A 56,384-nucleotide genomic window follows, 5' to 3' on the forward strand; every position below is an offset into this window, starting at 1 on the left:
CCCCACTAGTCCCCGCCCCCCGCGTTTTGGGCGATGGCCCCCTTCTACCCCCGGCCCCCCGCGGGGCCCCCCCCCCCCCCCCCGGCCCCGGGGGGGGGGGGGGTGGGGGGGGGGCCCCCCCCCCCCCCCCCCACGCCGCTCTTGATTCTGCGAAATGTCCCAGCGGGGGAATCCATGTCGGACCAAACTGCCGATATCTCGCGCATCAAAGAGAGCGCCAGATCACTCTCCAAGATCCACCGGGAGTTCACCCGGAACGCGAACCCGGCCGACGGACTCGGCGTCGGCACGCTCGGAGAACAGGGCCTGGTCGACGTCTTCGACGACTTCGGCGACAACTGGAAGATCCACCGCGAGCGTCTGACGGACGAACTCCAGAAACTGTCGAAGATTCTGTCCACTGCGGCCAAGGCGTACGAGGACATCGACCACCAGCTCGCCGAGGCCCTCCGCGGCACGGACAAGAAGGACGCGGGCGGCAAGGGAGGAAAGAAGTGACGCGCCCCCAGGCCGACGAATGGGCGGTGATCGGCGAGTCGTCGGACCCGATTCCCGGCGATCCGGAGGAAGTTGCCAAACTCGGCCGCGATCTCCGGAAGACCGCGGAGGCGATCCAGAAGCAGGCGAAGGAGATCAAGGCACTCTCCTCTGTCGAATCGTGGAAGAGTAAAGCTGCCGAGGAATTCCGCAAAGAGGCCGAAGAGGCTGAGGGCAAGCTGCGGAAGGCGCTCAAACGCTATGACGCGGCGGCGAATGCCCTGGGCGAGAAAGTCGTCGAGGGTGGCTGCTCCACCGAGTACGCCTCGGAACTCCACCGCGCGCAGACCATGGCCGACAAGGCCCTCCGCGACGCGAAGGACGCGCACGAGGAGCACGTGACGAGCTCCGGCGCGGTCGACAAGCTCCCCAAGGAAACGGCGGACGACGATCCCGACCGCAAGAAGCTGGAGAAGCGCCAGGAGGCGGCGACTTCGGCGATGGAACGGGCGAAGAAGGACCTCGAAGCCGCCAAGGACGTGCGTGATGCCGCCGCCAAGAGGGCCCGCGATGCCATCCGGCACGCCATTGACCATGACGGCCTGAAGGACAGCCGTTGGGACAAGTTCAAGGACTGGGTGCACGACAACGCGGGTTGGATCAACGAAGTCCTCAAGTGGTCCGGCTGGATCGCGACCATCTGCGGGACCTTGTCGCTCCTGGTCGGGTGGATCCCCGTCATCGGGCAGGCGCTCGCGGGAATTCTCGGCACCATCGCGTTGCTCGCGACCCTGGTGTCCCTCGTGGGCCACGTCCTTCTCGCGCTGGCCGGTGAGGGCAGCTGGTTCGACGTCGCCCTCGACGTCGTGGGCCTGGCAACGCTGGGCATCGGCCGGGGCGCCATCGCGGGAGCCAAGGGGGCGTCGCTCGCCGCCAAGGGCATCGGGCGGTCCGCGGCGGCGAGGGCGCTCAGGGCGGGCATCAAGGCCAAGCCCGGCACGGCGGCGTACAACAGGGCCGTCAATCAGGCTTGGAAGAGGGCGAACCAGCTCAGTGGCGGCGCCTTGCGCGGCAAGGCCGGTGCCGAGGCGATCGCCAAGGCGCCGAAGGGCTGGTTCCCCGGCGCCGAGCGTTTGACGGATGCCTTCAGCCCGAAATCGATCACCAAGGAGGCCTGGGAAGGCCTCAAGGGGATCAAGGACTTCCGGCCGAGCAACCTCCGGCAACTCGGGCGCAGCGAGACATGGGCGGGAGTGCGACCGAGGATCGGCGACTCGGGCATCGCCGACCTTGAGCGGGGCCTCGGCCAGATGTCGGACTCCCTGCAGGTCGACACCGCGGTGCACGCGGCAAGCGACGTGTTCAAGACCCAGACCCGGATCTGGGCGGGTTCGACCGGTATCGCATCGGTCACCGACATTCTCGACAAGGGCGAGATCACGGGCTGGATCGGCGATCATGTCGGGATAAAGGGCCTGGACGACGGAGTCTGGTCGGCGACAGGTGCCAAGGACGCCTGGACGACGAGTAATGGCTGAACAGGGCGAGTGAAGGTCGATCGGGACGGTTGATGGCTGAGCGGTCAGGAGAGGGCAAGCCGCTGCGTGAGCCGGCGGGGCCGGTGGCGCGCCCCCGGGGCATGCGCCCGCACAACGCCTCCGTCGTGCGCCGAGCTCGGCTCTACGCCGACGGAAAGACACTCGTCGTACGCGATCACAGGCTGCGGGAGCGCCGTTACGCCGTCGGCGCCGGAGGCATCCGCCGCGCTGTCTTCCGTACCCCCGGCGATCTGTGGGAGACCGTGGCGAAGCGCCCCGCCGAGCGTTGGGGCGTCCTCGACTTCGAGGGGGAGGACGGGCGGGACATCCTGCGGGTCCCTCTCGCGGAGTGGCTGCCCGAGGCACAGGTTGTCGGAGCGATGGAGCTTCGGCCGTCGACGTGCCTGAGCCGGACGGGGCTGAGCGAGCTGATCACTACCCTCGGGATCCCGCTGGAGGAGAGCCAGCGGCCTCGTGGTGGAGCTGGGGAGCCGAAAAAGGGCCGCGGGGACAGGCCGGGCAGGGCCGTCCACGGCGAGCTTCCTCGCTGGCACAGCTGGGTCAGGGGATTCGGCATCCTCGGCTGGTTCGTCGCTCTCGTGATCGCCTTCGCAGCCGACCTTGGTGAGGGGCTGCCCATCGCGGCGGGAACTCTCTTCCTCGTCCCGGCGGCCGACGGCCTACTGCGAGTCGGCGCTTGGTGGCGCAATCGGCGGTACGCGCGGTTCGCCGAGGCTGTTGTGATCGTGCCGTCCCCTCAAGCCGGAGCGAGGGTGACGCGGCGGTTCTGCCGGACGGCGTCCGTGCGTGTGCTGCCCCGTAACGTGGTGCTGACCAACACGGTCGGCGAGGAGCGCTGGCTCGGGCGGAACGGCACACATGGTGTCGCGAGGCTGGTGCGCCTGGTCGCGTCGAAGACCGGAGAGCCGCTGGGCGTCGAGTTCCGGGACGGCGGGGGTGAGACCCGAGTGCTCCTGCCGTGGCAGTACTGGTTCGCGGGCCCTCAAGGCGGTGACCGCTGGGCCGGGCTGAGAGAGGCACTCGCGGTTCCCGTGGTGGACGAGGAGGTACGGCGCAACCAGGGCGCCACCCGGGAAACGGGAGACACGCAGTCCTGGTCGCAGGGACACGCTCTTGCCGCCGACGCCCGCCGGATGTCGCCGATGAACGCCAAGGAAGCCCGCAGACAGACCAGTTGGCACGGCTCGGTCATCGGCGGAAACGAACTGCTGCTCGTCCCGCTCTTCAGCGCCCCGCTGCTGGCGGGGCTCTGGAGCGACGAGGGTCCGGCGCGCCTGGCGGGCCTGCTGTCCGCGCTGACCATCGCAGCCGAGCTGGTGCCCGCGGCGGCGGGCTTGCTCCTGAGCCGCTTCTCGTACGACAGACCGGATTTCATGGCAGACGACACATCGACGACATCGGAGCCATCGTGACCTCGACGCCGGGCAGCAGCACCGTGCCCCCTGCCGACTACCGGCTGCTCCTGCCGGAGGGGTGGTTCCGTGTGCGAATCGACCCCGAGGGGCGGGAGCGCTCCGTCGACGCCCTGCTGGACCGCCAGTTCGAGGGAGTCGACAACGCTCCGCACATCAAGCGACAAGTGCGTGAGGAACTTCTGGCGCAGGCTGCTGCAGCCTTCCAGGACGGCGGGATCGAGCTGTACATCAGCCTGCAGCAGGCAGGCTCTCTCACGATCCCCGCTTCTCTCCTGATCACGCTGCTGCCACCGCCCCCCGGCGGAAGCCTGCCGACCGCACACGACCTAGAGGACCTCCTCTCGGCCGACGGGGAGGCGGAGATCTCGGCAGTCGAGCTGTCCACGGGTACGGCGGTCCGTGTCCGTCGTGTGACGGGACAACCCAACCGTCCTGCCCCCGCGGGCGTACCAGGAAGCACCGATCAGGCACTCCCCTCGGTCACGTTGGACTACCAACTGCCCGTACCAGGAACGGGGGCACACCTGCTCCTGACGTTCTCCACCCCGCTCGTACAGATCGCCGACGCGATGGTCGAGCTCTTCGACGCGGTGGCGGGCTCGCTGCGCTGGACGGACGGTGACGACGCATGAGTGACATCCGTACCTGCGGCATCGTCTGTCCTACGGACTGGGTGCCGATCCCGGTCGAGCCGTCGGACGACATCAAGGGCTGGGCCAAGGCCATGGCGGCGCAGTTGAGCGAGCGCAGCAAGGCGGCGGGCTACGAGCTGGACAAACGGACGTTGCGGAAGGACCTGCGGGCCCGGGCCGACGACAGCCGCAGCCGCGAGCCGTTCTACGCCTTCGCGCTGTACCCCGACGGCTTCGACACCTCGCTCGCCACACTGGAAGTCGACCTGATCCATCCCGACGCAACGGTTCCCCGTATCACCCTCGATTGGCTGGCGGACACCTTCAGCGCCCACGACTTCGGCCCCCCGGACATCTCGCACACCGAACTGCCGCTCGGTCCCGCGGTACGCATCCGCCAGAACTTCGCCGCCGACGACGCACGACCGGGCGGGCCCGGGATCCTGCTCGAGACACTCGTCTACGGTGTCCTGCCGGCCGGTGCGGAGAGCGCGCTCGTCCTCCTCGTGTCTTGGACGGTGCCGGGCATCGCCGAGGAGATGGAGGAGGCCGCGGCCGACATCGTGCGGACGCTGACCGTGGAGTTGTGACCTCACTGGCGACCGGAAGGCTGCGGAAGCAGCGACGGTCCACGTGGGTGTCCGTCGCACGTACTACGCGAGGCGTGGGCCGAACCCTGCGCCTGGATGGAAACCTCAACCCCCTCCTCGACTGACCGACGACCAGACCCACTTGAAAGGTAGGACGAGCATGAGCACATCGGACGAGCCCGCCCCCTTGATCGAGCCGTACGAGTGCACCTTCGAGTTCCAGCCCGGCTGGATCGACCTGACGCTCCGCGAGGGCACGAATGCCGAGGCCAAGGCGCTGGCCACGGAGGTCGTGAACCGCCTCAACCCCCTCGCCCTGGGGATCGAGAACAGCGCGGTCGTCGACGACATGGTCGAGAGGGCCGTCGACCTCAATGCGGACGCCCCCACTCTCGCGGGGGCGTACTACTCCGAGGCGGGGAAAGCTCTGGCCAACCTCACGGTCGACGGGTACGGCGACGAGGGCGTGCTGCGTCCCGGCGCTGATGAGGTCATTCCGATGATTCTGGAGTGGTCGAACGCCGAGGTCACGGGCGACCCCGAGATCACTTACCTCGAACTGCCCGCCGGACCCGCCGTGCGCGTCCAGGCCATGCTCAAGGTGAAGCGCATGCTCGGCCTCAGCCAGAAATTGACCGAATTCATCAAGTACGCGGTGTTCCCGCCCGGAATGCAGACCCTCATCGTCGTCACGGTGACCTGGGAGAAGGTCGCACTCAGCGACGAGATTACGGAGCGGGTGGACGAAGCGGTACGAACCATGCGGATCACCCCGCTCGCCACGGGAGACACCACGGCCCCGGCCGCCCGAGTCGAAGAATGAGGACCGGATCAGTTCACCCTGACGACCGGGACCGCGGCTTCGCCGCCCGATCTGACCTTCCGCCGCGCTGCGCATCCTTCACGACTTCATTCAAGTCAAGAGCATGGACGGCGATGGGGCCCCTGGTTTCGCCAGCGAACTCTCTCAGGGCGATGGCAATTCAGTGCACAGCGGGTGGGTGGGTCAGGCGTTCGCGCCATCTGCTCCACTGGCCTGTGGGTGACGCATCACGTATTTGTGGAGATCGCTGCGCCGCTCCTCCGCGATCAGCGTCAGCCAGGAACCGTCCACGAAGCGGACGCGCGGTCTGTCGCTGTCGCATCCGAGGAGCGGGTCCTCGATGATCGCCTCCGCTGCGGGGATCTCGGCGACTACGCGCATGCGGTCCTCCCTGCGGATGGACACGCGCTTGGGCGGTGCCGCAAGCACGATGCGGCCCTCCGTCAGCAGGATGAACCTTTGGTGGTGGGAGGAGCGGCCATACCAGTGCAGCAGATACTGGCCGGCCGCCTTGTTCCAGTCGCTGTCGAAGGTCTTGTCGAGGCCCTGCTCGACGATGGCCTTGTCGCGCCGTTCGGAGTCGAGGTCTTCGGCGCGTGCACGCTCGCGCTCCTCCTTCGTCGACAGCAGGCGCTTGAGGGCTTCCTCACCCGAGGCGAGCAGGCTGAACAGCATGGCGATGGGCATCTGCGGGGCGACGAGTACGGCGCCGAGCATGCCGAGTGGCCTCAAGAACGCTGGTCGCAGGCGCCCTCCACCAGCAGCTTGGTGAACGTCCGCGGGAGGTTCGGGGATCTTGCCGATCGAGCACCAGGCACCGGCGTCCGGAGTGACGCCCAGGCGATTCCGTATGGCGCGGACGGTGCTCTGGGGCATCCGGCCCGACCTTTTCGCAGTCTGGGCCTCCGGCCCGGCTGCACTCATCACTCGGTCCCGTCAATGCCGGTGTCGGCCGTTCTGCCTATTTCGCCGTCCGGGTCCGCAGCCGGATCCGCGAAGGATACGGTCTGGAGAATGCCCGCGGTCATGTCGCAGAACTCGGCCCAATAATCCATGGATGCCGTGTACAGCGTGAAGATGGCAGTGAACGGGCCCGTGGGAAAGGGGACATAGACCTGGATCTGCCCGGTGAGCAGATTCGACTCCTCGTCGCTCGCCGTCACTTCCGGGTTGAGTTTGTGCTGGCGCAGCGTGACGCACGACACTGCGGGCCCGCATGGCAGATCGAGCCAGCGGGCGTCGTTGTAGGGGTCGCCGCAGAGGATCGAGAGGATGCCCTGGGCCACGACGTCGGTGTCGGCGCCGGACTGGTCAGTCGGGACGGCGGCGACGGTGAAGGCGCACTGGGCAGCGCCACCGGAAAGGTCGTGTCTGACCACGTCCCCGTCAGCCGACTCATCTTCCTCCGCCGTGGAGAACAGCCCCATGGCCGAGTACGAGACCCCCGTGTCCGCCATGAGCTCGGCTATCGCCGCGTAGTAGGGGGCGGCGGGCTCCCAGATGTTCTCGTCGCCGCGAGAGTAGAGCTCTCGTACGAAGGACTGGGCGCGCTCGGAACGTTCTTCGGGGGTGGCGGCGAGGGGGAGGGCAAAGAAACCCTCGGGGACGTTGAACCAGAGGGGTGGGGGCTCGCCGTCGGCGGGGGTAGGCGGAAGCACGCTTGTGGAGTCGGCGGGGGTCGTCATATGGGGGAGGCCGTCCTGGTAAGGCTCAGAGGCAGAGTCAGGTTCTAGAAGTCGTCGGGGTGGTAGTCCGTGATCGGTACCTTGGCTCCTTCTGCGTCCATGAGCATGTCATGTTCGGAGAGGCCGAAGAACGAGTCGACTTGGCTCCCTGCCAGGAATGCGATCCGGTAATGACCGCAGGGGTGGCGACTGACCACGGGGTTTCCGGTGTCCGGCGCGGCAGATTCCGCGACGAAGTTCGCGACAGTGTTCCGCTGTGCGGGTGTGAGGGCTTCCAGAGGAATCAAGTCGAGAGGGTGAAGCAGGTACCGAGTGAACTTCTCGCGGGTGAGGGCGCGAAGCCGACACCATGAGCCATCACTGAAGACGACCTTGACGTCATTCCCCTCTTTGAAGGGCTTTGGCTCGACTCGGCTGATCTGCGAGCGCGGGATCTCCCAGAGGACTTCGTCGTCGATGAGTTCGTCGTTCTTCTTGGAGTACGGAAAACCCACGACGACCAATCGGCGGTCGGTGACGATCGCGTGGGTGCGGTAGTGCTTCTCGGGGGAGCGTGCCGGATCCAGTTGCCAGGGCAGATTGCGGGCGATGGTGCCAGGCGCGGCCCACATGACGGGGAAGTCATGGACCTCGTCAGCGGGATCGTCCGGTTTGTCTGAGCCGGAGTCCGGTCCCGAGGTGCCGCTGACGTTGCCTCCCGCGGAGCTGAGGACGGCCATGATGGCAACGCCCACAGCCATGGCTCCGCCCTTCCCGATGTTCCGCACGAGCGAGCCGCCGGTCGAACGAGCCGTGTACGTCGGCCCTTCGGGCCAGCCTGGAAGATCGCCCTGAATGTCATTGCGCTCGGTGTCGCGGAACCAGCGCATGCCTCTGACGGGCGTGGCCGCTCCGGTGGCGAAGGTGACAAGCGCGCGGGTGAGGAGCGTCTCGTCCGGTTCGGGCTGCCAGATGGCCATAACCGTGTGCAACTTCCTACGTGACGAATCCGGGTCTGCTGTCCTGCGCGCTTACTCTGTCACTTCGTGCGGGACCTTCAGTTGCCCGAGGCTGACTTCTCGAACTGGTCCCCAGGGAAGAGGGCCTCTCCTACGTGCTGGTGGATGCTCGTGATCTTGGGGAAGATCTTGAGCCCAGCGTCCATGGCGATGCCGGCTCCCAGAGGATTGATATTCACCCCCGGAATGAGGTTGGCTCCCTTGGAGCCGAGCCATTGGCCCGCGTGGTAACCCTGGTTGGCGATCCCTCCCATGCGCGACAACGCGCCACTGGTCCCATGGGCGACCTCGTAAACGTTGTCGGCCATACCGCCGATCACCACCTTGCCGGGCAGCAGCTTGAGGCCACCCTTCACAAATCCGGCCTGCTCGCCGGTGGACAGCAGCATGCGCGCCTTGCCGATATTGGTCGCCTGGAACCCCTTGCCGAGTGCGGCGGCCTTGCTGAGCCCCGCAGCCTCGGCCAGCGCCGAGGTCTTACCGGCCACCTTGATCCCCTTGCTGAACGCGCCGATGCCTGGCATCAGACCCACCGCGTCCAACCCGATCTGCATCCAGCTCACATCGGCGCCAGCGGCTTTGGCCAGTCCGTGCGCGGCCAGCGCCAGCCCACTGGTGATGAGCGCGGCCGTGCCGAAGATCGCCGCGAGAGGCGGGAACGGAAGCGTGATGATGGCCAGCAGGCCCAGGACGGCGGTCAGGTCACTCAGCAGGTCGCCGATCAGCTTGATCATGTCGGCGTGGTCCTTGATCCACTGACCGGTGGCGTCCCAGGCGTCCGCAACCCCCTTGGTGAGCTTGTCCCAGAAGCCGGGCTCGTCCGGGGCGATGTCGCCGGCCTTGTCGAGTTCCTTGCTGATCTTTCCGGCGGCCTGCTTGTACCGTTCCTCGAGGTCGTGGACCTGGTTGGTGACCTCGTCGACCGCGCCGGAGGCCTTGCCGAGTTCCTCGCTGCCCTTGCCCTCGGCCTTCTGCTCGGCCTTTTCCTTGGCCTCGAGTTTCTCCCCGGCGGCCTTCTCGAGCCGGGAGGCCTCGTCCTGGAAGTCGTGCAGTTCGTTGGCCCAGCGGTGCAGGGCGCGGGAGGCCTTGTCGAAGGAGTCGTGGCTCTTGCGTATGAGGGGGGTGACGTCCTTGCCGATGTATTCGGTGAAGGCGACGGCGGTTTTACCCTTCCACGCCCCGGCTTCGATCTGCTCCAGCTCCCGCAGGGCAGTGCCCAGTTCGCTGGCCAGGCCGCCGAGTTTCTTGGCGAGTTCCCGGGTGTCCTCGACGTCTCCGGGGGTGGGGTCCCAGCCTATGTGGGGAAAGGCGGGGCGCTTGCCGGCCACGTTACTTGCCCTTCTTCTTCGGAGCCTTGAGCGATTCGGCGAGGTCCAGGTCGAGCTTGCTGAAGGACTCGCCGATCTTATTGATCATCTTGACCGCGCCGTGGGTGTGCTTGCCGAGCTGCTTGATGCCGTAGCCCCAGTCGTCGGCGAAGTCCTGTACGTCCTCCACGAGCTTGCTCTCGCCGACGGCCGAGGCGTCGGTGTCGCGGAGGCCTCGGCGGGTTGTTTCCATGCGGTCGCTGATGGTGGAGAAGGTCTTCTTCAGGTCCTCGAAAATAGTGTCTTCGAGGCGTAGGTCACTCATGGTGTGTTCCGGGTTCCTGGACGGTTGTCGGCGTGGAGCTCAGGACGGGCTGCTTAATCGTCACCGGTTCACGGACTGGATTTCCTGGACGGTGACCGCCTGGTCGTTGCCGAATGTGCCGTCGGGCAGGTCCCCGCCCGCGCCGCCGGTGCCGGTCCAGGTGATGTCCCAGGTGATGGTCGCCCGGAGTTTGAACGTGCCGTCGCCGGAGGAGCGGAGGTACCTGATCCCGCACGGCGGTGTCTCGTCGGACTTGCCCTTGGCGTAGGGCTCGCCGATCGAATCGTCGTCGTTGATCTCGCACTCGCCGGAGGCCGGGTAGGTCTCGGCGTCCTCGGTGCCCGGCTCCAGCTTGAGGGACACCGGCTTGGCGGTGGTAGTGGCCTGGATGTTGAAGCCGGGGACGTTGATGGCCGCCGTCGCCTGGACCTCGTCGAAGACGGCTTCATCGAGCCAGGCCCAAGTCGGCAGGTTCACCTTGGTGTTGGCCTCGGGAGCGAGGGTGACCTTGGTGTCGGGGAGCTGCATGTGCTGGTACGCGAGGGCGGCGAGTATCTCCGGAGTGATGGCCTCCTCGTACTGGGGTGGCGGGGCCTCGCCATTGTCGACCCAGAAGGGGAGGTCGGTACACGATTTCCGCTTGAGATAGTCCGGCTCGTCGGGGTTCTCGACGCCGGCCCAGAACATCCCTTCGCCGTCTTTCTCGACGTTGTAGTCCTTGTAGCCGGGGGTGTCGGTCCAGCCGTACTCATCCTCGTAGTGGCGCTCCACCTCGGCGATTGCCGAGCCCGCGTGGCCAGTCATGCCGGGCGCGTTCTTGGAGCTCTCGATGTCCTTGGACATCTTCTTCTTGAAGTCCTTGGCGCCGAGGTAGGGGGCGTACCAGCAGGGTGGTGGCGTCCAGTTGACGTCGGAGGAGGTCACGTTTCCAGTGCTGCCGTCTTTGGCGATAGCTCCGGAGTACCGGACCTGTGCGGCGGCGTAGATACCAGTGTCGTCGCCGCCGCCCTTCTCCTCTGTGCTGGCTCCCTTGTCGGAATTCACCGGCTTTGCCGCGTAAGCGGATTCCGTGAGGACGAGGGCGCTGAGGGCCAGGGTCAGGGCTGCGGTGCTGAGGACTGTGCGCCGCGTGTTCACTGGCACTTCTCCGCCTTCGTCTCGACGAAGACCTTGGACGCCTGCCACAGGCCCGTGCCCGTAGGGAACTTGACCATGATGATCTTGTAGTAGTCGAAGTCCTCGATGCTGCGCTTGGTCTTCAGGATCTTCTCGGTCTTGATTTCTTTGCCGTAGAACATGCTCGAGTCCGCGCAGAACGCCACTTCCACCGCCTTGCCGTTCGTGGTGGACCGTGTGGTGGCTTCGTAGTGGCGCAGGGTACCCGTGGCGGTCCAGCCGCCGTCGATCCAGGCGTCGATCTGAGTCTTCGCGTAGTCCAGGCCCTCGCCGGTGGCGTAGGCGGCCACGGCCGCGTCCTTGGTCGTGCGCTTGTCGACGCCTCGGTAGATGGCGCGGAAGAAGTTGGCGGCGTCGTCCATCGCGGCCGCCTCGTTCTCGTCCTTCGGCTTGTCCCAGTCGAAGACCAGGTTCATGTCCTTGGGCAGGGACACGTCCACGCCGTCCGGCTTGTCCTCCGCCGGTGCCGCCGACGCTTCCGCCGACTTCGTCGGCTTCTCCGCTTCCTGTTGGGCCCCGGCGATCTTGTCGTTGTCGCTGGACTTGTCGTCCCCGCTGCCGCAGGCCGTCAGCAGCAGGGCTGCGGTCGCGGCGAACGCAGCAGCAACGGGCAAAGAGCGGCGCTTCACAGTGGACTCCCCGTGAGACAAAGATGCAGTCAAGGGTATTGACGGTATCGGTGGGGCTGATGGTTTCGCCAGGCGGAACTTCCTTCAGAGCGCAGGGAATTGTGAACGCATCGGGGTAAATCGGTCGACTTCTGTGCCCTCATCGTGTCCACCTGAACATGCACCTGGCTCCGGACGCTTGAGGAAAGTCCGGGGCCAGGCGTTTCCGTCCGACTTCGCGGGAGCTACCGGGTCGTTCGGCATCCGGGGCACATGCGGGGCGGGAAGGCGGCCGTCCGCGGTGTCGGATCGATGCGGCTGCCCGTCCAGGTCCGGACCTCGCCGCGGTCGACGACGGTCGCACCATCAGCGGTGACCTTGTACACGCGGATGGTCATCCGGGAGCGGCACTCGGTGAGTTCGAGGAGTTCCAGGGAGTCCGTCAGGGGCGGGTAGTGGTCGGCGCACTCCGGGCAGGCATCGACGTTGAAGCCGGGGCCGGTTGCCGCGGTTGTTCGGAACTCGACTTAACTCCGCCCCGCTTCCGACTCCTCCAGCAGCCTCTTCAACACAGGGGACAGTTCAGGCAGTTGGGCACCGGCCGCCTGGGCTGCCGCAAGCGCGCGGACGTACGTCAGTGCCTCCGCGCGCAGTTCGGACTTCTCCTTGCCTTGGCGGCTGCCCGCCAGCCAGGTCAGGATCGCCACCGGTATGAGGACAGGGGCGCCATATCCGATCGGGGCGTCCGAGGTGGCGGCCCAGATGGCGCCGCCCGCTCCTGCGAAGATCAGGAGGCAGCCTGTTTCGTCGTGCCAGCCGCCGGCGTCGGCGATCTCTTCGTAGGCGGTGACCGAGGCGGGCTTCGGGGGAATGGCCACCGGACCCACTGGGCTCAGGGGGCCAACGGGAATGGACGCGGGCTGCGGGTTCACGTCCTCGTACGTCGCAATCGGCGCGACCTTCTCATATGTCGGAATCGGCGCCGCCCCCTTCCCGCCGCCCGATCCCCGACCCTCCAGCCACGCCGGGACGTGCGTGAGGGGAACCCCGTGGGCGCGGGCCACGCCGAGAACCTGTCGGTAGCCCGACAGCAGCGGTTGCATCAACTCCCGCTTCCAGCGCTCTCGTACGACGACGAGCGAGACCACGGCGACGACGAGAAGCGGGACCGCAGGGCCGTACGCCAGTGCCGGCTTCGCGGAGAGAGAGGGCACTGTGGGGGCCAGGAACGGCCAGATCACGCCGACCGTCAGGGTCAGTCCGCCCAGCCAGACGAGCGGCCCGCGTTGGGCGGCGTCCAGGGCGCGGCGCCGTTCGGCGAGCATCGTCGCCGTCGCCGTATCGTCCGTGTAGTCGAATCAGCGCCGGGAGCTGATGACGCGTACCGCCTCCGCGACACGGTTGTCGGGCGCCATCGCCGCCCAGTTGACTGGAAGAAGGTCCACCCGGGCCACTGCAACCACTCCGCCTCGTTCGTTGTTATCTGGCCGCCTGAATGAAGAATCACGATCAGCCGAGCTTGGCGTTCTGTGCCGTGAGGATCGCCCTCGGGATCTTCGCGTCGCTGGGCTTGGAGTCGGCGATCGCCGCGCCGTTCACCGAGAAGTAGACGGCCACGACGTCGTCGCTGCGTACGGCCGCGCCGTGGAGGGTGTGTGTGACGCCGTTGTAGCTCATGGTGGCCTTGAAGCCGAGGGATTCGTCCCCCGCCATAGCGGTGTCCTCGGCGGCAACCGATTCGTATGCGGAGGTGTTGTCGTTCGCCTTGGCGCTGAAACCGCCGCCGCAGGACTTCACCGCCTCGGAGAGACCGGTCATGGCGGACTCCGCCTTGCCGCCCTCGTAAGCGGCGAGAGTGATGTAGTTGGACCCGTCGGTGAGCACGTTCTTCGAAGCGGTATCGGTGAGGAAGGCCTGCGGGTCGGCGAGGGGGAGCTGGTTCATCGCGTAGGCCAAGGGGGCGCACAGGGGCTCGGACAGGGTCACCTCATCCTGGGATTTGGCGAAGACGAACTCGCCGTCCAGGGAGGACTCCTTCACGTCGTAGTCACCGCCGAGGTCCGCCTTGGTGACCATGAGCTGCGCGAGCCGCTTCATCGGGGTGACCGTGGGCGAGGCCGTCACCTCTTCGGGCTTGCTGTTGCTGTCGGTGTCCTTGTCCGTGTCCGAGCCTCCGCAGGCCGTGAGTACGGCGGCGAGGGACAGCACGGACAAGGCGGCCAAGGCGTTGCGATTCAGGTGGGGGTTCATGTGGGGGGGGCTCCTCGGTGGAGGGCGGGCCGTTCAGGTACGCGGGTTGCCAGTGGGATGGCGGAAGCAAAGGACGATAGCCCGTCGGGAGAGATGGGCGCCCGGCACCCCGAACACTCGCCCACCTCGTAGGCTGACCCGAGCCGAACAGGGGAACGAACGGGGGACACACCATGGCCCGCTACATGGAGACGCTCACCATCGAGCGCGGTGGTTTTCGGATCAAGGTGCCGGAGACGTGGTGGGAGTTCGACGTCCGGCCCGAGTCGCGTGACGACTCCATACGGCGGATGGTGAACGAACGGGTGCAGCAGCGCCCGGAGTTGGCCAAGTACCGCGACACCTACACCGCGTTCCTGCAGAAGTCCGCCGCCGACGCCTGGAAGTCCGGTGCCCTGTACTGCGGCTGCATGGCGGAGACCTTCGGTGGTGACACCCCGATCACCGGCTCGGTCACCGTCTCGATCGTCGGCGGCCGTTCGCAGCAGACCGGCGAGCCCCTCTCCAACGACCCGGCCACCATCGCGGGCCAGCTCGCCGTGCGCGAGGCCAAGAAGGAGGGCGACGCCTGGCGCAAGGTGACCACTGTCGACATCCCCGGCGTCGGCCCCGCCGCACGCACGTACGGCATCGAGGACATCGCCGTACCCGACGACTCCCTCAACCGCACCATCCGCGCCGTACTCATGCAGACGTTCATCCCCGTGCCGGGGCAGGAAGGCAAGGTCGCCCTCGTCGCCGGGAGCAGCCAAGTCCTCGACCTCGCCGACTCGTTCTTCGACATCTTCGACGCGATCACGTCGACGTTCCGCTTCGCGGAGTAGCTCCAGCCTCCTTTCTTTCGTGACTCGCGCAAATCCAGTAACTTCGCTCATGCGTACGGATGTTGTTGATGGTGTTGCTGTCACGGGGGTTACGGCATGGCGGGGAATCGGCCAGGGGACTGGCATGTCCTGGACCTGGACAAGGACCCGACGCCGGGTGATCCGGACCGGGTGCGCCACCTGGCCAAGAACCTGCACGATTTCGCGGACGACGTCGGGGACGCGCTCCGTCTGATCAAGGGGATGGCGGACGAGGACGCGGTCCTGAAGTGGGCGGGCAAGTCGGCGAAGGCGTTCCAGGACGAGTTCTCGGGCGTGCCGAAGCAGCTGAAGAAGCTGAAGAAGTCGTACGAGATGGCGGGGGACGCCCTCACCGACTACTGGCCCAAGCTGGAGCGCGCCCAGGCCCTCGCCGACAAGGCCCTGGCCAAGGGCCGCGAGGCCCAGGCCGACCTCTCCTCCGCCAAGTCCCGCCTTTCCTCGGCCGATTCGTGGGTGACGAAGGCCAACAAGGAAGCGGACAAGTACAAGGACGACCCCACCGGCAGCAAGGACGCCGAGAAGCCGGACGAGGCGAAGGTGCGGGCCGCGACCCGGGACGCGCAGCACGCCAAGTCGGCCCAGACCTCGGCCCAGTCGGATGTGACGTCCGCGAACGGCGCGCTGGACGCGGCGAAGAAGATGGCCGAGGACGCCCGCAAGATGCGGGAGGAGGCGGCGAAGACCGCCAAGGACAAGATCGACGACGCCTCCGACGCGGGCATCCACAACCGCAAGTGGTGGGAGGAGGTCGGGGACTGGTTCTCCGACAACTGGGACACCATCGTCGCGGTCTGCAAGGTCGTCGTCGCGGTCGTCGGCATCATCGCGATGATCATCGGTGGGCCGATCCTCGGCGCGATCGTGCTGGTCGCCGCGCTCGTCGTGCTCGCCGACACCCTCAACAAATACGCCAAGGGCCAGGCCTCCCTGTGGGATGTGGCCTTCGCGGCGCTGGACTGCATACCCGGCGGCAAGGGCCTCACCAGCCTCGGAAAACTCGCCAAGGGCATGAAGGGCCTCGGCAAGATGGGCCTCAAGGGCATGGCCATGGGGGTCAAGGGGCTGGGGAAGAACGCGCGTCTCATGGGTCGGCAGATGAAGAAGCTCTTCACCTGCGGTGACCCGATCGACATGGCCACCGGCCAGATGGTCACCTCGGCCAAGGACGTTCAACTGGACGGTGTGCTCCCCCTTCTCATCGAGCGCCACTACCGCACCGGTTCCCGAAGCGGCAGCCTCTTCGGCCGGAGCTGGACCTCCACACTCGACCAGCGGTTGTTGCTCGACGCCACCGGGGTGAGGTTTGCCACCGCCGACGGCATGGTCCTCCACTATCCGGTGCCCGAACCCGGCTTGGACTTGCTTCCCGTCGAGGGCCCTCACTGGCCCATGAGCTGGGACGGTGCGGCGGGCGGCGAGCTCACGGTGCACCAGCCCCACACCGGTCTTACCCTTCGGTTCCGGCCGCTTCCCGGCGGTCCCGAGGGCGAGCTGCCGCTGGCTGCCATCAGCGATCGCAACGACAACACGATGACCGTCGTCTACGGCGCCACTGGCCTGCCCGTCGAAGTGGTTCATCACGGTGGCTACCGCGTAGGTGTGACCACGGGCCACCGACGGGTCACGGCCCTGACCCTGCTCAGCGCTCCCGAGCAGCCCACCCTCCTGCGCTACGGCTACGACCAGGACGGCAACCTGGCCGAGATATACGACTCCTCCGGGCAACCGCAGCGGCTCTTCTACGACGACAGGCGACGCCTCACCGGCTGGGAGGACCGTACGGGCGCCTGGTACCGCTACACGTACGACGGCGAAGACCGCTGTGTCGCAGCCCGCGGCGTCGACGGCATCCTCGACTACACCTTCGAGTACGACGACGAGGCGCATGTGACCACGGCCGTCAACTCGCTGGGGCACGCCACCAAGTACCGGTTCAACGACGTCTACCAGCTGGTCGCCGAGACCGACCCGCTGGGGCACACCGTCCTCCAGGAATGGGACCATCGCGATCAACTGATCTCGCGTACCGATGAGTTGGGTCGCACGATCCGTCTCGAGTGGGGGGAGACGGGAAGCCTCGTCAGCGTGCGCCTGCCCGACGGCTCGACCTCGACGGCCCGTTACAACGACCTCGGCCAGGCGGTCGAGATGGTGGGTTACGACGGAGCGGTCACGCGTCAGGAATGGGATGAACGGGGAAACTGCACGTCGCTGACAGCGGCGGACGGGGCCACCACGCGGTTCACGCGCGATCCCACCGGGGCCGTGGCCTCGGTGACGGACGCACTGGGCGCGGTGACGCGGTTCGCCAACAACGCGGCTGGTCAGCCGACCTCCGTGACGGACCCGCTCGGTGCTGTGACCTACGCCGCCTACGACGCCTTCGGGCGGCGCAGCAGTGTCACCGACCCGCTGGGTGCCACGACTCGCTTCACATGGACTGTGGAGGGACATCCGGCGGCCAGGACCGGACCGGACGGCTCGACCGAGTCCTGGACCTACGACGGCGAGGGCAATCTGCTGGCGCACTCGGACCCCATGGGGCGGGTCACCCGGAACACCTATGGTCCGCTAGGTGTGCTCGCCTCACGGATCACGGCCGACGGCGCCCGTCACACCTTCACACACGACACGGAGCTTCGGCTCATTCAGGTCACGGGCCCGCACGGACTCACCTGGGACTACACCAACGATGCTGCGGGCCGCCTCGTCGCCGAGTCCGACTTCGACGGCCGCACGGTCTCCTACGTCTACGACGCCGCAGGACAACTTCTCAGCCGTACGAACCCGTTGGGCCAGTCGACAGCGTTCGCCTATGATGCGGCGGGCAACCAGTGCGAGAAGACCGTGGACGGTCGGACGACGGTCTACACACACGACTCCGCCGGCCGCGTCCTGCAGGCCGCAGACCCCGACGTGACCCTGACGTTCGCGTACGACGCGGCGGGCCGTGCCGTCAGCGAGGCCGCCGATGGTCGAGCGCTCACGACGGCGTACGACGTTCTGGGCAGGCCCACCCGACGTACGACCCCGACCGGTGCCACCACCACGTACACGTATGACGCCGCGGGCAACCGCACCGCCCTCGTGGCCTCCGGGCACGCCCTCGTCTCCGCGCACGACGAGCTCGGCCGCGAGACCGTGCGGAGGCTGGGCAGTGACGGTCTCGCTCTGAGTCACAGCTGGGACGCGTACCACCGCCTTACGACCTTGAAGGTGACCGCACCCGGCAGCGCGCAGCCTTTGGCCGACCGCGCGTACACCTATCAAGCCGACGGCACTCCGACCTCGATATTCGACCCGGTCACCGGCCTCCGCGGATTCGAGCAGGACGCGGCGGCCCGCGTCACAGCGGTTCGCGCTGCCGGCTGGTCCGAGACGTATGCCTACGATGCGGCGGGCAACCAGACGCAGGCAGAGTGGCCGGACGGACAGCCCGCCCCTGAGGCCCGTGGTGTCCGCGAACACTCCGGCAACCGCGTCACACGCGCCGGCTCCGTCCACTACGAGTACGACGCCGCCGGGCGGGTGGTCCTGCGCCGCAGAACGCGCCTGTCACGCAAGCCGGACATCTGGCGCTACACCTGGGACGGCGAGGACCGGCTCACGAGCGTCATCACCCCGGACGGAACGGTATGGCGATACGTGTACGACTCCTTGGGCCGGCGCATCGCCAAGCAGCGCCTCGCGCCCGGCACCGACACGAACGCCGAGGCCCCAGTCGTCGAGGAGATCCGCTTCACCTGGGACGGGCCGCACCTCGTGGAGCAGACGGCGCATGTCCCAGGAAGCCGTGAGGACGTGGTCCTCACCTGGGACCGCGACGGCTTGGCTCCCGTCGCCCAGACAGAGCGCACGCTCCTGGCCGATGCCTCGCAGGAGGTCATCGACGAGCGCTTCTACGCGATCGTGACCGACCTGGTGGGAGCCCCGACCGAGTTGGTCGACGAGACGGGCGGTATCGGCTGGCGCTCCCGTGCCACGCTCTGGGGACTGACCACATGGGAGCCGGACTCTGCCACCAGCATCCCCCTGCGCTTCCCGGGGCAGTACTTCGACCCGGAGTCCGGGCTCCACTACAACAACCTGCGGCACTACGACCCGGCCACAGCCGCCTACATCAGCCCGGACCCACTCGGCCTGGACGCCGGGCCCAACCCGCGTACGTACGTGCCGAACCCGCTCCGGTGGATCGACTACCTGGGGCTGATCTGCCATTCCCGCATCCTCGGCAAGAACCTGGCCGCGGACGGGCGCCCGGTCCTGACAGGTCAGGCGGCGGCGCACATCGTCCCCTCCACTCTGAACCGGGTGGTCGGGCGCACGGCGGACAGCCGCGCCATTCTGGCCCGGTACGGCGTCGACATCGACGAGGCGGCCAACGGCATACCCTTGGGGCACCCGCGGCCCCACAACTTCACTCACCGCAATCCCTTCCTGCTGCGGCTCAACGAGCATCTGAGGGATACGGAAGCGGCGGGACTGGCACAGGGTCTCAGCAATGCTCAGATCGGCAACTCGATACGCACGGAATTGCGCTCCATCGGGCGGGAGATCGAACACGAGCTGTCACCCGGCCAGATGGTGAACAACCTGCCCGCGCCGACCGCGCGCTGGACAAGGCTCACATTCTGACGGAAGGCACCATGACGACCGAAGAACGCCGAACCCCGCTGGCTGTGTACCGCCTGCTGCCGAGCATGCGAGAGTTCCAGATTCTCCAGTTCGGAGACCTGAGGGTGGAGCTGATGCGTTGGCAGCTGGGCGGTTCGACGGGGCCGTATCCGACGGAGCTCACCGCGGAGTGGGCAGGCGACCCGCGCTGGAAGAAGAACGAGTTCCCCACTGGAACCCCCGGTTCTCCTGTGCTGAGCCGCCGTGTCGCGGACCTGCTGCGGAGCGACCTGGAGGGGGCGGGGCGGCTGCTGCCCGTGCGGATCGAGAAGGCGGAGGCGGACGAGTACTTGCTGTACCTGGTGGAGCGGGTGGCCGACTGCCTGGACATGGAGAAGTCGTCGCCGCCCGACCGGCTCGGCAGGGTTCAGAAGTCGGTCTTCAGGCCGGACACGCTGCCCGCCGACGTCCCGGCGTTCCGTTCGACGGGGTTTCCCACGGCTGTCTGCTGGAATGGCTGGGCGGTTGAGCGTCTGAGTGCCCTGCTGGGTGACCAACTCGAGACCCGGCTCGTCTGGTCGGAGGATCCCGGCTTGGTTCCGCACCCCGACCCGTGGGGGTTCTGACGTGACCGACGATGCGCGGGGAGTGACCTTCCGGGACCATGTGCGGAGGGGCGCCGAGCGCATCCTGGACGGCTTTCCCGAGGTGCTCCGGCCCGAGATCTACGTCGTCTCGTTCCGCATCTGGCGCGTGGGCCAGGATCCCCGCTATCCGTACGTGGCCATCGGCTACAACACGGAGAGCGAGGTCCGTCGGGTCCTGGAGCAGGAGTGCTCGTACGAGGGGACGGCCCGGTGGGAGTACGCGTACTGGCTCCTGGAGGGTTTCGAGATGGTCGGCCATGTGCCCGAGGACCCGGTCGGCAGCGCCCTGCACCTGGCCGAGGCGCAGGCGGAGGGGCTCTGGTACGAGGATGAGGGCACGCTCTCCGAGGACGAGCGGGACGCTCGCGACGACGAACTCGTGCTGCGCTTCGACGACATCTGCATCGACACCGCCCGACGCCTGCGGGCGGACGGGCACCTCGAACGGACCCTCGGACGACCGGTACCGATCGTCCTGTTCGACATGGACCGTCCCGGCTGGGAGACGGAAGCCACCGAGGCGGCCAATCCTCCCGAGGCGATCGCCGACTTCGTGGAGCATCATTCGGCGCTGTGACGGTTCTTAACGGCCAGGTGCACTATCTGCCGTTGGATGAATACGGCCGTGCCACGGGCGTCGATGCACTGATCACGCCTGACATGCTGGGAGGGCCACCTCTGCGGCCAGCGAGATCCATTCTTCCGGTTGGAGCGGCCACCGCACGCTCTACAACGAGGGCCGTGGACATCTGCTGGCAGACCGACGGGGTGGCTCATGGACAGAGTCCTTGAGAACCCGGACCGTCTGCTCCCGATCCTGGGTGACCAGCTTGAGACCCGGCTGATCTGGTCAGACGATCCGACCCTGACGCCGCATCCACGTCCCTGGGGGTTCTGAAGCGGGTCGGGGCCTCGGTATCTTCGTCGAGTCATGGAGATCAATGTCCCCGTTCTTGATGATGACGGGTCTGGCAGAAGGGGTACTTCCGGACCGTGCCCCATTCCAGCACGAGCTGGACGAGGCCTTGGCGGGACGTCCCTTCCATGGGGCGTGTGCCAAGAAGAATTGAAGGGCTAAGCTCTCTTTTCCATGGATATCCGGGCAGCCGTAGGGGCGTTGGCGGGTGCAGTGCCTCTTCCGAGGCTCGCCGACGCCTGGCACTGGTCGCCCGTGCCCGGGCTCGACTTTGCTGCGGTGCTCAGCGAGGACCGTCGGCATGTCTTCCAGGTGAACGCCCGTGACTCCTACGACGAGGGACTGGTCCGCGCGCTCCTCGTGGCGGCACGTGAGAACAGCTCCCGGCTCCTGTCCGGCGACGCGCTGCTGACCACGATTCCCGGATTTCGGCATCCGGGGCGTGATTTTGACGTCCTCGCTGCCGCGCGTCCCGGGGTGCACCGTTATCATGAAGTGCAGCAACCGGAACTGCAGAAAGTCACCTGGGCAGTATTCCCCGGATACGAGTGTGAATTCGCTGGCCCCGACCATTATTCGGTGGAGGATGCCCGGGAGAGCTTTATCAGGTTCCTCACGCCGGCCAACCTCGACCGGGCGCCGGTTCCCTTCCTCAGGGTGCGGTACGACAACACGGTGACCAAGGGAGGGGCGGACGGTCCGGACGGCGTTCTGGTCAAGCCGGAGACTTTGTACCGCGAACTCGAACTGCTCGACGGCGCCCCAGGAAGCTTTGTCGAGTTCGAGAATTTCCGCGGACAGGTGTTCCGGGTGGAGTGGGACGTGGACTGGATTCTCTCCGGAGCGGCGGAAGGAAACGGGGCGCGTCGTCTGCGGCTCGATGACTTGCTGGCGTTCGCGGCCAAGTCCCTGCATGCCTGAGGCGCACCTGCGGGTCACTGACGAAGTCGGCGAGACGTGGGACGACCCCTCCGAGGAGCAGATCCAGCGCATCTACGCCGGGCTGAATCTGAGATGCCGGTTTCTCATCCTGGAGCGGCTCGACGTGCCGGATGACGGTCAGAACTACCTGCAGATCCGCCTCAACGACGACCTGACCATGGTGGTTGAGTACAGGGAAGGCGGCCCCGGCTCGCACTATCGGGCCGAGGTGCCGCTGTCGGCCGAACGGGGCGGCGATGAGATCGTCGTTCCCGTACTGCTGGGCTGGGCCTCCCGCCGCGAGGCATGGCGTGGCGCGCTGCCCTGGGCGCGATGGGATGTCGAGCGAGAACGTCCTTGGGAAGAGCATCGGGAGTGAAGTGGACGGGGGAGTTGTGGATCTCCGCGCTGTTGTGAGCCGTTTCCGCGGCGTGGAGCCTCTTCCAGGGCTGGCCGACGGCTGGTACTGGACGCCGGTGCCAGGCATCGAGTTCGTCGGTGCCCTCTCGGCCGATGGACAGCGGCTGTTGCAGTTGAGCGGGCGTGACTCTTACGACGAGGACTTGGCGGTCGCGACGCTTGAGTTCGCCCGGGTGCATGAGGAAGCGATCTTTGCCCGGAATCCACACCTCGGTGTGGGGGAGGGGTTCAAGTCGCCGGATGGCAGCAGCTTCGACGTGGTGGTCGGTCTCGCGCCCGAGGTGCACCGCTTCTATAACGTGGAGAATCCTGCCCTGACGCCGTTCGTCCGCCTGATGTTCCCGGCGTATGCGTGTGAATTCTCCGGCCGGGAGACCCTCGACGAGGCCGCGACGAGGTACAGGATGCTGCGCCTCAACAACCTTGCCCGCAGGCCCCTTCCCTATCTCAAGATGCGGTACCGCAACACGAGGACAGGTGGTCGGAGCACCAACCCCGGCCGCGGATTCACCGAACCGCGGCGACTTGAGGAAGAGCTCGGCTGGATGGACGGCGCCCCGGGCAGCTTTGTCGAGTTCGAGAACCGGCATGGGCGGGTGTGGCGGGTCGAATGGGGCGCCGACGGCTGGTCCATCGCCCAGGAGGGCGACCAGGGTTGGAGTCCCCGAGAGATAGCGCTCGGCGAACCCCTCGACTTCGCCGCCGCCCGGCTCCGGGACTGACAGCCCAAACGCAGGCCCCAGAGGCCCCAGAGCCCCGGAGGCGTCAGGAGCCCCCAGGTCTCCACGGCCCCGTCACCCATGTGACTGAAAGATCACCATCCCCGCTCACCCCACCCGTGAGCACCTCGTGCAGGCCTCGTGCACACCCCGTGACGAGGGCCCCGGACCAGCACGGCAACGCATTCGCGCCCGCACAGCAGCCCAGCCCTCCACATCCCCGCCCCAACAGGGAACCAACCACCCCCCGTTGCGCGTGGATAACGTCGAGTCCTGTGAGGTTCGCGAGCCTTGGCGCGCCTTGAGGGGCTTATGTGCGGCTGATACGGTGCCATGGCTTGACACTCGCTTCAGCGCTGGCTATTTGGCCAGGTCGGGCGGTACGTCCGGCTCGGGCGAACCGGGGTGAAGTGTCCCACTTGGCATGTGAATTGGCAGAAATCTTCTTGGGTGTACGGGGAGCGGTTGCGTGAAGATCCAAGAGCGTACGGGGGCGGGCAACCACCGTTCCGCCACGTCGGCCCAGCCGACGATGGGTGAGCGCCTTCCCGCGCCGCCTCGCGAGCGCAAACCCGCGCTCGCCGCTCTCGCGGTGCTCCTGATTCTGGTCGGCGCGCTGGGCGCGACGATGCTCGTGCTGCGCGCCGGGGATCGTGTCGAGGTCGTCAAGGTGACCAAGGACATCCAGGCCGGGGAGTCGGTCAACACCAGCAACACGACTTCGGTGATGGTCGCGGACGACGCCGGCATCAATTACGTCAAGTGGGCTCAGCTCCCGGCTCTCAAGAAGCTCAAGGCCAAGTCCACGATCTACGCGGGGACCGTCGTCATCGGCGACATGTTCGCCGACAAGAGCACCCTCCCCGCCGGCAAGGCCTCCGTAGGCCTCGCCCTCAAGGAGGGCCAGTACCCGGCCGACATCAAGCCGGGCGACATCGTGTCCGCGTACCGCGTCGGCGACGACAGCAACAGCTCTTCCGACAAGAGCAGTTCGTCCGGTACGTCGAGCAGTAGCGACTCGTTGCTCGTGGAGAACGCACGCGTCAACACCAAGAGCGACGACAGCGACGCCACGGTGAGCACCGGCAATCTCTCCATCACCCTGCTCGTCGACCAGAGCGACGTGCCCGCCCTCACCGCGGCCGCCGCCGCAGGCGAGGTCTCCGTCGTTCTCGTCCCCGGCAACTAAAGGCGAGTGAGTAAAGAGAAATGGCGCTCATCGCCCTCGCCGCGGACAAGGGTTCCCCCGGCGTCACCACCGCCGCGGTAGCCCTGTCCGCGGTCTGGCCCCGCAGGGTCCTGCTTGCCGAGACGGACCCCGCCGGCGGCGACCTCGTGTACCGGAGCGCGGCGGCACACGGCGGTCCGCTGAACCCCAACACCGGCATGCTGTCGATAGCGGCTACCGCGCGGCGCGGGCTCGTGCCTGATCAACTGTGGGACCACGTACAGCCGTTGAGCGGTGGGCTCGAAGTGCTCGTCGGGCTCGGTATCGCCGAGCAGGCCGCCGGGCTCGCCGGGCTGTGGCCCACCCTGGGCCGTGCCTTCGCGCAGCTCGCCGACTCCCCGCACGCGCCCGCCGATGTCATAGCCGACTGCGGGCGGATCAGCGGGGACACCCCCGCGGTCGAGATGTTCTCCCAGTCCGCCCTCGTCCTGCTGATCTCCCGCACCGAGCCGGAGGCCATCGCGCGCGTACGGGACCGGGCCGCCGCCCTCTCCGCCAAGCTGCACGGCGGCCCCCGTGGCGCCGCCAGCCTCGCCACCCCTCTCATCGGGGTCATCCTCATCGCCGACCCGAGCGACTCCGCCAAGCTCGTCCACCAGGTCAACGACATGCTGGTGGCGGCGCAGACCGGTGCACGCGTCGTGGGCACACTCGCCGACGATCCCGCCGGCGCCGACCAGTTGGCCGGGCGCAAGCGCGGCCGGCTCGACAAGTCGCTGCTCATCCGCTCGGCCCGCAAGGTCACCGCAGACCTGTATCAGCAGTACGGCGCCGCCTGGGCCGTACCGGCCGGTGGTGGCCATCACGGCCAGCCCGCCGCGGGGGCCGGGCGATGACGGCCGTCGACCACCAGTTGGTCAAGCGGTTCCGGCAGGACGCCGGGGACCGTATCGCCGAGCAGCGCCGCGAGGACCAGGTCCGCGGTGTTACGCCGATGTCCAGCGAGGACGAGCGGCAGTACGCGCGGGCCGTCATCGCGCAGATACTCGAGGAGCACGCGCGCACCGAGATCAACCTCGGCCGCACGCCCCTCGACGCCGAGACCGAGGAGCAGTACGCGGCCGCCGTGCACGCCGCCCTCTTCGGTGTGGGGCGGCTCCAGCCGCTGCTCGACAACCCGGAAGTCGAGAACATCGACATCAACGGGTACGACCAGGTCTTCATCGGGTACGCCGATGGGCGGGAAGTAAAAGGCGATCCCGTTGCCGAGAACGACGAAGAGCTCATCGAGCTGATTCAGGTCCTCGGCGCATACTCGGGTCTGTCCTCCCGGCCCTTCGACTCCGCCAACCCCCAGCTCGACCTGCGGCTGCCGGACGGGTCGCGACTCTCCGCCGTCATGGACGTGACGCGCCGCCCCGCCCTGTCCATCCGTCGCGCGCGCATGGGCAAGGTCTTCGTCTCCGACCTGGTCGGCAACGGGACGATCACGCCCGAGGTCGCGCACTTCCTGGCGTGCGCGGTCCGGGCCCGTAAGAACATCATGATCGCGGGCGCCACCAACGCCGGTAAGACGACGCTGCTGCGCGCCCTCGCCAACGAGATCCCGCCGCACGAGCGCCTCATCACCGTCGAGCGCGCCCTGGAGCTCGGGCTCGACACCTTCGCCGACCTCCACCCGAACGTGGTGGCCTTCGAAGAGCGGCTGCCCAACTCCGAGGGGCAAGGCGCCATCTCCATGGCCGAGTTGGTGCGCCGGTCCCTCCGTATGAACCCCTCCCGCGTCATCGTCGGTGAGGTCCTCGGCGACGAGATCGTGACCATGCTCAACGCGATGTCGCAGGGCAACGACGGCTCGCTGTCCACGATCCACGCGAACAGCTCCAGCGAGGTCTTCAACCGTATTTCCACCTACGCGCTCCAGGCGAACGAGCGGCTGCCCATCGAGGCCAGCCAGATGCTCATAGCGGGCGCGGTGAACTTCGTCGTCTTCATCCAGCGGCGCAACAACTACGAGTCGGGCGGTCGCCTCCAGCGCATGGTCACCTCCGTCCGCGAGGTCAACGGCGTCGACGGACGCGTGCTGTCCAGCGAGGTGTTCGCCGAGGCCCCGGACGGCCGGATCGTCCCGCACGCGCCGATCGCCTGCCTCGACGACCTCGTCGCACAGGGCTACCGGCTGCCCGGCGGCGGGAATTGGGGGTGATCATCGCATGACGGATACGACTTCTCTCGCCGCGCTCGGCTCGCTCGGTTCCATGGGCGGGCTGTTCTCCACCACCGTCCTGTACGCACTCGCGTCCGGTGTCGCCGTCGGCGGCGGCCTCGCGCTGTTCGCCGTCGCCGTACGCGGACTGCCCGCCAAGCCCGAGCACGAGAAGCAGAAGGCGAGCGAACGGGCCAACGAGCTGATCCGGTTCGCCGGTCAGCGCGGCTCGATCGCCGCCATCGCCGGACTCATCGTCCTGCTGCTGACCCGCTGGGCCGTCGCCGGTATCGCCGCCGGTGTCCTCGTCTTCTTCTGGGACAAGCTCTTCGGCGGCGCCTCGGAGGAGCGGGCCGCCATGCGCCGGGTCGAGGCCCTGGCCTCCTGGACCGAGTCGCTGCGCGACACGATCGCGGGCGCGGTCGGCCTGGAGCAGGCCATCCCCGCCTCCGCGCGCGCCTCCGCCCCCGTACTGCGCCCGCATCTCGACGCGCTGGTGGACCGGCTGCGTTCCCGTACGCCGCTGCCCGAGGCCCTGCAGCAGCTGGCCGACGAGATCAACGACGCCTCCGCGGACATCATCGTGGCCGCGCTCATCCTCAACGCGCGCCTGCGCGGCCCCGGTCTGCGCCAGGTGCTGGGCGCGCTGGCCAAGTCGGCGCGCGAGGAGGTCGACATGCGGCAGCGCGTGATGGCCCAGCGCGCCTCGACCCGCCGCTCCGTCCAGATCGTCGTCGCGGTCTCCATCGCCTTCGTTCTCGGCCTGTCGATCTTCAACCGTGAATTCGTCAAGCCGTACGGCACGGCGGTCGGACAGCTCGTACTCGCCTGTGTCTGCGGCCTGTTCGCGCTCGGCTTCTGGTGGCTGCGCAAGCTGTCCACCATCGAGACGCCGGAACGGTTCCTGGTGCGGGACGAGTCGTCGGTCCAGTTCGTACGGCCGCGCATGTCCGGTGCGCCTGCCCAGTCCGTGCCGGATGAGGGGGTACGCCGATGAACCTGACCATGCCCATCGTGATCGGCGCCGTACTGGGCCTGGGCTTCTACGCCCTCGTACGCGCCCTCATGCCGTCGAAGCGCAGCGCGGTCGCGCAGGTCGCGCGCATCGACGCGATGCGGGCGCGCGGGGCGGCGTACGAGTCCGCGCACCACGCCCAGCAGGAGGCCGGGCGGCTCGGCAGCGTACGGGCCCAAGTGGGCGCCCGTGTCGCCGAGTTCTATCTGCAGCAGGGCTGGGAACAGCGCTCGCTCCGCGCCGACCTGGCGGTCTTGGACCGGAGTTGGGAGAAGTTCCTCGCGACGAAGGTCCTGCTGGCCGCGGCGGGCGTGTTCTTCGGGCCGTTCCTCTTCGCCGTCGTCTGGACGCTCGGCTTCGGCAGCAGCCCGATCATCCCGGTCTGGCTGGCGCTGCTCTTCGCGCTCGTCTTCTTCTTCCTCCCGGACGTGGAGGTACGGCGGGACGCGGCCGACAAGCGGCGTGACCTGCGGCGCGTGATCGGGGCGTATCTGGACCTGGTGTCGATGAGCCTGGCCGGCGGCCGGGGCCTTCCCGAGGCGCTGATGGCCGCCGCCGAGGTCTCCGACGGCTGGGCCACGCAGCGCATCCGCAACGCGCTCGCCGACGCCCGGATCACCGGCATCAGCCAGTGGCAGGCGCTCGGCTCGCTCGGCGAGGAGCTGGGCGTCGAGGAGCTCAAGGACCTGTCGGCCTCCCTGGCGCTGGTCGCGGACGACGGCGCGAAGGTCCGCGAGTCGCTCGCCTCGCGCGCCGAGACGATGCGGCACCGCGAACTCTCCGAGATCGAGGGCAGCGCGGGCGAGAAGTCGCAGTCGATGCTGGTCGCGCAGCTGCTGCTGTGCGCGGGCTTCCTGGTCTTCCTGATCTTCCCGGCGGCGATGCGCGTGTTCCAGGTCTGACGGGGCTGACTGCTCTGAAGTCGACGATCCGCAATTTTTCTTCGAACTCGACGTATTCGAGAGGACAACTCACCATGAACGGACGGAACTTCAGCACCGGGATCCCGGGGGTGGACTTCCTGATCACCTTCCTCCAGGGCCGGGTGCAGCGCGCCCGCTCCGGCGAACTCGACCGCGGTGCCTCCGCTGTCGAATGGGTCATCATCTCCGCCGTCGTCGTCGCCATCGTCGGCGTGGTCGCCGCGATCATCAACGCCGCGCTGAGCGACGGCGCCAACAAGGTGGGCGACTGCATCAAGGGCGCGGACGCGGGCAAGACCTGCTGAGCTCTTCGTTCTCTTCGTCTACTTCTCATACGGGGATACGGGTGCGCGCACGTCGAGGGGTACGTGGCTGGGTGCGCCGCCGGGTGGAGGCCGCCTCCGCCCGCGGCGACTCCGGCATGACCGCGATCGAGTTCGTGCTGCTCACGCCGGTGCTCTTCTTCATGATCTTCGCGACGGTGCAGTTCGCGCTGTACTTCTTCGCGGACCATGTGGCCCAGGCGGCGGCCCAGGCGGGCGCCCGCAAGGCCCGCGCCGTGGCCGACGAACAGCCCGGCGCGTGGCGCGGCGAGGCGCGTGACGTCGTCGACAGCTACATCCGCCAGCTCGGGCCCCAGCTCGTCCTGTCGCCCGACGTGACGATGCTCCAGCCGGAGCAGAACACGGTGGGCGTGGAGATCACGGCGAGGGTTCCCACGGTCTTCCCCGGGCTCGACCTGACGGTGCACGCGCAGTCGTCGGGGCCGGTGGAGAGGTTCGTGAAGGAGGGGGAGAACTGATGAGGCTCTTCTCTGTCCTGCGGGACCGGGTGTCCTGCGTACGGGACCGGGTTTCCGCCCGTGGTGACCGGGGGCTGTCCACGATCGAGGTCGTGATCCTCGCTCCGGTGGTGATCCTCTTCATTCTGGTGCTGGTGGCGTTCGGGCAACTCGTCGACGGGCGCGGGGCGTTGGACGGTGCCGCGCGCGACGCGGCGCGCGCCGGCTCGATCCAGAAGGACCACGCGACGGCCATGGCCGAGGCGCGCAAGGCGGCGGAGGCGGATCTCGCGGACGTCTGCTCCGGCCCCGTGACGGTGAACCAGACCAGCTCCGGCTTCGAGCCCGACACCCTCTTCACGGTCGAGGTGAGCTGCGAGGTGCGGGGCCTGGCGATGATCGGTCTCGATGTGCCGACGACGCTCTCGGCCAGCTTCAGCTCGCCGCTCGACCCGTTCCGGCGGACGGCATGACGCGGGGCTCTGCTGTACGTGGCTGTAGGGCGGCCAGAGGTGCTTGGGTGGAGGCCCCTCGTACTTGGGTGGAGGCCCCTCGCGCCTGGGTGGCGGCCCGGCGGGCCCGCCTCGACGACCGGGGCTCGGGCGCCGGCGCGGTCATCATCTTCGCGATCGTCTTCCTCTCCCTCTCCGCCTTCGTCATCGACGGCGGCATGTCCATCTCCAAGCGGGAACGCGCCGCCGACATCGCCGAACAGGCCGCGCGCTACGCCGCCCAGGACATAGACAAAGAGAAGCTGTACGAGAACCAGAACGGCCCCGCTCCGATCCGATACGAGAACTGCGGCGCCCGCGTGAAGGCCTTCGCCCGCGAAATGGGCATGTCCGGCGCGGACATCGCGGCGACCCACTGCGTCGCCGCCAACGCCGAACAGGTCGAGGTCGAGGTCCAGCTCACCTACTCCCCGGTCTTCACGGGCATGTTCTACGGCGGCGACGTGGTCGTCCACGGCCAGGCGGTGGCGGAGAACGAGGTCGGCTGAGACCGTGGCGGTGTTCGGGCGGAAGAAGGACGAGCCGGTCATCGAGCCGGTGCGCTGGGACCTGACGGGTTCGTTCGTGGTCGGTGAGGTGGTGCGACCGGCGACGTTCCGCCGCAAGGCACTCACCGGGGAGCGGGCCGTACGGGTGCCGGTCATGCTGGACGGGGGCCGGTACTACGCCCCGTCGGTACTCGTCTCCCGTACGGGGGAGGAGACCCCTTCGTACAGGCTGTACGAGGCCTTGGAACCCGGCACCCTGCTGTGCGCCGTGTCCCCGGTGAAGGGCGGCGCGCGCTACGGCGTGACGGACGCCGAAGGCCGGGAACTGGGCGTCGTCCACCGCACTCCGGCCGCCAAGCGCGCCATCCAGCACGGCTGGTGGATCCAGCAGTCCGGCCACCCGGACATCGTCGCCCGCTACAACTGGGCGAAGGGCAGCGCGAAGGAGATCGCGACGCGGGGCAAGGAAAAGGCGATCCGGGGCGCCGGCGAACTCGTCGGCAGCGTGGTCGACTCCGTCCTCAGCCTCGGGGCGGAAGGCGGGGACCAGGCGGGCGGTTCGTACACGCCCAAGCCGGTGACCTGGCGGGCGGAGGGCGAGGAGGAGGACGTGGTCCTGACGTCCGGCCAGGCGGAGGGAGTCAGGACGTATCTGCCCCGGGCGAGCTGGCTGGACCGCCGACTCGCGTTCGCGCTGGCGGTGCTGAGGGAGGCGTAAGGAAGCCGCCCTACTTGTCTCCGTCCTTCTTGCCGCCCTTGCCGCCCTCCTGCTTCACCCCGTCCTTGACGTCCTTGGCGAGCTTGTCGTCGAGCTTCTTGAACTCGCGGACGACGGCGTCGGACATGTCGGCGAGCGCGTCCAGAGCCTGAGTGATGTCCTCGCGACCGTCCTCCCAGCCGGACTCGAAGTCGTCGAGGGCGTCGTAGACGGTGTGGTCGCCGAGGTCCTCCTTGTACGACTCGAAGAGCTTCTTGGTGTGGTTCAGCCGGGTCTTGATGTCGCGCAGCCGCCCGCCGTAGTCCTCCAGCTCGCTGAGCGGGAGCGCGAGGTCGCTCTTGCCACTGCCCATGTCCGATCCCCCTCTTGGCTCTGTCGTTACACGAAGCGGAAGGTGCTGGTCACCGCGTCGAAGATGTCGTGGAACGCCTCCGCCAGGTCCAGCACCGGGCTGGCTCCGGAGACGAGGACGACCTGGTCGGTGGTTCCCGGGACGGGAATGTACGTCTGGGTCAGCACCATACGAAGGGTACGCGTGTCACCGTGCGCGACGGGCACGTCCTCGACACCGAACGTGCGGGCGGCAGGCCCGACTTCGGGGATGTCCACGGTGGTCACGGTGCGCCAGGCGTCGCCGTCCCGGCGGGGCGTGATCGTGCGCAGGTTCTCGGCGATCGCCCGCGGGTCGGTGGAGAGGGCCACGCCCTGCTTGTCCTTGGCCCCGAGCACGGAGACCGTGACGGTCGCGGACAAGGGCACGCCCTCGAAGTTCTCCGCCATGCAGCCCATGTAGATCGCACCGGAGTCGTACGCGTCCTTGGCCATTTTGCGGAGCATGTTGGTCAAGTCAGCTCGGTAGGGCGCGAGTTCGGGGATCTCGCGGACCCGCTCATCGATGAGCGTACGGATCGTCGCGTCCCGGCCCTCGGGGCGGATGTCGAACTCCCACCAGGATTCCGGGACGGAGAGGGAGATGCCGACAGGCGCGGCGTCAGCGGGTGTCACACGTCCTCCGCATCATCGAAGCTGATGGGGGTGTAGCTCTCCGCGTAGTCCGCGAGGAAGGCGTGGGCCTCGTCGGGGATGGCCAGGGGCGCCCTGGCGACGTACTCCAGGAGGTGCTTCGGCGCGTAGTAGCCCACGAATTGGTACTCGACCTGCTCCAGGTCTGCCGTGGGGGCGTACCGGCCCTCGACTCCAAGTGCCGCGAGGAGATCGGGCAGGCTCCACTCGTTGATCCGATCTCCCGGCTCCAGAGGGAGTCGGTAGGGGATGACCTCGTCGGGAGACTTCGGGATGTCCCCGTTCTTGATGCCCTGGAGATCCGTGTACTTCAGGCGGAACCAAGGCCCGGTGTGCTTCACCACCATCCAGCGGTCGGACACCCCGCTCTGAAAGATGTCGCATTCAGAACCGGAGAAGATCTGAGTCATTCCCAGACCCATTCTCGTGAGCGGAGGAAGCGACCCGTCAAGACTGTCGACCTCCTCATGCCCGGCCTTCAGCATTCGTGTGAACTCTTGGAAGAATTCTGCGTGTTGCTCCGACGCCTCCAGGCAGGAGAAATGCAGATTGCCGTCAAGGAAGGCGGGCACACGGGACCAGGGATCCCGAATCAGGCGATATCCGGTAACTTCTTCGCACTGTCCGGGCACCGGAGGCGCTGGATCTCCGCAGATCTGGCAGTGATTGAGGTCGGGCATCTTTCTGCCTGTCGGTCGAGGTCGAGGTCGGGGTGAGGTGTGGTGGGGGAATCCGTTCACTATAGACCGGACGTGGGCACGATCCCGCCCCGGTCGCTGATCGGTCCACCAGGCGGATAGGTGCCTTGGGGTAGATCCAGTACACCGTTGTTGTCGAAGAACCGGAGGTTTCCGTCGCGACTGATCACCACCTCCATGTGAGGTGAGCGTTTGTTTTCGAGGTCGCGACTCATGCTGTTCTTGGTACCGCGTGCCGCTTCGAGCTCATCGGGCGGCCCGGGTATTCGGTCTTCCGGGTGCGTGTGAACGGTGAATTTGTATCCCTCGTCCCGCAGCTCCTTCGGCATCATCGTGGTGACCTCGTCACCTTGGAACAGGCGCATTTCGCCGGCCGGGTTCTGTGCTACCGCGTGTTCCACGCCGTGGAATTTCTGCAGTTCGGCCATGTGGGAGATGTGCACTTCGTTCGGGCCGATGCGTACGGGGCCGCGTGTGAGCGCTTTGGCGAGTTGGCGTGCCTTGGGGGAAAGGGCACGGTAGGGGATCGTTCCGCCGAAGAGTCGTGTTGATCCCTTGAACGGCCGGTAAATACCCCGGAGGCCCTCGCCCGACCGGATCTGTCGCGCCTTTTTGAGGAGCCCCCCGCCGATTCCCTTCATGAATGCGCCACCCAGGGCGCGCAGGCCGCCCGCCTTCCAGAGCTTGCCGAGTTTGGCGAGGCTGGTGAAGCCCTTGGTGGCTGGGATGCAGTCCAGGACAGCGAAGAGTAGATCGCCCCAGCCTGCTTGGCCGTTGAGCATTTTTCTTACGGTGTCGGCCAACACGACCAGGGCCGCCGCGAAGACCAGCCAGCCCAGCGGGCCGCCGACGATCATCACGATGATGCCGACGATGGTCACGACCCACTTGCAGACCGTGACGATCTCGTCCCAGTGGTCGGAGACCCAGTCGGTGACCTCTTCCCACCAGTGGCGGTTGTGGATGCCGGCGTCGGAGGCCTCGTGGAGTTTCTTCACCGTGCGGCGGGCGGCGTCCTCACGCAGCCCCTTGGCCTGGTTGGCCAGTCGCTTCGCCGCGTCCAGGGAGTTCTGCGCGCTGTCGACGTCGTTCTGCGCGGCGGTCTGCTTCTCCTTGGCGTGCTGTGCGTTGCGCGTTGCCCGGCGCACCTCGGCCTCGTCCGGCTTGGGGACGTCCTTGGCGCCGCCGTTCTTGTCCGGGTCGTACGAGTCCGCCTTCGCGGTGGCGGTACGCACCCAGTCGTTCGCGCCCGACAACGCCGTCTGCGCGGTGGACAGCTCCTCACGCGCCTTGCGCCCGTCCCGCAGCGCCTTGTCCGCCTTCGTCTGGGCGTCCTCCAGGTCCGGCCAGTACGTGGCCAGCGCGTCGCCCGCGAGGTTGTACGACTTCTTCAGCTTCTTCAGCTGCCCGGGAACGTCCTCGAACTCCGCCGTGAACGCGTCCGCCGTCTTACCCGCCCACTTCAGGACCGCGTCCTCATTCGCCATGCCCTTCACGTCTCGCAGGATCTGGGAGACGTCGTCGGCGAAGTCGTGCAGCGATCCCGCGAGCTTCCTCACCCGCTGCGGGTCACCGGGGGTCGGATCGTGATCCAGGTCGAGTATGTGCCAGTCCGCCGGCCTGTGCGACACGTGTTCCCCCGTAACACCTGCAACCTCTGATTCAGAACGTACGTGTGAACGTATCGCACCGTCTGTTGCTAGTGGGACGTCGACTGCGGTTCGGCCGGTTCCGGGGTAGTTACGCCGGAGGCGTGGTGAGGGAGCCGGTCTTTATGCCCCGGAGGAGGTGGGCGAGGGGGGTGGGGGTGGTGGTGAGGTGGGTGGTGGGGGTGTCGCTTTCGCGGAGGTGGATGGAGCGGGGGGCGGTGATAGCCAGTTCCACGCAGGTATTGCCGTCGCCGCCGTCGGAGAAGGTCGACTTCTGCCAGTGCACGGCCTCGGTCATGGAAGTGCCTCACAGTTCCTTTGACAGTCGGTGGATGAAGTCCCGCGACGCGGTGGGATCCAGCGCCGCGTTTTCCACCCTACGGAACAGTGTTCGAAGCCGCTTCAGTTGGGGTTCGGCGTCGATGAACGCGGTACCCGTCGGAGCGTCACGCAGGCCGGTGTCCAGTTGGGGTACCGGACCGCCGGTGTACATCATCGAGGCTCCAGCACCTGCGAAGCCGTCCTGGTCTGTGGGGATGACGCGCACGGTGGTGCGACCGTGCTCGATCTGGTCCAGGATTCTCCGGAGTTGAGCGCGGGCGACCGGGCGATCGGACACCCGAATGCGCAGGGCGAACTCGTGGATGATTGTCTCGTACGGAGTTGGGGTGTCGCCGTCGATGACGGCTCGTCGCCGCATGCGGTGTTCCACGCGAGGTTCCAACTCGCTCTCGGGTAGCCCCGGAACCATGAACGTGTAAACCGCCCGAGCGTAGTCCGGAGTTTGTAGAAGTCCCGGGACGTGTGTGATCACCACCTCGCGCAGGCGCGTCGCGTGGTGCTCCAACTCGGCGACGTCTAGGAAAACCGGCGGTAGCACCCCTCGGTACTCCTGCCACCAACCCCGCGTGCGGTCGGTTGCCATGGTCGTCAGTGCCTCGATCAATGGCTTGTCCGTACAGGCGTAATGGGCGGCTAGACGACGCACGCGGTCGGCGCTCACTCCGGCGACCCCGGACTCGATCTGGCTGATCTGGACCGAATCGGCCCCGAGTAGCGCGGCGGCCTCCCGGGCCCTCATGCCGGTCGCCTCGCGCAGTTTGCGCAGTTCGGTGCCCAGTCGCACCCTGCGGGCTGTGAGATGCCTCTTCGGCGGCATGAGCGTCTCCTCGTCCCAACTGCCCTACAGGCGTACCTCGTTCGGGGGCCAGAATACGGCAACGTGTTGCGCATTCCTAAAGTTAGGAAATACCGTCAGTGACGCGACGCACACGCTGCGGAACTATGGGACTCCCGGAAGCGCACCACTCCGTCCTGCCACGACGGCTGTGACACTGCCACCGCCCGACGCCGCCGCACACCATCAACTCCCCACACAGCAATCGGAGTTCACGCATGCCCAAAACCGAACCCTGGGAATACGCGCTCCACATCCCGCACGAAGACCGCGCGGTCACCGTCTGCCGCCGTACCGTCCGCCTGATCCTCACGCTGCACGGCCTGATCCGCCTCGCGGACGTCGCCGAGCTGCTGGCGGCGGAGCTGGTCTCCAATGCCGTACGGCATACGAAGGGGCCCGCGACCCTGCGCCTGTGCTGGCGGGACGGGGTACTGCGGATCGGCACGTGGGACGCGAGCCCCGAGCCACCGCCGTACAAACTGGCGGTGGCCTCCGACGCGGAAGCGGGCCGCGGCCTCGGGCTCGTCCAGGCCTGCGCCGACAACTGGGGCTGGCTTCCAATGCGGCAGGGCGGGGACACCGGCAAGTACGTGTGGTGCGACCTCGGTGCCGCGTAATGAGCGGCTCGTGCTCAGCGGTTGATCGACTGGATCTCTTGGACGTTGATGTCCTGGGTGGTCTCGAAGGTGCCGTTGGGGAGGGGGCCGCCGGTGCCGCCGGTTCCCTCCCAGGTGATCTGCCAGGTGACGCTGGCCTTCAGTTGGTACGGCTGCCCGTTCGTGGCGCGGAGGTAGGTGATTCCGCATGGCGGGGTCTTGTCGGCGTCGCCCGTCTTGTACGGGGTGCCGATGGAAGCGTCGTCGTTGAAGGTGCACTCGCCGGAGGCGGGGAAGGTTTCGGCGTCGTCGGTGCCGGGCTCGAGGTGAAGGGCGACCGGCTTGGCCGTGGTCTCCGCCCAGAGGTCGGTGTTGGGGAGCTCGGCGCGGACCGTGACCTCCTGGAAGGTGCCCTTGTCCAGCCAGATCCAAGTGGGCAGGTTCACCGTCGACTTACCCTCGGGCTTCAGCTCGATCTCGGTGTTGGGGATCTTGACCTGGTCGTAGGCGTACTCGGCGAGTGTCTTGGCGGTCGGGGCGTTCGGGACCTTGGGGACGGTGTTGCCGTCCTGCCAGAACATGATCCGGCCGCAGTCCCAGGAGTCCGGGTCGGTGTCGTCGGGCGCGACGCTGCGCCAGAAGTAGCCTTTCTTGCCGATGTTGTAGTCCTTGTAGCCGGGGGCCACCGACCAGGTGTCATCGAAGTTCTTGTCGGGCTTGCCGTCCCTGTAGTGGTCGGTCCACAGCCCCTTGCCGATCCATGTCTCGTGGACACCGACGTCGCCGCTGCCGTCCGTCTCCGAGAACTTCTTGAGCTGCTCGGGCGTCATGACGGGCTCGTACCAGCAGGCCGGGGGCTTCCAGTTGGTGTCGACCGGCGTGAGGTTGCCCCGCTTGCCGGTGGTGGGGCCCTTCACTTGGCGGACTTTGATCTGGGAGTGGGTGGCGGAGGCGTAGATGTTCCCCTTGCCGTCGGTGTTGCCCGAAGGCCCTGACGGTGGAGGAGGTGTGGTGTTGTCCGCGGGGCCGTCGGCGTACGCCACGCCCCCGCCGCACAGCACCAGCGCCACTGCTGCCGCTGCTGCCGAACTCCACTGCGGAGACAGTCCCGACATCCTCATTCCTGGCACTCCTTGGCCTTGCCCTTGACCTCGATGACCTGTGTCTTCCAGACCTGCGATGAGCCGCTCGGCGGGAACATGAGCATGGTGAACTTCTGGAAGCTGGTGAGGCTTTCCTTCGTGCGGAGGACCTTTTTGGTCTTGATTTCCTTGCCGTAGAACTTGGCCTGGTTTCTACAGAAGTTGACGAGGACGCGCTTTCCGTCGCTCAGGGTGTCGGTGTCGGCGTTGTAGTACCGATCCGTCCCGGTGACCGTCCAGCCACCCTTCACCCAGGCCTGAATCTGGGACTTGGCGTACTGGGATGCGTTGCCGTCCGAATAGAACTGGTACGCCGGATCGTCCGGGTCCTGCTGAGCGATGCCGTGATCCAGCGCCCGGATGTAGTTCTGGGCGTCGGCGAGTGCCGCCGCCTGCTTGGCGTCCGACGGCTTGTCGAAGTCGAAGACCAGATCCAGGTCCTTCGGCACACTCACGTCGGGCCGATCCGCGTCGGACGCCCCTGACGCGGACGCCGAAGGACTGCTCGCCCCCGTCTCCGCCCCCTTGATGTCGTCGGACGAGTCGTCGTTGCTGCCGCCGCAGGCGGTGAGCAGCAGGGTTGCTGTCGCGGCGAGCGCGGCGGCGATGGTCAGGGTGCGGCGGGCCACGATCGATCTCCCCCTGTGTAAGGCATGTGTGCAACAGAGAACGAAGCTACCAGGGGCGCGTAAAGGGGGGCGGGGCGCCAGAGGGGGATTGTGTGGGGGCCGTGAGAACTGTGACATGACGGTTGCGAATGGAGTGGAGGCTGGACGACACGGGGGTTGCGGCCCGAACGGTAACTCGGGCTTAGGGGGCGGATGGTGAGGAATCAGGCGCGCGGCCTGTCGCACCCCCTGTCTGGCCTTCGACTACCTCCGTACGATCTCGGTAGGCTCAGCACACCCCCCAGGACTCTCAGCTGTACTCCCTCCCCACACGACCCCAGGACACCCGCCATGGCGCGACGCACCACTTCCAGCTCGACGGGAAGCTCGCCGGGTCCGAGGAATCGGACGCCGCAGCCCCTGCCCCGGCGTCGCCGGACGTTCGGGGACTTCGTGAAGGCGTTCGGAGCCTTCGTCGCCCTGGTCGTGCTGCTGGTCGGGGTGCCGGGCGCGCTGGTCGTCAGCGTCGGGTGGCCGCTGCCGCACGGGGCGCCGTCGCTGGACTGGCTGCAGCAGGAGATCACCGTCGGCACGTTCATCCACGTGCTGACCGTCATCGTCTGGTTCGCCTGGGCCCAGTTCACCGCCTGCGTACTCGTCGAGGTGAAGGCCGCGCTGTCCGGCGTGGGGCTGCCGAACCGCGTACCGGGCGCCGGGGCAAGCCAGTTGCTGGCGCGCCAGCTCGTCGCCGCGCTGCTCCTGGTCGGCGCCACCGCGGCCAGCTTCACGCCGGGGCTCTCGCAGCTCGGGCAGAGCCTGGAGGGGAACCAGCGGGGGACGGTCGCCGCCGCGCAGCAGACCCCGGGCGGGCTGTTCGGACAGCAGCAGGAGCAGGCCGCCTCCAGCGCGGCCGCCGCGATCGCCGAGCAGGCCGCCAACGCGGCCTCGCATGCCGACAGCGGGAGCGGTCACGCCGCCAAGGAAGGCGACACCAAGTACTACCGGATCCAGCCGCCCGAGGGACGGCACCACGACTCGCTCTGGGAGATCGCCGAGCGGCATCTCGGGGACGGGCGCCGGTACAAGGAGATCTACCAGCTCAACAAGGACCGTACGCAGCCCGACGGTTCCAAGCTCTCCGAGGCCAGCCTGATCCGGCCCGGGTGGATCCTCGAAATGCCCGGCGACGCCCACGGCGGCGAGCTCGTCGAGATGCCCGACGAGGCGCCCAAGGTCTCGGAGCAGGTCCAGCAGCAGATCCACGACTACGCCAAGACCGGGGATCACCAGCAGGGCGGGAGCGGTCAGCAGGGCGGTGGCTCCGGCGATCGGGACACCGCGCACATCCACGTGCCCCAGCAGCGGCCCAGCAGCGACCAGGGCGGCAATGACCAGGCCGGCGGCGGCAACCAGCAGCAGGAGCACGCCACTTCCGGATCCGAGTCCGGGTCGGAGTCCGCGTCCGACGGCTTCACCTTCGGGCTTCCCCAAGCACTCGTCGGCGCGCCCCTCCTCGCCGCCGGCCTCCTCGGCGCCCTCGGCCGCCGACGCCGGCAGGCGCTGTGGCAGTCGGCGCTCGGCGCCGTCGGCGGGCGGCGCGGCATGGAGCCGCCGATCCCGACCGGGTCCGCCGCGGACGCACAGGACGCGCTGCTCGTGGGCGCCGACCCCGAGGGCGTACGCCTGCTCGACCTGTCGCTGCGCGGACTCGCGGCCGCCCTCGCGGCCGAGTCCCGCCCGCTGCCGACCGTCTACGCGGCCTGGCTCAGCGGCAACGGCGATCTGCATCTGCAGCTCGCCCAGCCGGCCGGGAAGCCGCCCGCGCCGTGGCAGCTCGGCCAGGACCAGACGTTCTGGATGCTGGCGCGGACGGACGCGGAGCGGTACGAGGACGTCGACACCGCCGCGCCCTACCCCGGGCTGGTGAGCCTGGGCACCATGGACGACTCCCGGCTGCTCCTCAACCTCGAGTCCGTCCCCGGCATCGTGTCGCTCAGTGGCAGCGAGCGCGACCGCGCGGGCGTCTTCGCCTCCGTCGCCGCCGAGTTGGCGACCAACGGCTGGTCCGACCGCATGACGATCACGCTCGTCGGCTTCGGGCAGGACCTGACGCCGCTCGCGCCCAACCGGCTGCGCCACCTCGACGACGTCGAAGCACTCGTCGAGACCATGGAGGCGGAGACGCGGCAGCGGCGCGGTGCGCTGGGCGCCGCCGGGCACGACTCCGTGCTCACCGGCCGTACCGGGCCCGCCCAGCACACCCGTTGGGCCCCGCACCTCGTGCTGCTCGCCGCCGAACCGTCCGCCGAGGACGCCGTCAAGCTCGCCGAACTCGCCGCCGACGCCGGCCGCTTGGGCATCGGCTACCTCGTCGGCACCGAGAGCGGCGATCTGCCGGGCGCCGCCTGGGAGATGGAGATCACCAGCCAGGGCAAGCTGCTCGCGCCGCTGCTCGGGCTCGAACTCGACGCGCAGCTGCTGCCGGTGGCGCAGCAGCGGGCGGTCGTGGAACTGTTCGTCGAGGCGGACCCCGAGCGGGAGAACGCCAACGCGTCGGCGCCGCCGTTCCTCGTCGACATCAGCGAGCAGGGGCGGCCGGCGGTGTACGCGCGGCTCGTGGGCCCGTACGAGATCATCGGTCTGGAGACGCCCGACGGCGAGCGCAGTCCGCTGATGCACGAGGCGCTGGCGCTGCTGCTCCTGCACCGGGAGGGTGTGCACCCGCGGGTGCTGTCCTCCGCGCTGTGGCCGCGCGGTGTCACCGAGGACGTACGCGACGCGCTCGTCGAGCGGCTGCGCGACTGGCTCGGCAACGACCCCGACGGCACGCCGCGCCTCGGCACCGACGCGACCGGGCGGCTCACGCTCGCCAAGTCGGTCGTGTCCGACCTGGATGTACTGCGCTCGCTCTACCACGAGGCGACGCAGGGCAAGGGCGTCAACAGCCGTGCCGTACGCGGCCGGTTGCTCACCGACGCGCTCGTACTCGTCCGCGGGCCGCTGCTCGCCGACCGTCCGCAGGGGCGTTACGGCTGGCTCACCCACGAGATCATCGACGCCCAACTCCCGCTGCTCGTCGCGGACATCGGGCTCGCCCTGTCCGCGTTCCATCTGGAGAAGGACCGGGCGGAGAAGGCCATCGAGGCGCTGAACGCGGCGTTGGGCTCCGCTCCGGGGGACGAGCGGCTCTGGCACGAGCTTCTGCGTGCGACGCATGCCACTGGGGACAGCGAGCGGCTGACGCGGCTCGCTGCGGACCTGGTCTCCCGCAGCGGGGCGCGGGGGGTGCCGCCGCGGACCGAGGCGCTCCTCGACGAGCTGCTGCCGACTTGGCGTAGTGGCGTGGCCGCCGTCGGGTGAGGTGGGCCTGACTTCCCGGCGCCGGGGCTGGACCGTGTTGATTCGTCGCCCGGCGCTGCAGGCTGGCCCACCCTCCCCCAAGTTCTCGGCTTCGCTCGAACAGGGGGACCCCCATCGCCCTGCGGAACGATTGCCCACAGCGGTAGCAGTCGCGGTAGCGACAGTCCTCGGATGGGCTACGTAGGGTGTGCGCGTGGATCTCGATGTCTGGCTGACGGGCGGCGCCGCCCTGTGGGGCGCGGCGGCGGGGCTGCTGGTGCCGCGGGCCGCGTATCGCTTCTCGGTGCGGCCGGAGGAGACGTGGCGGGACCGGTGTCCCGAGGGGCATCTGATCACAGGCATCGCGGGCGGCTGGCTCGGCCTCGCCCGCTGCGCGGCGTGCGGCGGCTCGGTGCGTACGTCGTCTGGTTCCTCTCGTACGTCGCCCGGGGCGCCGCCCGAAGACGGCGACGCGGGCGAGGCGGTGTCCGGCAACGCGGGGCGGCAGACGGTATCCGGTGACGCGGGGCGGCAGACGGTATCCGGTGACGCGGGACGGCAGGCCGTGTCCGGCAACGCGGGGCGGCAGGCCATGTCCGGCGGTGTAGAGGGCGGGCCGTCCGGCGGCGAGGGCCGGGCCGTGTCCGGTGACGCGGGGTGCGTCGTCCCCACCCCCGGTCGTGCCCCCGCTTCGTACGGGCCGAGCACCCCCCTCCTCTCCCTGACCACCGCCCTCGTCTGTGCTGGTCTCGCGTTCGTCACCGGTGCTCGGCCCGAGCTCGGGGTGTGGCTGTTGCTGGTACCGCTCGGCGTGCTGCTCGCCGTCGTGGACTTCACGGTGCAGCGGCTGCCGGATGTGCTGACCCTGCCGCTCGCGGGCGCCGCGCTCGCGCTGCTCGGGGTGGTGGCGGCCGTGCCCGAGCACGCGGGGGACTGGCTGACGGCGCTGTTCGGGGCGCTCGCGCTCGGGGGCGGGTACTTCGTCCTCTTCCTCGTCAATCCGAACGGCATGGGGTTCGGGGATGTGAAGCTCGCGCTGGGGCTCGGGGCCCTGCTCGGCTGGTACGGCTGGAGCGTGGTGTTCCTGGGGACCTTCGCCGGGTTCCTGTTCGGCGGGCTGTACGGGATGGGGCTCGTCGTGGTGCGACGCGCCGGGCGGAAGACGTCCATCCCCTTCGGGCCGTTCCTGATCGCGGGGGCGTACGTCGGGCTCCTGATCGGGGCGTACGCGGCCTGAACAGGGCGCGATCGACGGCGTACGCGGCCTGACGTCGGGTGTGGGAACCGGCTGGCGTAGGCTGGTTCGGTCCGTCCACAACCCTTACGAAAGGGACGCCCGGTGACCGAGAACGCCGACCTCCAGTCCGTCCTCGACCGTGCCGCCGAGGGTGGGCGGATCACCCCGGAAGAGGCCCTCGACCTCTACCGAGACGCCCCGCTGCACGCGCTGGGCGCCGCCGCCGACGCCGTACGCCGCCGCCGGTACGCCGGTACCGAGCACATCGCCACGTACATCATCGAGCGCAACATCAACTACACGAACGTGTGCGTCACGGCGTGCAAGTTCTGCGCCTTCTACGCGGCCCCGAAGGACACCGAGAAGGGGTGGACCCGGGACCTGGACGACATCCTGCGCCGGTGCGCGGAGACCGTCGAGCTCGGCGGTACGCAGATCATGTTCCAGGGCGGGCACCACCCGGACTACGGCGTCGAGTACTACGAGAAGCACTTCGCCGCGATCAAGGCCGCGTACCCGGAGCTGGTCATCCACTCCCTCGGCGCCTCCGAGGTCGAGCACATGGCCCGGATCTCCAAGGTGAGCGTGGAGGAGGCCATTCAGCGGATTCACGCCGCCGGTCTCGACTCCTTCGCCGGCGCCGGTGCGGAGCTGCTCCCCGAGCGGCCGCGCAAGGCGATCGCCCCGCTGAAGGAGAGCGGCGAGCGCTGGCTGGAGATCATGGAAGCCGCGCACCGGCTGGGCGTCGAGTCGACGTCCACCATGCTCATGGGCACCGGCGAGACCAACGCCGAGCGCATCGAGCACCTGCGGATGATCCGTGACGTACAGGACCGGACGGGTGGCTTCCGTGCCTTCATCCCGTACACCTACCAGCCCGAGAACAACCACCTGAAGGGCCGTACGCAGGCCACGCTCTTCGAGTACCTGCGGATGATCGCCATCGCGCGGCTGTTCATGGACAACATCGCCCACATCCAGGGCTCCTGGCTCACCACCGGCAAGGAGGTCGGCCAGCTCTCCCTGCACTACGGCGCGGACGACCTCGGCTCGATCATGCTGGAGGAGAACGTGGTCTCCTCGGCGGGCGCCAAGCACCGCTCCAATCGCCTTGAGATCATCGACCTGATCCGCAAGGCCGGGCGCGTACCCGCCCAGCGGACGACGACGTACGAGCACATCGTCGTCCACGACGACCCGGCGAACGACCCGGTCGACGAGCGGGTCATGTCCCACATCTCCTCGACCGCGATCGCGGGCGGCACCGCCCATCCCGAGCTGAAGCTGCTCGCGTCCAACTAGGGCTGGACGGAGCTGACGTGGAGACGATTCACGCGGCTGACGAGGTGCGGATCAACTGGCACACCGGAGAGCCGATCAAGGACGGCGCGGTGATCGTGGGCCGTGATCGCGTCGGGGCCGTCGGCACCTTCGCGGAGATGCGGGAGAGGGCTCCCGACGCGCGCGTACGGCGGTGGCCCGGCGTGCTGGGGCCCGCCCTCGTCCACGAAGACCCGCTCCCGGACGCGCCGACACCGCGTGAACGCGTTCACGCGGTGCTGAAGCTCGGCGCGGTGGCGGTCCTCGAGGAGTACGCCGATACGCCCGAACTCCGGGCGGCAGCCGCGCGGAACGACGTCGTGGTCGTCCCGAGCGCGGCGCGGCGGCCCGCGATCATCCCGACCGGTCGCGCCGACCTCGCCGTCTTCGACGCGGACGGCACCTGCATCGCCACAGTCTGCGCGGGCCGTCTGGTCCACAGACGCCGCTGAGCTGCTTCAGCTCCCGTGCACCGGAGTGCCCCTTCAGGGGCGCGGGGAACTGCACGACCAGCCACATACGACCCGCAGTGTCCCACTCACCCGGCGAGCGCCTCCGCGAACGCCCCCGAACTCTGCGTCACCCCACTGCAGTTGGTAGCCGCATCGTCAGACGCAGAGTCATCGTCCTCGCACTGCTGGTCGCGGAAGGTCGACCACATGGAGACCCAGGCGATCTGCTTCTCCTCGGCGAACGTCCGCACCTGGGCCGCGTCGGCGAGGGTGAACGTCTCGTTGTCGACGTCGTTCACGCCGATCATCGAGGTGAGCGCGAGCCCCTGCCACGCGCCCGCGCTCGACAGCCCGAAGACGTCCGCCAGTTGGTCGTGGGCCGCCTCGGCGGACGTCTCGGCGTAGTCGCCCATGTCGCCGGCGTACGAACTGCCGTAGTTCATCGTCATGATGTTGACGGTGGAGACCTTCACGGCGTGGTCGTTGGCGGACTCCAGCAGCGCCAGGCTGTCGTCGTCGAGCCCGGACGGCATCACCGGCAGCGTGAAGGAGACCTTCAGGTCGGTGCGCTCCTTCTGGAGCAGCGCGATCGCCTTGGAGCGCAGCGCGACCGAGTCGGAGTCGGTCAACTCGTCGCCCTCGATGTCGAAGTCCGCCTGCGTCGACCCGGCGGCATCCAGAGCAGCCCCATAGGCCGCGGCGAGCCCGCTCGCGCTGTCGCAGGTCGACGCGAGTTCCTTGCCGGACGCGCCCCCGAAGGCCACGCGCACGCTCGCGCCGGACTCCTTGAGAGCCGAGATCCGGGACTTCACGGCCGAGTTGCCGACGGCGTACGTCCCGTTCCACTTCGGCGTGCAGTCGCTGCCGTCCGAAATCACAAAGGCCAGGTTGTACGTCGTCGGCGACCCGGTGGAGTCGGTGTCGGACGCGGTGGTGGCGCTCACGTACGGGGCGTACGAGGTGGTGGACGAGGACTCGGTGGTTGAGGGTGCCGCACTCGACTGTGAGGACTGTGAGGACTGCGAGGAATGCGAGGACTGCGAGGACTGCGGGGTCTGCGCAGGCGCCGCGTCCGATGTGTCGTCACCGCCCGAGGAGCACCCCGTACAGGCCAGAGCCACCAGGCAGACGAGCCCGGCGGCCGGCTTCAGGAAACTCCTCTGGACGAGGTCCCGCTCGCGCAGACCTTCTGGTCGGCCGGCTTCGTGACGCTGCTGATGTACTTCAAGGCGTACTACAACGTCGACTTCGCCTGGCTCGCCCGCTTCAAGCGGCTCGACCGGACCGTGACGATCTTCAACGGGCGCGCGGTGACGATCTACCTCTGGCACGAGATCGCGCTCATCCTCGCGGTCCCGCTGATCGACCAGTTCTGGAAGGTCCCGGCCTTCGAGAAGTGGCTGCCGCTGGAGAGCCAGTGGTTCATGTTCGGCATCGGCTGGGTGCTGATCTGGATCGCGATCCCGCTGTTCGGCTGGGTCGAGGACGCGGCCGCGAAGAAGAAACCGAAGCTGCTGCCGTGAGTGCGCCCCGAGGGGTTGCGTGAGACCGGCGTACGGGCCGGGTGCTGGAGAGTCGCCCGGTCCGTACTGCCACAATGGGTTCGTGACCCGCGCATCCCTGGACAAGCAGCCGCACGAAGTCGCCTCGATGTTCGACAACGTGGCGGAACGGTACGACCTCACCAATGACGTGCTGTCCCTCGGCCAGGACCGGCGATGGCGCAAGGAGGTCGCGAAGGCGGTCGACGCGCGGCCCGCGCAGAAGATCCTGGACCTGGCGGCCGGTACGGCGACCTCGTCCCTCCCCTTCGCCCGCTCGGGCGCGTACGTCGTGCCGTGCGACTTCTCCCTCGGCATGCTCCGGGTCGGCAAGAAGAACTACCCCTGGCTGCCGCTGACCGCCGGCGACGCGACGAAACTGCCCTTCAAGGACGACACCTTCGACGCGGTCACCATCTCCTTCGGGCTGCGCAACGTGCAGGACACCGACGCGGCGCTGAGCGAGCTGTACCGGGTGACCAAGCCCGGCGGCCGCGTCGTGATCTGCGAGTTCTCGCACCCCACCTGGGCGCCGTTCCGCATGGTGTACACCGAGTACCTGATGCGCGCGCTGCCGCCGGTCGCCCGCGCGGTCTCCTCCAACCCCGAGGCGTACGTCTACCTCGCCGAGTCCATCCGCGCCTGGCCGAACCAGCCCGAGCTGGCCGGGCTGCTGCGCAAGGCGGGCTGGTCGAAGGTGGCCTGGCGGAACCTGACGGGCGGGGTCGTGGCGCTGCACCGGGGCTTCAAGGCCTGAGGTTCCTTATGGCCTGAGGCACTTCAAGGCCTGAGGCGGTTCCAGACGTGCCGCTCTACACGGCGTGACGCGCTTCAATGCGTGACGCGCTTCAAGGCGTGACGCCCTTCAAGGTCTGATCGGGGTGCCGGTCACCTCAGGACCTCGAACGGATCGCCCGGCTCGTCGAGTTCGCGGCGCATCCCGCCCGACGGCGGCCGTGGCAGCCGTGGCTCGCGCACCCCCGCGCCGCCCTCGGCGTCACCGAGGTCGAACCACACGGTGACCACGGCACCGCGCGGGATCTCCGCGCCTGGCGGGGGATATTGGCGTACCACGTAGTCGACGACCGTGAGATGGAAGTCGGGTCGGTCGGGCGCGGCGAGCAGCACACCTCGCGCCTCGGCCGTCTCGCGCGCGTCCACGGCCATCAGGCCCACGAGCCGCGGTACGCGCACTTCGGGTGTCTTGGGTGTTATGCGCACAGACGTCACCCCCAGCGGTACCGGAAGGGTAAGCCCCGTCCATGTCCTTCCGGAAGCCGTCAGAGGTCCTGTCGGAGGCGCCCCAGGGCCCTTGCGGTCAGGCCAGGGCCAGCCGGTAGCGGTGCCCCTCCTGCCCCGTCGCCGGACTCGTGAACCGCTCGGCGAGCTCCATGCCGAGCCGTCGTGTCACCGCGATGGAGCGTTCGTTGCGCGCGTTGACCATGGCCACGACGCTGGAGACGCCCGCCGCGCGGACCCGCTCCAGGGTGGTGCGCGCGGCCGCCGTGACGTACCCCTTGCCCCAGTGCGCCCGCCCGAGCCGCCAGCCGATCTCGATCTGGCCGGTCGGCCCCCACTCGTACGGCCATGGCTGCGCGCCCGTGAAGCCCAGCACCTCGCCCGCCGAGTCGACCATCGTCCACAGACAGAATCCGTGCTCCGCGTCGTGCCGCCGCTGCCGCGCGGTGAGCTCCTCGTACACGGACAGCTCGGCCGCCCGGCCCCCGTGGAACTCCATGACCTCCGGGTCGGCGAAGACCCGGTGCCAGGCGAAGGCGTCCTCGTCCGTGGGGACACGGAGCTGTACGTCGGGGAGAGCTCGGTTCACGGGGCAGCCCTTCAGCCAGGTGATCAGTACCGCTGCATAGACTGCCCATGTCCAGTGCCCGTCGGCACGTTGATTTCGAATCTTGGGGAGAACCCGCCGTGACCGAGCCCCAGCCCCTCTCCGAAAACACCGCCGATGTCATCGTCGTCGGGGCCGGGCCAGCCGGTTCCACCACCGCGTACTACCTGGCGAAGGCGGGACTGGACGTCCTGCTCCTCGAGAAGACCGCGTTCCCGCGCGAGAAGGTGTGCGGTGACGGGCTGACCCCGCGCGCCACCAAGCAGCTCGTCTCGATGGGCATCGACATCTCGGAAGAGGCGGGCTGGCTCCGGAACAAGGGCCTGCGCATCATCGGCGGCGGCGTACGCCTCCAGCTGGACTGGCCGGATCTCGCCTCCTTCCCCGACTACGGACTCGTCCGCAAGCGGGACGACTTCGACGAGCAGCTGGCGCGGCAGGCGCAGAAGGCGGGCGCGCGGCTGTACGAGCGCTGCAACGTCGGCGCCCCGATCATCGACGACCGCACCGGCCGTATCACCGGCGTCCACGCCAAGCTCGGCGACACCGGTGAGAAGCGCGAGGTCACCTTCCACGCGCCGCTGGTCGTCGCCGCCGACGGCAACTCCACCCGTCTCTCGCTGGCGATGGGACTGCACCGCCGCGAGGACCGCCCGATGGGCGTCGCGGTCCGTACGTACTTCACCTCTCCGCGCCACGAGGACGACTACCTGGAGTCCTGGCTGGAGCTGTGGGACCGGCGGGGGCCGGGCGAGGACCGTCTCCTCCCGGGCTACGGCTGGATCTTCGGCATGGGCGACGGCACCTCGAACGTCGGTCTCGGCGTGCTCAACACCTCCGCCTCCTTCAAGGAGCTGGACTGGCGCGAGGTCCTGAAGGCGTGGTGCGCCTCGATGCCGGAGGACTGGGGCTACACCCCCGAGAACATGACCGGCCCCATCCGCGGCGCCGCCCTCCCCATGGCCTTCAACCGCCAACCGCACTACACGAAGGGCCTGTTGCTGGTCGGCGACGCCGGCGGCCTGGTGAACCCCTTCAACGGCGAGGGCATCGCCTACGCCATGGAGTCCGGCCAGATCGCCGCCGACGTCATCGTCCAGGCCCACGCGCGCGCCACCCCCGGCCAGCGCGAACTGGCCCTCCAGCGCTACCCGCGCGTCCTCAAGGACACCTACGGCGGCTACTACACCCTCGGCCGCGCCTTCGTGAAGCTCATCGGCAACCCAAAGGTCATGAAGATCGCCACGCAGCGCGGCCTCACCCACCCGCTGCTGATGAAGTTCACGCTGAAGATGCTCGCCAACCTGACCGACCCCACGGGCGGCGACGCGATGGACCGCATCATCAACGGTCTGTCGAAGGTGGCCCCGAAGGCCTGACTACCGGCTGAGTTCCGCCTCTTTGACGGCGCGGCGGTCACGGCTACCGGCTCAGCTCGGCTTCCTTGACGGCGCGGCGGGCGAGCACCCGCTCGCGCCGGTCGGCCACTTGCCGCAGGGCGTCCTTCCGCTCCCGCCGGGACAGCCGGTCCAGGTAGACGTGCCCGTCGACGTGGTCGGTCTCGTGTTGGAGGCAGCGTGCGAAGTACCCCGTCCCCTCGATGACCAGGGCGTTCCCCTCCTTGTCGACGCCGCGTACGACGGCACGATCGGGACGGGGTACGTCCATGACGGCGCCCGGTACGGACAGGCACCCCTCGCCCTCGTCGAGGAGGCGTCGGCCGGCCGTGTCGAGCTGGTCCAGGACCGGGTTGGCGATGTGGCCGACGTGCCGGACGCCGTCGTCGTCCGGGCAGTCGTACACGAAGAGCCTGAGATCGACGCCGACCTGATTCGCGGCGAGCCCCGCGCCGTCGGCGACGTACATCGTCAGGAACATGTCGTCGATGAGCGCGGCGAGGTCGGGACCGAACTCGGTCACGTCCCGGCACGCCTTGTGCAACACCTCTTCCCCCACCTCGGTGATCCGCCGCACCGATCCGCGAGCGGCCTCCGGTGTCAACCGGGGGTATGACGTGACGGGCTTTCCCTGGACGAACACACGTGGCATGGCTGGTTCTCCTTGAGCTGGTGTGTGGATGCTGTGGGCGGCTGGTGGGACGGGTTTCGTCCTCGGACGTCCCTCCCTACCCTCCGGTACTCATGACAACAGAACAGAACGAGCAGCCACAGGAGTACGCCGGCCACACACGGAGACGGTTCCTGACGGGAGCCGGCGGAGCTGTCGGTGCCGTCGCCTTATGGCCGGGCTCAGCCGCGGCAGCCGCCTCCGGCAAACGCGTCGCCGTCCTCGGCGGCGGCGTCTCCGGCCTCAGCGCCGCCCATGAACTCGCCGAGCGGGGCTACGCGGTGACCGTCTACGAGTACTACGACGTCCTCGGCGGCAAGGCCCGCTCGATGGACGTCCCCGGGACGGCCGGCGGCGGCCGCAAACCGCTCCCCGGCGAACACGGCTTCCGGTTCTTCCCCGGTTTCTACCGGAACCTCCCGGCAACGATGCGCCGGATTCCCTTCCCCGGCAACGCGAACGGCGTCCACGACAACCTCCGCGGCGGCACCGAGGCCCTCTTCGCCCGCGCGAGCGGACGGCCCGATCTGCACTTCCCGCTGCGGCGGGCGACGACCCCGCCCGCGCCCGGCGACATCACCCCGTCCTGGATCCGCGACGAGCTGCTGTCCGTGCTCGACCTGGGCACCCGGCTGCCCGCCCACGAGGCCGCGTACTTCGCCGACCGTGTCCTCGTCCACCTCACCAGCTGCGACGCCCGCCGCGAGGACCAGTGGGAGAAGACCTCCTGGTGGGACTTCATCCGCGCCGAGCAGATGAGCGAGGAGTACCGGACGCTCCTCGGCATCGGCCAGACCCGCAACCTCGTCGCCACCCGCGCCGAGGTCGCCTCCACCCGCACGGTCGGTCGCGTCATCATCGAGGCCCTGCTGCTGTGGGGCCTGCTCGGCCGAGGCATGGACGGCGACGCCGATGTCGACCGCGTCCTCAACGCACCGACGAGCGAGGCGTGGATCGCCCCCTGGGAGACATACCTGCGCTCGCTGGGCGTCGAGTTCGTGACACGCACACACGTGCGCGAGGTCCTGTACGCGGGCGGGCGCGTCACCGGCGTACGCGTCTCGGCCCCGGACGGCAGCCAGGAACGCACCGTCACCGCCGACCACTACGTCTCAGCCATGCCCGTGGAGCATGCGCGGGGGACCTGGGGCCCGGCCCTGCGCGCCGCCGACCCGCAGCTCGCCAAGTGCGACGCCCTGAAGACGGACTGGATGGTGGGCATCCAGTTCTATCTGCGCACGCCGACGCCCGTGGTGCACGGGCACATCAACTGCCTCGACTCGCCGTGGTCGGTGACGGGCATCGGGCAGGCCCAATTCTGGGACGTACGCGACTTTTCGGCCGACTACGGCGACGGCAGCGCCCACGACTGCCTCTCGGCGATCGTCTCGGAGTGGGACAAGCCGGGCATCCTGTACGGCAAGACGGCCCGTGAGTGCAGCAAGGAGGAGATCGTCGCCGAGACCTGGACGCAGCTCAAGGACGGCCTCAACGACTCCGGGAAGACGACGCTCACGGACGCCGACCGGCTCGGCTGGTTCATGGACCCGGCGGTGACCGGGCTCGGCGGCCCGGACCCGCAGAACCGCGAGCCGCTCCTCATCCACCCGACGGGAACCCTCTACAACCGCCCGTCCGCCCGGACCGCCGTGCCGAACTTCTTCCTCGCCGGCGACTACGTACGCACCGACGTGGACCTGGCGACCATGGAGGGCGCCAACGAGTCCGCACGCCGGGCTGTCAACGCCCTCCTGGACGCGGACAATTCTGGCGCCGAGCGCTGTGAGATCTGGGAGCTGTACCGGCCGCCGGAGATGGAACCCCTGAAGCGCGTGGACGAACTCCGTTACAAGCTGGGCCTACCCAATACATTCGACCTCGGATAGGGCGAATTCGACCCAGGATGGGCGAAAGGGCCGCCGCCCCCGAGGCGGCGGCCCTCACACCGTACGTATCAAAAGACCCGCGTACACATCAAACGAACACCCGCGGACGCATCAAAAGACCCGCGGACGAATCAGAAGCTTCGCGTACGCGTCAGAGGACGCGCACCGCACCCGTGGCCGGGTAGCCCGAAAGGTCCTGAATCACCACACCCTTGGAGGGGTTGGCCGCATCCAGGTACTGCCCGTTACCGATGTACACACCCACGTGGTACGCCGAACCGGCCGCACCCCAGTACAGGATGTCGCCGACCTGGAGGTTGGACAGCGAGACCGGCGTACCGGCCGTCGACTGGCTCTGCGAGACGCGCGGCAGATCGACGCCGACCTGCTTGAACGCGGCCTGCACAAGGCCGGAGCAGTCCCACGCGTTGGGGCCGGTGCCGCCCATGACGTAGGCGTCGCCGACCTGCGCCTTGAGGAAGGCGATGACGGTCGCGACACTGCCGCTGGCCGGGGCGGAGACGGTCGTGGACGTGGAGGCGGAGGCGGACAGGGTGGTCCGCTCGGAGGAGCGCGAGGCGGCCTGGGCGGCGGCGGCCTTGCGCGCGGCCTCGGCCGCCTTCTTCTTGGCCTCCGCCTTCTTCTTGGCCTCGGCGAGGTCGGCCTTGGCCTGCTTGGCGGCCTTGGCTGCCGCCGCGTCGCGCTCCGCCTGCAGCTCGTAGTTCGCCGCGGCCTGCTGCGTGGCGTCCGCGGACTGCGCGACCTGGGCGGCCAGGTCGGCCGTCAGGGTGGGCAGTTCGAGGGTCTGCGTCACGGGCTCGGCAGCGTTCGCCGAACCGGACGCACCGGCCACTGCCAGGGTGCTGAGAACGCCACCGGCAACTCCGGCACGCATCGCGAGCGACGACGCGTTGCGGCGGGGCTTCCGGTGGTTGCGTATGTGAGCGGTGTGGGACATGGGTACAAGCGGTACCAGGGGCTCCTCCATACCTTCAAGAAACGTGGGGTGCGCCACAGTTGTTCAATCCACGGCCGAATTCAGCGCGCGTCACTCTTTATTGACGCCGTAACGGGCATTCGGGACACGGCCCATCAAGCCCGTGATCAAGGCCTTTCCGCATTACGTCCGAATTGCCCGCCACCTACCACTGGTTGCAACGGATGGCCAAGCCCGGCTTATCTGACCCATAGGGAGATGTGGCACAGGTCACGGAACGGTCACCAATGCGGTGGCGTCTCGCGCGTGAACCCCGACCCCCTCCGCTCGTGAACGCGTGCACGCGTCCACACCCGTCCACACACCTCCCTCTGAAGTGTGAATGCGCTCCACTACCAAGGCCCCACGTCCAGCACCAATTTGCATGCAGGGGAAGTCTCTTGATATGGAGACGCCGCCCTGGACCTGCGGTGACGAGCGGAAATGTCACCTCTGGTGATCGCACGGACGCTTCGCGTATGAAGATCACCGCTCATCCGACTTCATGATCGTTCGTCAGGTGGTGGAGATCACAAAGCTTGTGTAATACCCCGTGTCGCAGATCACAGAGCGTCGGGCATAAGATGCGAGGCAGTTGGGCTTGTGACCTGCTTCACATGTTCGCGATCTTCGCCGGGACGGGTGGGGCTCGTGGGACTCGCGGAGCGGGAGTGCTTGCCCGCCGAACCGCCACCAGTCAGTGCCGACTGAGAGGAGCGAGGAGCGTGAACGCGTATGCGCCGATCCTCGTACTGGGAGCCCTCGGGGCAGGCTTTGCGATCTTCTCCGTGGTCATGGCCACGCTGATCGGTCCGAAGCGGTACAACCGCGCCAAGCTCGAAGCCTACGAGTGCGGTATCGAGCCGACCCCCACGCCGGCCGGCGGCGGGCGCTTCCCCATTAAGTACTACCTGACGGCGATGCTCTTCATCGTCTTCGACATCGAGATCGTCTTCCTCTACCCCTGGGCCGTCACCTTCGACGCCCTGGGTGTTTTCGGGCTCGTGGAGATGTTGCTCTTCGTGCTCACCGTCTTCGTCGCGTACGCGTACGTATGGCGGCGCGGCGGCCTGGAATGGGACTGAGGGGCCTTTAAGACATGGGACTCGAAGAAAAGCTGCCGAGCGGATTCCTGCTGACCACCGTCGAGCAGGCTGCGGGCTGGGTGCGCAAGGCGTCCGTCTTCCCCGCCACGTTCGGACTCGCCTGCTGCGCCATCGAGATGATGACGACCGGCGCTGGGCGCTACGACCTGGCGCGCTTCGGCATGGAGGTCTTCCGCGGATCACCGCGCCAGGCGGACCTCATGATCGTGGCCGGCCGGGTCAGCCAGAAGATGGCGCCGGTGCTGCGGCAGGTCTATGACCAGATGCCCAACCCCAAGTGGGTGATCTCCATGGGGGTTTGCGCGTCATCGGGTGGAATGTTCAACAACTACGCCATTGTGCAGGGCGTCGACCACATCGTCCCGGTCGATATCTATTTGCCCGGCTGTCCGCCGCGGCCCGAGATGCTGATGGACGCGATTCTCAAGCTCCACCAGAAGATCCAGACCTCCAAGCTCGGCGTGAACGCCGAGGAGGCGGCCCGCGAGGCGGAGGAAGCGGCGCTCAAGGCGCTCCCCACCATCGAGATGAAGGGCCTGCTGCGGTGAGCGACGCAAACGGTAACGGGGCGAACACGTCGGGCAACGGCGTCAACCCCGAAAAGGACCTCGGCGCCTCCAACCTCCCCGGCCAGCGCGGCGAGGGCGGAGAGGAGATCCGCGTCCAGCGCGGCATGTTCGGCGCCAACAACGGCGGCGACACCTCCGGCTACGGCGGCCTGGTCCGCTCCATCCGGCTCCCCGGCCCGGCCACCCGCCCCTACGGCGGCTGGTTCGACGAAGTCGCCGACGAGCTGGAAGGCGCCCTGGAGGAACAGGGACTCGTCCCCGCGAACGCCATCGAGAAGACGGTCGTCGACCGCGACGAGATCACCTTCCACATCGACCGCGAGTACCTGGTCCGCGTCGCCCAGACCCTGCGCGACGACCCGGCCCTGCGCTTCGAACTGTGCACGGGCGTGAGCGGAGTGCACTACCCCAGCGACAAGGGCCGTGAGCTGCACGCCGTCTACCACCTGCGCTCGATCACCCACAACCGGCTGATCCGCCTGGAGGTCAGCGCCCCCGACGCCGACCCGCACGTCCCCTCGCTCGTCTCCGTCTATCCGACGAACGACTGGCACGAGCGCGAGACGTACGACTTCTTCGGGCTGATCTTCGACGGTCACCCGGCGCTGACGCGGATCATGATGCCGGACGACTGGCAAGGCTTCCCGCAGCGCAAGGACTACCCCCTCGGCGGCATCCCCGTCGAGTACAAGGGCGCCCAGATCCCGGCTCCGGACCAGCGGAGGTCGTACTCATGAGCACGCAGACCCCTTCTTCTGCGGCATCAGCCGCTTCGGCCCGGGAGACGACCGAGGGCACCGTATATACGGTCACCGGTGGAGACTGGGACGAGATCGCCCAGTCCGCGGCGAAGTCCGACGACGAGCGCATCATCGTCAACATGGGACCGCAGCACCCGTCCACGCACGGCGTGCTCCGGCTCATCCTGGAGATCGACGGCGAGACGGTCACCGAGGCCCGCTGCGGCATCGGCTACCTCCACACCGGCATCGAGAAGAACCTCGAGTTCCGCACGTGGACGCAGGGCACCACGTTCGTGACGCGCATGGACTACCTGACGCCGTTCTTCAACGAGACGGCGTACTGTCTCGCCGTCGAGAAACTCCTCGGCATCACGGACGAGATCCCCGACCGCGCCACGATCATCCGCGTGCTCCTGATGGAGCTGAACCGGCTCTCCTCCCACCTGGTGTGCATCGCCACCGGCGGCATGGAGCTGGGTGCCACCACGATCATGATCTACGGCTTCCGTGATCGTGAACTCATTCTCGACATCTACGAGCTGATCACCGGCCTGCGGATGAACCACGCGTACATCCGCCCCGGCGGACTCGCCCAGGACCTGCCGCCCGGTGCGGTGGACCAGATCCGTGAGTTCGTGAAGAAGATGAAGAAGAACCTTCCCGAGTACGACAAGCTCGCCACCGGGAACCCCATCTTCAAGGCCCGTATGCAGAACGTCGGCTACCTGGACCTGGCCGGCTGCATGGCCCTCGGCGCCACCGGCCCGATCCTCCGCTCGGCCGGCCTGCCGCACGACCTGCGCAAGACCCAGCCGTACTGCGGCTACGAGACGTACGACTTCGACGTCCCGACCGCCGACACCTGCGACTCCTACGGGCGTTTCCTGATCCGCCTGGAAGAGATGCGCCAGTCGCTGCGGATCGTCGAGCAGTGCCTGGACCGGCTGCAGCCCGGCCCGGTCATGGTCGCCGACAAGAAGATCGCCTGGCCCGCCCAGCTCGCGCTCGGCCCCGACGGCCTCGGCAACTCCCTCGATCACATCAAGAAGATCATGGGCACATCCATGGAGGCCCTGATCCACCACTTCAAGCTGGTGACCGAGGGCTTCCGCGTCCCGCCGGGACAGGCGTACGCGGCGGTCGAGTCACCCAAGGGCGAGCTCGGGGTGCACGCCGTCTCCGACGGAGGCACCCGCCCCTACCGGGTCCACTTCCGTGACCCGTCCTTCACCAACCTGCAGGCCATGGCGGCGATGTGCGAGGGCGGCCAAGTCGCCGACGTCATCGTCGCCGTCGCGTCCATCGACCCCGTGATGGGAGGCGTCGACCGGTGACCACCACCCCCTCCGAGGGCGTCAGCCTGGGCATGCCGCAACTGCCCGCGCCCGACTACCCGGACGACGTTCGAGCCAGGCTCGAAGCGGACGCGCGCGAGATCATCGCCCGCTACCCGGACTCCCGGTCCGCCCTCCTGCCGTTGCTGCATCTCGTGCAGTCGGAGGAGGGCCATGTCACGCGCACCGGGATGCATTTCTGCGCGGACATGCTGGACCTGACCACGGCTGAGGTCACCGCCGTCGCGACCTTCTACACGATGTACCGACGCAAGCCGAGCGGTGACTACCAGGTGGGCGTCTGCACCAACAC

Annotated in this window: 58 protein-coding genes and 1 pseudogene (1 of these 59 running past the window's edge); 37 read left to right on the plus strand and 22 right to left on the minus strand. The window is 68.1% G+C overall.

What is annotated here, in order from left to right:
• Positions 1-174 precede the first annotated feature (174 nt).
• From ACFY0T_RS10480 to ACFY0T_RS10505, 6 genes are all read left to right on the plus strand, one after another.
• Positions 175-498 (plus strand): hypothetical protein, encoded by a 324-nt coding sequence (locus ACFY0T_RS10480; protein WP_388867069.1) that lies wholly within the window; start codon positions 175-177, stop codon positions 496-498.
• The gene (locus tag ACFY0T_RS10485; protein WP_388867072.1) at positions 495-2,015 is read left to right on the plus strand and encodes a putative T7SS-secreted protein; all 1,521 of its coding nucleotides are present in this window, start codon (positions 495-497) and stop codon (positions 2,013-2,015) included. Before ACFY0T_RS10480 ends, ACFY0T_RS10485 begins: the two co-directional genes overlap by 4 nt.
• A gap of 32 nt (positions 2,016-2,047) precedes the next feature.
• Positions 2,048-3,448: a hypothetical protein gene (locus tag ACFY0T_RS10490; RefSeq protein WP_388867075.1), complete on the plus strand. Its 1,401-nt coding sequence runs from the start codon at positions 2,048-2,050 to the stop codon at positions 3,446-3,448.
• Entirely contained in the window at positions 3,445-4,083 is a 639-nt protein-coding gene (locus ACFY0T_RS10495; protein ID WP_388867078.1) for a hypothetical protein, read from the plus strand. The genes ACFY0T_RS10490 and ACFY0T_RS10495 overlap by 4 nt, the downstream gene beginning before the upstream one ends.
• The gene (locus ACFY0T_RS10500; RefSeq protein WP_388867081.1) at positions 4,080-4,673 is read left to right on the plus strand and encodes a hypothetical protein; all 594 of its coding nucleotides are present in this window, start codon (positions 4,080-4,082) and stop codon (positions 4,671-4,673) included. The genes ACFY0T_RS10495 and ACFY0T_RS10500 overlap by 4 nt, the downstream gene beginning before the upstream one ends.
• Before the next feature lie 160 nt (positions 4,674-4,833).
• Positions 4,834-5,496, plus strand: a complete 663-nt coding sequence (locus ACFY0T_RS10505; protein ID WP_388867084.1) for a hypothetical protein — start codon at positions 4,834-4,836, stop codon at positions 5,494-5,496.
• 183 nt (positions 5,497-5,679) lie between these two features.
• On the opposite strand, the gene ACFY0T_RS10510 is transcribed toward ACFY0T_RS10505, so the two are convergent.
• The 9 genes from ACFY0T_RS10510 to ACFY0T_RS10550 form a co-directional block, all read right to left on the minus strand.
• Positions 5,680-6,372 (minus strand): hypothetical protein, encoded by a 693-nt coding sequence (locus ACFY0T_RS10510; protein ID WP_388867087.1) that lies wholly within the window; start codon positions 6,370-6,372, stop codon positions 5,680-5,682.
• Positions 6,373-6,419: 47 nt separating this feature from the next.
• Complete coding sequence (locus ACFY0T_RS10515; RefSeq protein ID WP_388867090.1) at positions 6,420-7,181, minus strand: hypothetical protein; 762 nt, start codon at positions 7,179-7,181, stop codon at positions 6,420-6,422.
• A 44-nt stretch (positions 7,182-7,225) separates the two neighbouring features.
• Positions 7,226-8,140: a hypothetical protein gene (locus ACFY0T_RS10520; protein ID WP_388867093.1), complete on the minus strand. Its 915-nt coding sequence runs from the start codon at positions 8,138-8,140 to the stop codon at positions 7,226-7,228.
• A gap of 77 nt (positions 8,141-8,217) precedes the next feature.
• Positions 8,218-9,507, minus strand: coding sequence for an enoyl-CoA hydratase/isomerase family protein (locus ACFY0T_RS10525; RefSeq protein WP_388867096.1), 1,290 nt, complete (start codon positions 9,505-9,507; stop codon positions 8,218-8,220).
• Between the two features lies 1 nt (position 9,508).
• Entirely contained in the window at positions 9,509-9,811 is a 303-nt protein-coding gene (locus tag ACFY0T_RS10530; protein WP_388867098.1) for a hypothetical protein, read from the minus strand.
• A gap of 60 nt (positions 9,812-9,871) precedes the next feature.
• Complete coding sequence (locus ACFY0T_RS10535; protein ID WP_388867100.1) at positions 9,872-10,954, minus strand: hypothetical protein; 1,083 nt, start codon at positions 10,952-10,954, stop codon at positions 9,872-9,874.
• Entirely contained in the window at positions 10,945-11,616 is a 672-nt protein-coding gene (locus tag ACFY0T_RS10540; RefSeq protein ID WP_388867103.1) for a hypothetical protein, read from the minus strand. Before ACFY0T_RS10540 ends, ACFY0T_RS10535 begins: the two co-directional genes overlap by 10 nt.
• Before the next feature lie 506 nt (positions 11,617-12,122).
• Positions 12,123-12,920, minus strand: a complete 798-nt coding sequence (locus ACFY0T_RS10545) for a hypothetical protein (protein WP_388867105.1) — start codon at positions 12,918-12,920, stop codon at positions 12,123-12,125.
• A gap of 184 nt (positions 12,921-13,104) precedes the next feature.
• Entirely contained in the window at positions 13,105-13,845 is a 741-nt protein-coding gene (locus ACFY0T_RS10550) for a hypothetical protein (RefSeq protein ID WP_388867108.1), read from the minus strand.
• A 173-nt stretch (positions 13,846-14,018) separates the two neighbouring features.
• Between ACFY0T_RS10550 and ACFY0T_RS10555 the strand changes: the two genes are divergently transcribed.
• The 17 genes from ACFY0T_RS10555 to ACFY0T_RS10635 all read left to right on the plus strand — a co-directional run bounded on the left by ACFY0T_RS10555 (position 14,019) and on the right by ACFY0T_RS10635 (position 30,759).
• On the plus strand, positions 14,019-14,669 hold the full coding sequence (locus ACFY0T_RS10555; protein ID WP_388867111.1) for a hypothetical protein: 651 nt from the start codon (positions 14,019-14,021) through the stop codon (positions 14,667-14,669).
• Positions 14,670-14,765: 96 nt separating this feature from the next.
• Positions 14,766-19,346 carry a DUF6531 domain-containing protein gene (locus ACFY0T_RS10560; RefSeq protein ID WP_388867114.1) on the plus strand — a complete coding sequence of 1,527 codons (4,581 nt, stop codon included), beginning with the start codon at positions 14,766-14,768 and terminating at the stop codon, positions 19,344-19,346.
• 11 nt (positions 19,347-19,357) lie between these two features.
• The gene (locus tag ACFY0T_RS10565; protein WP_388867117.1) at positions 19,358-19,951 is read left to right on the plus strand and encodes a hypothetical protein; all 594 of its coding nucleotides are present in this window, start codon (positions 19,358-19,360) and stop codon (positions 19,949-19,951) included.
• A gap of 1 nt (position 19,952) precedes the next feature.
• On the plus strand, positions 19,953-20,549 hold the full coding sequence (locus tag ACFY0T_RS10570) for a hypothetical protein (RefSeq protein WP_388867119.1): 597 nt from the start codon (positions 19,953-19,955) through the stop codon (positions 20,547-20,549).
• A 594-nt stretch (positions 20,550-21,143) separates the two neighbouring features.
• Positions 21,144-21,809, plus strand: a complete 666-nt coding sequence (locus ACFY0T_RS10575) for a hypothetical protein (RefSeq protein WP_388867122.1) — start codon at positions 21,144-21,146, stop codon at positions 21,807-21,809.
• Entirely contained in the window at positions 21,802-22,188 is a 387-nt protein-coding gene (locus tag ACFY0T_RS10580) for a hypothetical protein (protein WP_388867124.1), read from the plus strand. The genes ACFY0T_RS10575 and ACFY0T_RS10580 overlap by 8 nt, the downstream gene beginning before the upstream one ends.
• Positions 22,148-22,951 carry a hypothetical protein gene (locus ACFY0T_RS10585; protein ID WP_388867127.1) on the plus strand — a complete coding sequence of 268 codons (804 nt, stop codon included), beginning with the start codon at positions 22,148-22,150 and terminating at the stop codon, positions 22,949-22,951. Before ACFY0T_RS10580 ends, ACFY0T_RS10585 begins: the two co-directional genes overlap by 41 nt.
• Before the next feature lie 466 nt (positions 22,952-23,417).
• On the plus strand, positions 23,418-24,137 hold the full coding sequence (locus ACFY0T_RS10590) for a hypothetical protein (RefSeq protein WP_388867130.1): 720 nt from the start codon (positions 23,418-23,420) through the stop codon (positions 24,135-24,137).
• Positions 24,138-24,157: 20 nt separating this feature from the next.
• On the plus strand, positions 24,158-25,012 hold the full coding sequence (locus ACFY0T_RS10595; protein WP_388867133.1) for a hypothetical protein: 855 nt from the start codon (positions 24,158-24,160) through the stop codon (positions 25,010-25,012).
• Entirely contained in the window at positions 25,009-26,322 is a 1,314-nt protein-coding gene (locus tag ACFY0T_RS10600) for a CpaF family protein (RefSeq protein ID WP_388867136.1), read from the plus strand. Before ACFY0T_RS10595 ends, ACFY0T_RS10600 begins: the two co-directional genes overlap by 4 nt.
• Before the next feature lie 7 nt (positions 26,323-26,329).
• Positions 26,330-27,319: a type II secretion system F family protein gene (locus ACFY0T_RS10605; RefSeq protein ID WP_388867139.1), complete on the plus strand. Its 990-nt coding sequence runs from the start codon at positions 26,330-26,332 to the stop codon at positions 27,317-27,319.
• On the plus strand, positions 27,316-28,239 hold the full coding sequence (locus ACFY0T_RS10610) for a type II secretion system F family protein (protein ID WP_388867142.1): 924 nt from the start codon (positions 27,316-27,318) through the stop codon (positions 28,237-28,239). Before ACFY0T_RS10605 ends, ACFY0T_RS10610 begins: the two co-directional genes overlap by 4 nt.
• Positions 28,240-28,313: 74 nt before the next feature.
• Positions 28,314-28,565 carry a hypothetical protein gene (locus tag ACFY0T_RS10615; protein ID WP_028805786.1) on the plus strand — a complete coding sequence of 84 codons (252 nt, stop codon included), beginning with the start codon at positions 28,314-28,316 and terminating at the stop codon, positions 28,563-28,565.
• A gap of 116 nt (positions 28,566-28,681) precedes the next feature.
• Positions 28,682-29,062, plus strand: a complete 381-nt coding sequence (locus tag ACFY0T_RS10620; protein WP_388868258.1) for a TadE family protein — start codon at positions 28,682-28,684, stop codon at positions 29,060-29,062.
• Positions 29,062-29,514, plus strand: coding sequence for a TadE/TadG family type IV pilus assembly protein (locus tag ACFY0T_RS10625; protein WP_388867145.1), 453 nt, complete (start codon positions 29,062-29,064; stop codon positions 29,512-29,514). Before ACFY0T_RS10620 ends, ACFY0T_RS10625 begins: the two co-directional genes overlap by 1 nt.
• A gap of 68 nt (positions 29,515-29,582) precedes the next feature.
• Positions 29,583-30,041: a Tad domain-containing protein gene (locus ACFY0T_RS10630; protein WP_388867148.1), complete on the plus strand. Its 459-nt coding sequence runs from the start codon at positions 29,583-29,585 to the stop codon at positions 30,039-30,041.
• Between the two features lie 4 nt (positions 30,042-30,045).
• Positions 30,046-30,759 carry a hypothetical protein gene (locus ACFY0T_RS10635; RefSeq protein ID WP_388867151.1) on the plus strand — a complete coding sequence of 238 codons (714 nt, stop codon included), beginning with the start codon at positions 30,046-30,048 and terminating at the stop codon, positions 30,757-30,759.
• Between the two features lie 10 nt (positions 30,760-30,769).
• Here ACFY0T_RS10635 and ACFY0T_RS10640 read toward each other — a convergent pair whose 3' ends face one another.
• The 6 genes from ACFY0T_RS10640 to ACFY0T_RS10665 form a co-directional block, all read right to left on the minus strand.
• Entirely contained in the window at positions 30,770-31,111 is a 342-nt protein-coding gene (locus ACFY0T_RS10640; RefSeq protein WP_388867154.1) for a hypothetical protein, read from the minus strand.
• A gap of 26 nt (positions 31,112-31,137) precedes the next feature.
• Positions 31,138-31,656: a hypothetical protein gene (locus ACFY0T_RS10645; protein ID WP_388868261.1), complete on the minus strand. Its 519-nt coding sequence runs from the start codon at positions 31,654-31,656 to the stop codon at positions 31,138-31,140.
• 104 nt (positions 31,657-31,760) lie between these two features.
• Positions 31,761-32,192 carry a hypothetical protein gene (locus tag ACFY0T_RS10650; protein WP_388867157.1) on the minus strand — a complete coding sequence of 144 codons (432 nt, stop codon included), beginning with the start codon at positions 32,190-32,192 and terminating at the stop codon, positions 31,761-31,763.
• 329 nt (positions 32,193-32,521) lie between these two features.
• The gene (locus ACFY0T_RS10655) at positions 32,522-34,111 is read right to left on the minus strand and encodes a putative T7SS-secreted protein (RefSeq protein WP_388867160.1); all 1,590 of its coding nucleotides are present in this window, start codon (positions 34,109-34,111) and stop codon (positions 32,522-32,524) included.
• Between the two features lie 109 nt (positions 34,112-34,220).
• Positions 34,221-34,427 (minus strand): DUF397 domain-containing protein, encoded by a 207-nt coding sequence (locus ACFY0T_RS10660; protein ID WP_388867162.1) that lies wholly within the window; start codon positions 34,425-34,427, stop codon positions 34,221-34,223.
• Between the two features lie 9 nt (positions 34,428-34,436).
• Positions 34,437-35,288: a helix-turn-helix domain-containing protein gene (locus tag ACFY0T_RS10665; protein WP_388867163.1), complete on the minus strand. Its 852-nt coding sequence runs from the start codon at positions 35,286-35,288 to the stop codon at positions 34,437-34,439.
• 236 nt (positions 35,289-35,524) lie between these two features.
• Here ACFY0T_RS10665 and ACFY0T_RS10670 point away from each other — a divergent pair, with 236 nt between their 5' ends.
• Positions 35,525-35,926, plus strand: coding sequence for an ATP-binding protein (locus ACFY0T_RS10670; protein WP_388867166.1), 402 nt, complete (start codon positions 35,525-35,527; stop codon positions 35,924-35,926).
• A gap of 14 nt (positions 35,927-35,940) precedes the next feature.
• Here the strand turns inward: ACFY0T_RS10670 and ACFY0T_RS10675 are convergent, their stop codons facing one another.
• Together ACFY0T_RS10675 and ACFY0T_RS10680 are read right to left on the minus strand one after the other, a co-directional pair.
• Entirely contained in the window at positions 35,941-37,020 is a 1,080-nt protein-coding gene (locus ACFY0T_RS10675; protein WP_388867169.1) for a hypothetical protein, read from the minus strand.
• Between the two features lie 2 nt (positions 37,021-37,022).
• Positions 37,023-37,676, minus strand: coding sequence for a hypothetical protein (locus ACFY0T_RS10680; RefSeq protein WP_388867172.1), 654 nt, complete (start codon positions 37,674-37,676; stop codon positions 37,023-37,025).
• A 330-nt stretch (positions 37,677-38,006) separates the two neighbouring features.
• Between ACFY0T_RS10680 and ACFY0T_RS10685 the strand changes: the two genes are divergently transcribed.
• The 4 genes from ACFY0T_RS10685 (at position 38,007) to ACFY0T_RS10700 (ending at position 44,003) form a co-directional block, all read left to right on the plus strand.
• Positions 38,007-41,015 carry a BTAD domain-containing putative transcriptional regulator gene (locus ACFY0T_RS10685; RefSeq protein WP_388867175.1) on the plus strand — a complete coding sequence of 1,003 codons (3,009 nt, stop codon included), beginning with the start codon at positions 38,007-38,009 and terminating at the stop codon, positions 41,013-41,015.
• Between the two features lie 193 nt (positions 41,016-41,208).
• Complete coding sequence (locus tag ACFY0T_RS10690; RefSeq protein WP_388867178.1) at positions 41,209-42,231, plus strand: prepilin peptidase; 1,023 nt, start codon at positions 41,209-41,211, stop codon at positions 42,229-42,231.
• A gap of 102 nt (positions 42,232-42,333) precedes the next feature.
• Entirely contained in the window at positions 42,334-43,533 is a 1,200-nt protein-coding gene (mqnC, locus tag ACFY0T_RS10695) for a cyclic dehypoxanthinyl futalosine synthase (RefSeq protein WP_388867181.1), read from the plus strand.
• 17 nt (positions 43,534-43,550) lie between these two features.
• Positions 43,551-44,003 carry a hypothetical protein gene (locus tag ACFY0T_RS10700; RefSeq protein WP_388867184.1) on the plus strand — a complete coding sequence of 151 codons (453 nt, stop codon included), beginning with the start codon at positions 43,551-43,553 and terminating at the stop codon, positions 44,001-44,003.
• 86 nt (positions 44,004-44,089) lie between these two features.
• Here ACFY0T_RS10700 and ACFY0T_RS10705 read toward each other — a convergent pair whose 3' ends face one another.
• Positions 44,090-45,187 (minus strand): chitinase, encoded by a 1,098-nt coding sequence (locus ACFY0T_RS10705; protein WP_388868264.1) that lies wholly within the window; start codon positions 45,185-45,187, stop codon positions 44,090-44,092.
• Here ACFY0T_RS10705 and ACFY0T_RS10710 point away from each other — a divergent pair.
• Positions 45,164-45,526 (plus strand): annotated as a pseudogene (locus ACFY0T_RS10710) (acyltransferase); the annotation flags it as partial. The gene ACFY0T_RS10705 and the pseudogene ACFY0T_RS10710 sit on opposite strands and share 24 nt — an antisense overlap.
• Positions 45,527-45,608: 82 nt before the next feature.
• On the plus strand, positions 45,609-46,301 hold the full coding sequence (locus ACFY0T_RS10715; RefSeq protein ID WP_388867187.1) for a demethylmenaquinone methyltransferase: 693 nt from the start codon (positions 45,609-45,611) through the stop codon (positions 46,299-46,301).
• A gap of 131 nt (positions 46,302-46,432) precedes the next feature.
• On the opposite strand, the gene ACFY0T_RS10720 is transcribed toward ACFY0T_RS10715, so the two are convergent.
• Together ACFY0T_RS10720 and ACFY0T_RS10725 are read right to left on the minus strand one after the other, a co-directional pair.
• Complete coding sequence (locus ACFY0T_RS10720) at positions 46,433-46,765, minus strand: PASTA domain-containing protein (RefSeq protein WP_388867189.1); 333 nt, start codon at positions 46,763-46,765, stop codon at positions 46,433-46,435.
• A 97-nt stretch (positions 46,766-46,862) separates the two neighbouring features.
• Positions 46,863-47,372, minus strand: coding sequence for a GNAT family N-acetyltransferase (locus tag ACFY0T_RS10725; protein WP_388867191.1), 510 nt, complete (start codon positions 47,370-47,372; stop codon positions 46,863-46,865).
• A 98-nt stretch (positions 47,373-47,470) separates the two neighbouring features.
• Here ACFY0T_RS10725 and ACFY0T_RS10730 point away from each other — a divergent pair, with 98 nt between their 5' ends.
• The gene (locus ACFY0T_RS10730; RefSeq protein WP_388867194.1) at positions 47,471-48,769 is read left to right on the plus strand and encodes a geranylgeranyl reductase family protein; all 1,299 of its coding nucleotides are present in this window, start codon (positions 47,471-47,473) and stop codon (positions 48,767-48,769) included.
• Between the two features lie 43 nt (positions 48,770-48,812).
• Here the strand turns inward: ACFY0T_RS10730 and def are convergent, their stop codons facing one another.
• Positions 48,813-49,439 carry a peptide deformylase gene (gene def, locus ACFY0T_RS10735; protein WP_388867197.1) on the minus strand — a complete coding sequence of 209 codons (627 nt, stop codon included), beginning with the start codon at positions 49,437-49,439 and terminating at the stop codon, positions 48,813-48,815.
• A 92-nt stretch (positions 49,440-49,531) separates the two neighbouring features.
• On the opposite strand from def, the gene ACFY0T_RS10740 reads away from it, so the two are divergent.
• Positions 49,532-51,343, plus strand: a complete 1,812-nt coding sequence (locus ACFY0T_RS10740) for an FAD-dependent oxidoreductase (RefSeq protein ID WP_388867200.1) — start codon at positions 49,532-49,534, stop codon at positions 51,341-51,343.
• Positions 51,344-51,494: 151 nt separating this feature from the next.
• Here ACFY0T_RS10740 and ACFY0T_RS10745 read toward each other — a convergent pair whose 3' ends face one another.
• Positions 51,495-52,331 (minus strand): C40 family peptidase, encoded by an 837-nt coding sequence (locus ACFY0T_RS10745; protein ID WP_388867203.1) that lies wholly within the window; start codon positions 52,329-52,331, stop codon positions 51,495-51,497.
• 713 nt (positions 52,332-53,044) lie between these two features.
• Between ACFY0T_RS10745 and ACFY0T_RS10750 the strand changes: the two genes are divergently transcribed.
• The 5 genes in view from ACFY0T_RS10750 to nuoE are tightly spaced (at most 14 nt apart) and all read left to right on the plus strand, a layout consistent with a single transcriptional unit that may run on beyond the window.
• A complete protein-coding gene (locus tag ACFY0T_RS10750) occupies positions 53,045-53,404 on the plus strand; it encodes an NADH-quinone oxidoreductase subunit A (protein ID WP_007383963.1) in 360 nt (119 codons plus the stop codon).
• A 14-nt stretch (positions 53,405-53,418) separates the two neighbouring features.
• Complete coding sequence (locus ACFY0T_RS10755; RefSeq protein WP_003998928.1) at positions 53,419-53,973, plus strand: NADH-quinone oxidoreductase subunit B family protein; 555 nt, start codon at positions 53,419-53,421, stop codon at positions 53,971-53,973.
• Positions 53,970-54,731: an NADH-quinone oxidoreductase subunit C gene (locus ACFY0T_RS10760; RefSeq protein ID WP_388867206.1), complete on the plus strand. Its 762-nt coding sequence runs from the start codon at positions 53,970-53,972 to the stop codon at positions 54,729-54,731. The genes ACFY0T_RS10755 and ACFY0T_RS10760 overlap by 4 nt, the downstream gene beginning before the upstream one ends.
• Entirely contained in the window at positions 54,728-56,071 is a 1,344-nt protein-coding gene (locus ACFY0T_RS10765) for an NADH-quinone oxidoreductase subunit D (protein ID WP_388867209.1), read from the plus strand. Before ACFY0T_RS10760 ends, ACFY0T_RS10765 begins: the two co-directional genes overlap by 4 nt.
• A protein-coding gene (gene nuoE, locus ACFY0T_RS10770; protein ID WP_388867212.1) for an NADH-quinone oxidoreductase subunit NuoE crosses the window boundary here: on the plus strand, positions 56,068-56,384 show its 5' end (the start). Its footprint extends 529 nt past the window's final position; only the first 317 of its 846 coding nucleotides appear in the window; it begins with the start codon at positions 56,068-56,070; its stop codon lies beyond the right edge, outside the window. The genes ACFY0T_RS10765 and nuoE overlap by 4 nt, the downstream gene beginning before the upstream one ends.

The sequence above is a fragment of the Streptomyces sp. NPDC001530 genome (genome assembly GCF_042894545.1).
GTDB lineage: Bacteria > Actinomycetota > Actinomycetes > Streptomycetales > Streptomycetaceae > Streptomyces.

What these genes read in the sequence shown, in the direction of transcription:
- ACFY0T_RS10480 (WP_388867069.1), top strand. Translation starts at nt 175, where the DNA reads ATGTCGGACCAAACTGCCGATATCTCGCGCATCAAAGAGAGCGCCAGA.
- ACFY0T_RS10490 (WP_388867075.1), top strand. Translation starts at nt 2,048, where the DNA reads ATGGCTGAGCGGTCAGGAGAGGGCAAGCCGCTGCGTGAGCCGGCGGGG.
- ACFY0T_RS10500 (WP_388867081.1), top strand. Translation starts at nt 4,080, where the DNA reads ATGAGTGACATCCGTACCTGCGGCATCGTCTGTCCTACGGACTGGGTG.
- ACFY0T_RS10505 (WP_388867084.1), top strand. Translation starts at nt 4,834, where the DNA reads ATGAGCACATCGGACGAGCCCGCCCCCTTGATCGAGCCGTACGAGTGC.
- ACFY0T_RS10510 (WP_388867087.1), bottom strand. Translation starts at nt 6,372, where the DNA reads ATGCCCCAGAGCACCGTCCGCGCCATACGGAATCGCCTGGGCGTCACT.
- ACFY0T_RS10515 (WP_388867090.1), bottom strand. Translation starts at nt 7,181, where the DNA reads ATGACGACCCCCGCCGACTCCACAAGCGTGCTTCCGCCTACCCCCGCC.
- ACFY0T_RS10520 (WP_388867093.1), bottom strand. Translation starts at nt 8,140, where the DNA reads ATGGCCATCTGGCAGCCCGAACCGGACGAGACGCTCCTCACCCGCGCG.
- ACFY0T_RS10530 (WP_388867098.1), bottom strand. Translation starts at nt 9,811, where the DNA reads ATGAGTGACCTACGCCTCGAAGACACTATTTTCGAGGACCTGAAGAAG.
- ACFY0T_RS10545 (WP_388867105.1), bottom strand. Translation starts at nt 12,920, where the DNA reads ATGCTCGCCGAACGGCGCCGCGCCCTGGACGCCGCCCAACGCGGGCCG.
- ACFY0T_RS10550 (WP_388867108.1), bottom strand. Translation starts at nt 13,845, where the DNA reads ATGAACCCCCACCTGAATCGCAACGCCTTGGCCGCCTTGTCCGTGCTG.
- ACFY0T_RS10555 (WP_388867111.1), top strand. Translation starts at nt 14,019, where the DNA reads ATGGCCCGCTACATGGAGACGCTCACCATCGAGCGCGGTGGTTTTCGG.
- ACFY0T_RS10560 (WP_388867114.1), top strand. Translation starts at nt 14,766, where the DNA reads ATGGCGGGGAATCGGCCAGGGGACTGGCATGTCCTGGACCTGGACAAG.
- ACFY0T_RS10565 (WP_388867117.1), top strand. Translation starts at nt 19,358, where the DNA reads ATGACGACCGAAGAACGCCGAACCCCGCTGGCTGTGTACCGCCTGCTG.
- ACFY0T_RS10580 (WP_388867124.1), top strand. Translation starts at nt 21,802, where the DNA reads ATGCCTGAGGCGCACCTGCGGGTCACTGACGAAGTCGGCGAGACGTGG.
- ACFY0T_RS10585 (WP_388867127.1), top strand. Translation starts at nt 22,148, where the DNA reads ATGTCGAGCGAGAACGTCCTTGGGAAGAGCATCGGGAGTGAAGTGGAC.
- ACFY0T_RS10595 (WP_388867133.1), top strand. Translation starts at nt 24,158, where the DNA reads ATGGCGCTCATCGCCCTCGCCGCGGACAAGGGTTCCCCCGGCGTCACC.
- ACFY0T_RS10600 (WP_388867136.1), top strand. Translation starts at nt 25,009, where the DNA reads ATGACGGCCGTCGACCACCAGTTGGTCAAGCGGTTCCGGCAGGACGCC.
- ACFY0T_RS10605 (WP_388867139.1), top strand. Translation starts at nt 26,330, where the DNA reads ATGACGGATACGACTTCTCTCGCCGCGCTCGGCTCGCTCGGTTCCATG.
- ACFY0T_RS10610 (WP_388867142.1), top strand. Translation starts at nt 27,316, where the DNA reads ATGAACCTGACCATGCCCATCGTGATCGGCGCCGTACTGGGCCTGGGC.
- ACFY0T_RS10615 (WP_028805786.1), top strand. Translation starts at nt 28,314, where the DNA reads ATGAACGGACGGAACTTCAGCACCGGGATCCCGGGGGTGGACTTCCTG.
- ACFY0T_RS10620 (WP_388868258.1), top strand. Translation starts at nt 28,682, where the DNA reads ATGACCGCGATCGAGTTCGTGCTGCTCACGCCGGTGCTCTTCTTCATG.
- ACFY0T_RS10625 (WP_388867145.1), top strand. Translation starts at nt 29,062, where the DNA reads ATGAGGCTCTTCTCTGTCCTGCGGGACCGGGTGTCCTGCGTACGGGAC.
- ACFY0T_RS10640 (WP_388867154.1), bottom strand. Translation starts at nt 31,111, where the DNA reads ATGGGCAGTGGCAAGAGCGACCTCGCGCTCCCGCTCAGCGAGCTGGAG.
- ACFY0T_RS10650 (WP_388867157.1), bottom strand. Translation starts at nt 32,192, where the DNA reads ATGACTCAGATCTTCTCCGGTTCTGAATGCGACATCTTTCAGAGCGGG.
- ACFY0T_RS10660 (WP_388867162.1), bottom strand. Translation starts at nt 34,427, where the DNA reads ATGACCGAGGCCGTGCACTGGCAGAAGTCGACCTTCTCCGACGGCGGC.
- ACFY0T_RS10665 (WP_388867163.1), bottom strand. Translation starts at nt 35,288, where the DNA reads ATGCCGCCGAAGAGGCATCTCACAGCCCGCAGGGTGCGACTGGGCACC.
- ACFY0T_RS10670 (WP_388867166.1), top strand. Translation starts at nt 35,525, where the DNA reads ATGCCCAAAACCGAACCCTGGGAATACGCGCTCCACATCCCGCACGAA.
- ACFY0T_RS10675 (WP_388867169.1), bottom strand. Translation starts at nt 37,020, where the DNA reads ATGTCGGGACTGTCTCCGCAGTGGAGTTCGGCAGCAGCGGCAGCAGTG.
- ACFY0T_RS10685 (WP_388867175.1), top strand. Translation starts at nt 38,007, where the DNA reads ATGGCGCGACGCACCACTTCCAGCTCGACGGGAAGCTCGCCGGGTCCG.
- def (WP_388867197.1), bottom strand. Translation starts at nt 49,439, where the DNA reads ATGCCACGTGTGTTCGTCCAGGGAAAGCCCGTCACGTCATACCCCCGG.
- ACFY0T_RS10740 (WP_388867200.1), top strand. Translation starts at nt 49,532, where the DNA reads ATGACAACAGAACAGAACGAGCAGCCACAGGAGTACGCCGGCCACACA.
- ACFY0T_RS10745 (WP_388867203.1), bottom strand. Translation starts at nt 52,331, where the DNA reads ATGGAGGAGCCCCTGGTACCGCTTGTACCCATGTCCCACACCGCTCAC.
- ACFY0T_RS10755 (WP_003998928.1), top strand. Translation starts at nt 53,419, where the DNA reads ATGGGACTCGAAGAAAAGCTGCCGAGCGGATTCCTGCTGACCACCGTC.
- ACFY0T_RS10765 (WP_388867209.1), top strand. Translation starts at nt 54,728, where the DNA reads ATGAGCACGCAGACCCCTTCTTCTGCGGCATCAGCCGCTTCGGCCCGG.